Source organism: Microcoleus sp. B13-B6 (assembly GCF_036705405.1).
Lineage (GTDB): Bacteria > Cyanobacteriota > Cyanobacteriia > Cyanobacteriales > Microcoleaceae > Microcoleus.
This window is the reverse complement of record NZ_JAUBUJ010000081.1, coordinates 1-41,353: the sequence shown is the minus strand read 5'-3', so window position 1 is coordinate 41,353 and position 41,353 is coordinate 1. Positions and strand designations below refer to the sequence as shown.

Here is a 41,353-nt window from a genome sequence, read left to right as displayed (position 1 = left end):
GTCAACAGTCAACAGTCAACAGTCAACAGTCAACAGTCAACAGTCAACAGTCAACAGTCAACAGTCAACAGTCAACATCATTCCGGTGTTACCGGAAATGATATCATCCCTACTCTCAAAATCCTTACCAACAAACAGCAAATTAAATGTCTGGAATTGGTCGCATTCATTCAATCGAAACATTTGGTACTGTAGACGGCCCCGGAATCCGGTTTATCGTCTTCACCCAAGGCTGTCCGTTACGCTGTCTTTACTGTCACAATCCCGACTGTCGCAATTCCCACGATGGTAAAGAAGTAACAGTCGATTATTTAATCGAACAAATTACAAAATGTAAATCTTACCTGCGGAAAGGAGGCGTTACAGTCAGCGGCGGCGAACCGTTGATGCAGCCGGATTTTGTCAGAGAAATCTTTACCCGCTGTCATCAAATGGGCTTGCATACAGCCCTGGACACATCAGGCTTCTGTGTTTTAGAAGTTGCTAAACCGGTGCTAGAAATGGCAGATTTGGTTTTATTGGACATTAAATCCTACATTCCCGAACTGTATTACAAAGTCACCAACGTTTCGATCGAGCCTACTTTAGCAATGGCAAAATATCTCAGCGAAATTGGCAAACCGACGTGGATTCGATTTGTTCTCGTTCCTCACCTCACCGATCACATCGAAAACGTAGAAAAACTAGCGGAGTTTATTGCCAATCTGAACAATGTGGAAAAAGTAGAAGTATTACCATTTCATAAAATGGGAGAATACAAATGGGAACAATTAAAATTTGATTACGAACTCAAGGATACACCTCCCGCTTCACCGGAACTCGTGCAACAAACTGTTGATATTTTTCGCAGTCGCGGGCTAAATGCGATCGGAGCTAGCGGTATATAATAATTAAAAGACCGCGTTCACCAAAAAATTGGGTCTGAAGCCCCGTCCTTTTAGGACGGCTTTCCCTTAACCTTGAGGCTCCTGATTAATTCTCTCTAAGTACATCAGTTTTAGTTCTAGCTACAGCTTTGCAATGTTCTTCAATAATTGCAAATTCAGATTCCTGAATCCGAAAAAATAAACGTTTATTCAGGAAGTTTTTCGAGTTTTTGCTGTATGATTATATGACAACAAAGAGGATGACTCATGTTGGGCTGTCAACAAAATTTAATTCGAGTTGATTCAGATATTCAAGCTATTATTGAATACCTGTGTTCTGAATCTGCAAAACTTTCTAATTGTGGGACTTACTATGCCCGCCAGCTATACTTTAAAACTGGTAAAATCCCAAACCGTGCTCAGTTGCACAAAGTTTTGGGGACGGAAAACCGAAACCGACACTATCAAGCGTTCTACTCTGATACTGCTCAACAAATTCTGACGGGCGTAGCAGAGTCTTTTAAGTCATTTATGGGATTACTAAAGGCTTTTAAAAATGGCGTAATTACGGAACGTCCGAAGCTACCGAAATATCGTCAAGGCGGAATGGCACTTGTGACATTTACAGGTAGGTCGGTAAAACTCAACGACGGAATGTTGAGATTCCCTTTGGGTAGCAAGGTTAAAGCGTGGTTCGGTCTAGATGCGTTTTTCCTTCCGATGCCTTCTAATCTTGATTTCAAAGCGATTCGGGAATATCGCATACTTCCCCGGAACGGCTGTTTCTACCTAGAGTTTGTCTACACAACGACCAATGTCCAGGCAGATATAGACCCTGCTAAGTGCTTAATGATCGACCACGGCGTAGATAACTGGTTAACTTGCGTGAGCAATGTCGGTACAAGTTTTATCGTCGATGGCAAGCTTTTAAAGTCGCTTAACCAGGGATACAACAGACGAGTTGCATTTCTCATGAAGGGAAAAGTTAATGGCTATTGGTCTAAAAGGCTTGCCAGCTTGACCGAAAGACGGAATCGTCAGATGCGAGATGCCGTTAACAAGGCAGCAAGGAAGGTAATTAAGCACTGCTTGAAAAATCGGATAGGAACGGTTGTATTCGGTTGGAATAAGGGACAAAAAAATTCTGCCAACATGGGAAGCAAAACTAATCAAAAGTTTGTGCAAATCCCTACGGGCAGACTGAAAGATAGAATTGCTCAACTCTGTGAGCAGTATGGCTTGAGGTTCGTTGAAACGGAAGAATCTTATTCGTCAAAAGCTTCTTTTGTTGATCGTGATTTGCTACCTACTTTCGGCGAAAAACCCGAAGGGTGGCTTCCAATTGGCACGCGGATTAAACGTGGTTTGTACCGAACGGCGCAAGGCTGGCTAATTAATGCAGATTGCAATGCTTGTGGCAACATTGGTAGAAAAGTAGCGGTGATGCTTGGACTTGATCTAAGCGGAATCAGTAGAGGCGAGTTGTCAGCGCCTTTAAGACTTAAATTATGGTCTTAAGAATCCCCATGCCTTCAGGCTGGGGAGTGTCAAAAGTCACCCACAATCTTGAAATGATCTGCGTTCATCAGCAGGTTCCCTACCAATCAAAGATTGAGGCAATAATTTTCCCGAAATAAACATCAGTAAAAACAACATGAAAGTTACCAATTTAGAAGAATTAGAAGTCCTAATTCAAAAAGTGAAAGCAGCCCAAGCTGAATTTGCCACCTACACTCAAGAACAAGTCGATCGCATATTCAAGCAAGCAGCTTTAGCCGCTAATGCCGCCCGCATTCCCTTAGCCAAGGCAGCAGTCAAAGAATCGGGAATGGGAGTCATCGAAGATAAGGCAATCAAAAATCATTTTGCCTCGGAAATGATTTACAACAAATACAAAAACGACAAGACTTGCGGTATCATCGAGTCCGATCGGCATTTTGGCTACGAACGCATTGCCGAACCCGTGGGAGTGCTGGCGGGAATCGTTCCTGTAACTAACCCGACTTCCACCACCATCTTTAAGTCTTTAATCGTGCTCAAGACGAGAAATGGCATTATATTTTCGCCCCATCCCCGCGCCAAATCCTGCACGGCTGCGGCGGCAAAAATCATCCTCGATGCTGCAGTAGCCGCAGGAGCACCACCGGATATTATTGGGTGGATTGATGAGCCCACTGTGCCGCTTTCCCAAGCTTTGATGCAGCACCGCGATATCAAACTAATTTTGGCAACTGGCGGGCCGGGAATGGTAAAAGCTGCCTACTCTTCAGGGCATCCGTCCCTCGGTGTCGGCGCGGGAAATACTCCCGCCATCATCGATGAAACCGCCCACATCCAAATGGCTGTCAGCTCAATTTTGCTGAGCAAAACTTTCGACAACGGCACGATTTGTGCTTCGGAACAATCGGTGGTTGTTGTGGATGAGGTGTACGATGCAGTGCAACTGGAATTCATCAAGCGCGGTGCTTATTTCCTCAATGCTGAAGAACGGGAAAAAGTGCGGCAGGTAATCTTAATTGATGGTCGCTTGAATGCCGAAATTGTCGGACAATCGGTGCAAAAAGTGGCGCAGATTGCTGGTTTTACAGTGCCGTCAAACATCAGGGTTTTGATTGGAGAAGTTGAGGGGGTAGGTAAAGAAGAACCCTTTGCTTGTGAAAAACTTTCGCCGATTCTCGCCATGTATCGCGCCAAGGACTTTACTGAAGCAGTAGACAAAGCTGAAGCGCTGATAATTTTTGGCGGACACGGACATACTTCTGTACTCTACACGGCTCCGCACAATCAGAAGCACATTCGTTATTTTGAAAGCAAACTAGAGACTTCGCGGGTGCTGATTAATACGCCTTCTTCTCAAGGTGCGATCGGCGATTTGTACAATTTCCGCCTCGATCCCTCCCTTACCCTCGGTTGTGGTAGCTGGGGCGATAATTCGATTTCTGTCAACGTGACACCCCATCACCTGCTGAATATCAAAACCGTAGCAGAACGGCGCGAGAATATGCTCTGGTTCCGCATTCCTCCCAAGATTTATTTTAAGTCGGGTTGTCTTCCTGTAGCTTTGAGGGATCTTGCAGGTAAGAAACGTGCTTTGATCGTGACGGATAAACCTTTGTTTGAATTGGGATTGACTAAGGAAGTCACAGATAGTTTGGAAGAAATCGGCATCGATCACTACACATTTTACGATGTGGAACCCGATCCTTCGCTTGCTACTGTTCGCAAAGGTTTAGAAATCTGCAATAGTTTCCATCCAGATGCGATTATTGCCTTTGGTGGTGGCTCGCCGATGGATGCTGCTAAAGTAATGTGGCTGATGTATGAGCATCCAGAAATTGAGTTTGAAGGATTGGCGATGCGGTTTATGGATATCCGCAAGCGGGTATACGAACTGCCGCCTTTGGGTTCAAAGGCAACTATGGTGGCAATTCCAACTACTTCGGGAACGGGTTCGGAAGTCACGCCTTTTGCGGTTGTTACGGATGAACGATCGGGGATTAAGTATCCGCTTGCAGATTATGCTCTGACTCCGAATATGGCGATCGTCGATCCAGAACTTACGCTGAATATGCCCCGAAAACTGACTGCTTACGGTGGCATTGATGCGCTAACCCACGCTTTAGAAGCTTATGTTTCTGTGTTGGCTTCTGAGTATACAAATGGTTTGGCTTTAGAATCGATTCGTTTGCTGTTTAAATACCTGCCCAGCGCTTACAAAAATGGTGCTAACGATCCGAAAGCGCGGGAGAAAGTACATTATGCTGCTACGATGGCCGGGATGGCATTTGCCAACTCTTTTCTGGGGGTTTGTCACTCAGTGGCTCACCAATTAGGTGCAACTTGCCACGTCCCTCACGGTTTAGCGAATGCGCTGATGATTTCTCACGTAATTCGCTACAATGCAACGGATGTTCCGTTCAAGCAAGCGATTTTTTCTCAAAACAAGTATCCTAACAGCAAGTGGCGTTATGCTCGAATTGCGGACTATCTGAATTTGGGCGGCGATACAGAAGATGAGAAAGTTGAGAAGTTGATCGAAGCGGTGGAAGCTCTCAAGCGTGAGGTAGAGCTTCCTAGCACGATTCAGGAGGCGATCGCCAGTCAGGGAATGAGCGATGATTTCTTTTTTGCTCGCGTTGAGGAAATGGCCGATCGTGCTTTTGACGATCAGTGTACCGGAGCGAACCCCCGCTATCCGCTGATTGAAGATTTAAAGCAACTTCTGGTGCAAGCCTACTCTCACAGCGGCGACACTTCTGAGGTCGATCGAGTGTTAACTGTAGTTTAATCGGCGCGGTGCAAGAGATTTCTCCTCAAAAGCCTGTCAATGGGGGGCAGGATGCTTAACCCGATGGGTGTCAACTTAACGTCAAACCCAGTCACAGAATGTTGTTTGACGATTAGGGCCAGATCCCCCCTAGCCCCCCTTAAAAAGGGGGGAACAAGAGTCCGATCTTTCGTCCCCCTTTTTTAGGGGGATTTAGGGGGATCTAGACTCAGATAAAAGCGATATTTATCAAGGGTTTTAGGCGATTGTTGACACTAATGACCTAACCCCTACTCCCCACAAGACTTTCTGGAGAAATCTAACGCCGGGCCCGGCGCTGAAAATAAACCCCGAAGCGGATCAAAATACCAAGTAGAGGTTGATGAAAAAGTGTGAAATTGTGTTATGATGTTACAGGTAACTATTTTACGACTTCTGTAGTTTCAGTGGCTGTTCGCGCGATGACCTCTTCACCAACCATAGCACCCGTTCGATCGAGTCAAGTTACCCGCAAACCTTATCCCAACTATCGGGTAATAGTCCTCAACGACGATTTCAACACATTCCAGCACGTTGTGGAATGTTTGACCAAATACATTCCAGGGATGACAAGCGATCAAGCTTGGAAACTCGCCAACCAAATCCACCACGAAGGCCAGGCCACCGTCTGGGTTGGCCCACAAGAGCAAGCAGAACTTTATCATATGCAATTGAGCCGTGCTGGACTGACAATGGCTCCGCTAGAGTCTACTTAAAAAGTGTCTAGAGGGCCGAAAGTTCGATCGATTTTCGGTAATTCATCTGAAATTGAACGGAGATTGGGATTTAAGAGGCGATCGTAATTTTGCCAATCATCCCCGCCTCTGTATGTCCGGCTACCGTACAGCGCAGGTTGTAGGTTCCCGATTTCATCGGCACAAACACCCATTCTGCCATAGCGCCCGGTTTAAGTTCCAATTCGTGAATCGCTCCTTTAATTTCCACTTTCCCAGCTTCAACTTTTTGAGTCCAACTCGCATCAGCAAAGCTTTTAGCAGTAAAATAATGTTTCTGCGAACTGGGATTTTTTAGAACTAATTTATAGCGCTTGCCCGATTCAAATTCTAGCAAATTGGGAAAGAATTTGAGTTCCCCAGCTTCGTTACCCAAACTAACAGTAATTTCGGTGACAGGTTGGCGAGACAAATCACCGGCAGCCCTAGCAATTGCCGCCGGCATCAAGATTGTGCTCAAACATAAAATTAGTCCCAAAATAACCTTGAAAGTTTTTTGTAACCCCTGGCTGCGGTAGAATTTACCTAATTGCAAACCGAGTAAATTGATCGTGGCTGTTCTGACCACTGTTAACTATTAACTGACAACTGACAACTGACAACTGACAACTGACTACTGACTAATGACAACTGACAACTGACAACTGACTACTGACTACTGACTAATGACTAATGACTACTGACTAATGACTTAATTCGATCGCCAAACTTCATCCCAAGGCCCGCCCCCAACTTCCAAACCCGATAAAGAACTTTGAGCCTCTAAGATAATTCTAGAACGCTGCTTGCCATTTTTTTCCACATTTCCCCCCAACAACTCTCGCAGTTGCAAGCGCAATTCGCCGTGCGTCGTATCCCGGCAGCAAAAAGCCAGACCTTTTTCTGTAGGAGCTCGCAGATAAGTACCAGGACTGTTTGTAGTGCCAATTAACTCAACTTCAAACTGACTGTTTCTCGCCTGCATTTTCCAGCTTCCCCAAGGTTCAATAGTCCAACTAACTTGTGAATTCCAAGGCACAAATTCGTAAAATTTGCCTCGGTAATGCAGACAAATCATTGCTACCGATTCCATCCACCACAGCACGCCCCGCTTGCCGCCGCCAGCAGTTAAAGCTAAATCCTTTTCGCCTTGAAAACAATTGCAATTAACCCAAAACCACTTTTGCGGAAAAGCACCGCCCCAGTTTTTTTCGCTGTAAGCAGGAGCATCTTTAAATTCGTAGCGTTCGTCATTCCAATCGATCCAGCCCGTGGCTAAACCGTGAGCCATTAAAATTTGCCATCCCGGTTCAAATATGGGTAGAAAAGATACCATTCCCGCCGTAGATTTCTGGATTTCCTCAGAGTTTCCCCAGCCATAAATAGGTTTAATTTCGTACTGCCAAAAACAGTGGCTGCCGCTTCCCGGATCGTGCAAATAACCTTGATTCAAAGTAGCAGTAGCTTGATAGCCTTCTTCGACGCGGCTGTCGAATACTTGCGGATCTAAATATTGGGGTTTAATTTGTAAATCTGTTCGGCCCCAATGTCCGAAAGCCAAGCCTTCTCGGTGCGCCCAAAACTTATTTACATCGGGCAAGGTGCGGCACAAATAGCTATCTTTCGGGCCGAGAATTTGAGCTGCACCGCCACTGTAAGGTTGACCGCCTCTGGGGTCTTCGATGGAATACATGAATGCAAAGGATTGTCCGTGAATCGGTAATGTTATTCGGTAGTACCAGCCTTCAAAAAAGCGGCGGGAACTGCCGTCCCAGTGGTAGCCACTGTGGGGAGTTTCAATAGTTTTGAGTTTTGAGAGTGAATTTGACATAGAATTACCAATAGCATGACAGGGAATTCACGGATAACTGTTTCTTCCTTCTTCCTTCTTCCTTCTTCCTTCTTCCTTCTTCCTTCTTCCTTCTTCCTTCTTCCTTCTTCCTTCTTCCTTCCTTTATGTCTTTAGCACTTTGGCGATCGCCCCTAGCTCGCGCGCTCCACCGCAACCGGAGTCTTGCTTTTGCCCGCTACTTGCAACTAGCAACGGTTCGGGCTACCGGGCGTCCGGCCAACCGCACTGTGGTGTTTCGAGGCTTTTTAGCAGATACTAATCAGTTAAAGTTTATTACAGATATTCGCAGTCAAAAGGCAGAGGAGATTAATCTCTATCCTTGGGGGGAAATTTGCTGGTATTTCCCGAAAACTCGCGAACAATTTCGGATTGCTGGAAAGCTAGTTTTGGTAGGGGCAGATTATCCAGAGGCCCAGTTGTGTTCATCGCGGTGCACAACTTGGCAGGAGCTGTCTGAGGCGGCTAGAGCACAGTTTGCTTGGCCGCATCCGGGGGATGACAAAGCCGAGGCTAGTGCTTTTGATTCTGCTTCCCCAAATGCGATCGAGCCGCTACCTAATTTTTGCTTGCTGTTGTTGGAACCGGAAACGGTGGATTTGTTGGAGTTGCGGGGGGAACCGCAAAATCGATCGCTTTATCGGCGCGACGGGGAGGGAAATTGGTCTGTGCGATCGGTTAATCCTTGAAAAAGAAGTCATTAGTCAGTAGTCATTAGTCAGTAGTCATTAGTCAGTAGTCATTAGTTATTAGTCATCACTTAACAGTTAACATTCACCAATGCCCAATGCCCTGTTTGGCCAATGCCCTGTTTGGCCAATGCTCTGTTTGGCCAATGCCCTATTCAAATTTTAGATGCCGCTGCCGTCGAAAAATTCTTGAATTGCTTTATCTTTTAACTTGCAGCTAGGGGTTGTAACTAGCTGTGTTTTTTCGGCTAAGGCTACATTGCTGGCTTGGTTTAAAGCTTCTGATACTGAGTGGAAATTGTGGGAATTGGGATCAGAAGTTAAGGAGACAGATGCTTGAGGAAGCAAACTTTTTACTTGCTGTTCGAGGGATTCGATACGATCGAGCAAAGAGCGAATTACCACAGCTTCGGAATCCGGCAAACTGCCGTGTTCTAGGGGATTGACGCGCACTCCCGATCGATAGACGATGCGGCCGGGAATCCCTACCACTGTGCAGTCAGATGGTACGTCGCGGAGCACGACGGAACCGGCGCCGATGCGGACGTTATTGCCAATTTGCAGATTGCCGAGTACCTTGGCGCCGGCACCGAAAACTACGTTTTCGCCGACGGTAGGGTGACGTTTGCCACTTTCCTTGCCAGTACCGCCAAGGGTGACACCTTGGTAAATTAGGGCAAAATCGCCGATAATCGCTGTTTCGCCGATCACAACCCCCATACCGTGGTCGATGAATACGCTTTTGCCGATGGTTGCCCCTGGGTGGATTTCAATTCCGGTCAAAAAACGAGCCAGGTGGGAAATCAAGCGGGGGATGAAGGGAAGCCCCAACACATAAAGCCAGTGTGCGAAACGGTGCAGCACTAGGGCCTGAAGACCGGGGTAGCAAAACAAAACTTCCAGCCAGTTGCGAGCGGCAGGGTCGCGATCGAAAATTATACTGAAGTCAGCTATAAGAGTCTTTAGCACTTTCGGAGTTACCTATTTTGGTTAAACACGCCACTTTCGATTTTACATTTTACTGGATGGCGGAAGTGAGCGGTCGATCGGGAGATTGGGTAGTGGGAGATTAAGAGAGTGGGAGATTGGGGAAATTGGGGCATGGGGCATTGGGAATTGGGCATGGGGCATGGGCAATTGCTAATTCTTCCTACTAACTACTGACTACTGACTACTGACTACTGACTACTGACTACTGACTACTGACTACTGACTACTGACTATTCCTGTACTGAGATTGTATAGTTAGACTTGACTCCGGGTTCGAGAGTACCTACCCAAATCCTGTAAGACCCTGCTTGCCACTCAGAATCAAGTATGGCAGCATCTTTATTCTGACCTATATCGTCTCCGCAGCGCACCGCATTACCGGGGCCTTGTACGAGTAAGGTTGTGTCCTTGCCTCCGCTGTTGACTTGGAGTGTGAGTTTTGAAAATTTTTGCTGCAAGACTATGATGTGGTCGGGAGTTGGGGTGGCAAAACCCAAACATTTGTTTTTGTGGCGATCGGCGTTGGCTATGGCAGATAGAGAGTACGATCCGCCTGTGGAACCTCTCAAAACTGCTGTTGGGGCTGCAAAACCTCGCGATAAAGTTAAAGTGCCGAAATTGGCTGTTTCTGCTAAAACTGGTAGGGCGGCGATCGCCGCGATCGCACCCAAGAGCGCACCGTTTTTGAAATTGGCTCCCTGATTAAACAACATGGCAATACTCCAGGCGTCAGAACTTAAAATCACAACTCAGAATTTACCCATCGCAGCCCCTAGAATCCAAACTTGGGAGGAAGAATAATTTTTTTTAAATTAGTTCAAAACCTCCTCGCTTCTCTTCCTTATGTCTATCAGGACAATCCCTGTACGATCGCGCTCGCTTGTGCCACTCGGATTTCTGCCACAGGCGATCGACTCATGTCCGAAATTGTACGGTGCCACGATGATAAATTTGATACTGCTAGCGTTGCTGTTGGCGATCGGTTCCCTATTGACACAGGCCTTGGTATTGTTACCTATAGGTCTATCTGGCTGGCTTCACCTCCCTAATTGGCTGAGCCTGGCCTTGATTTTGCTGGCTATTTCTTGGTGCTTGGGGGATTAGTCAGCAGTCATGAGTTATTAGTGATTAGTCAAAAGTTAACGATCAATTATTCGGCTTCCCCCAATGGTCAAGGCCCGATTGGGCCCGGTTTGATGATGTATACTTCACAATTGACAATCAGAAACCTAAAATCTAGGATTTGACATCTACCTATAGAATGATGCAACGACAAGTTTATTCAATCTCAGCATTTCACTCTTCTGACAAAACCCTGGGGGAAACTCCTAAAAAACAGGATCGTCCGATACACCGGGCGCTCGTGTTCATGCTGGTGGCAACAGGTTTGCTGGGCCTGCACGCTAGTCGGCTGGTGGAATTGCAACTGATACAAGGGAAGCAACACCGGGAACGAGCCGAAAACAATCGGGTTCGCCTAGTGCCCATGCCTGCGAATCGCGGACACATTATCGATCGCAAAGGCAAGTTGCTAGCGGCAAACAATTTAGCTCGATCGGTATATTTGTGGCCGAAAGAACAAACGCCGGAACAGTGGAAAGCGACCGCAGAAAAGTTGAGTCCGCTGGTTAAAATCCCGGTCGAAGAAATTTTAAAAAAAATAAAAGAGGTCGATCCTCAATCCTATAGACCGGTGCGGCTCAAGCAAGCAATGCCGCCAGAGGTGTTTGTGCCACTAGCAGAAGAGGTGGGACAAATGCGGGGAGTGGAAGTGCGGCCAGAAGCGAACCGCTACTATCCCGAAGGCAGTTTGGCGGCTCACGTTATCGGATATATCGGCGAAGCTACCGCAGCAGACTTGGAAGCTCATCCCGAATATCCGATGGGGATGATTGTCGGTCAAATGGGCATAGAAGCGAGCTCTAACCAGAAGATTGCCGGAGTTTGGGGCGATCGGCTGATCGAGGTAAATTCCCAAAATCAAGAATTGCGGCTGATGGGAGAGACACCGCCCAAACCCGGTGAGGCGGTGCAGCTAACCATAGACTTGTCCATGCAAAAAGCAGCCGAAAAAGCCCTGGGGAACCGCCGGGGAGCCGTAGTGGCGTTGGATGTCAAAACCGGGGCGGTATTAGTTATGGCCAGCCACCCGACTTTTGACCCCAATCTGTTTACGCGAAAAATCACTAAGGATGAGTGGAAAACTCTTCAACAAGAGGAAAATCCATTTTTGAATCGGGCCACGCAAGGCTATCCCCCCGGCAGTACCTTTAAAATTGTGACTTCCGTCGCGGGCCTGGAGTCGGGCAAATTTTCGCCGGACTCAATTCTGGGTACTTCGTCTTACATTACTGTGGGGGGAATTGATTTTAACGAACACAGTGGCGGTTTCGGCGACATCGGCTTTCGGGATGCTTTGGCTTTCAGCAGCAATACATTTTTTTATCAAGTGGGGATTAGTACCGGGCCGGAGCCAATTTCTAAGTGGGGACACCGCCTGGGAATTGGCAAGGATACGGATTTGAATCTTTTGGGGCTAGGCGGTGGCGATTACGGTCAAATCCCGACGCCGGAGGAGAAGGAGAAACTTTATAAAGAACCTTGGTATGCGGGTGATACGGTAACGATGTCGATCGGGCAGGGGTTGGTGTTGATGACTCCTTTGGAGGGGGCGGTGATGGTGAGTTCGATCGCGAATGGGGGCTATCGCGTGAAGCCTCATCTTTTGACTTCTATGACCGGCACAGCGGAGACTCAACGGGTACATACGGGGATGAAACCTTCAACAGTTCAGGTGATTAAGGAAGGACTGATCGCGGTAGTTGCCGAGGGTACTGGACAGGGATTGAATGACGGTTCGATTCCGCTGACAGCGGGCAAAACAGGGACTTCGGAGGTCATCGGACAGGAGGATCACTCTTTGTATGTGGCCTTCGGGCCTGCCCAGAAGCCGGAAATTGCGATCGCCGTGGTTGTGGAAAATGGCGGTTATGGTTCAGTTGCAGCAGCCCCGATCGCCAAAGAGGTATTTCAAGCTTATTTTGGGCCACAGAAAAAGGTGAAGCAGCCAGTAGTTATTAGTCCTTAGTTATGGGGAATTGGGCATTGGGCATTGGGAATTGGGCATAGTTTCTTCCTTCTTCCTTCTTCCTTCTTCCTTCTTCCTTCTTCCTTCTTCCTTCTTCCTTCTTCCTTCTTCCTAACTAATTGAGCCGCATAAATATAGTAGCTTTGCGAATTCCTGTTATTTCTCCCGTACTGGTGACAGTGAGCGATCGCAAGTGGTCGAACAATGGTCTTGCCGAAAGTTCAATTAACCTCAACAGCGGGATTTGTTTTTCCCAAATTGCCCTGCTGGAGGGCCAGTCTAAATAAAAATAGCCGTCGTTAGATGGCGGTAGCGGTTCAATGCTGGTTTGAAAATCTTGATTGGCAACTAAAGAGCCTGTTTTTGCTGCTTCTAGTGCTGCGTCCATTGCTTCTACTGAAGTGGTGAAAATTTCGTATTTGCCGACGGTAGCTCGGACTCCTTTTGCCTCGGTTTCGATCGCACTTTTTCTATTATTTTCTTTACCATAATTGGGGTTCGTTGTCAACTGCGTCCAAGCGGTAATTTTCTGGTTTCTGAGAGTGAAGCTGCCGATGCTGTATTCTTTGCTGCGGGCAATTTCATCGAGTTTGTCGAGATCCTTTTGGGAATCAGCAGATTTTTCGGCGGCAAAAATCCAATCGGCACTATTTGACGAATTCGGAAGCACTGCTAAAGCGTATTCTCCTTGTACCCAGCCAAATATATCCTGCGGCAGGTTGACGCCCCAAAGTTGTTGAATATCTGCCAGAGTGCGATCGACTAAATTTGAGACTTCAGCGTTAGTGGAAACCGCCGATGACAAATCAGCCCAAAAATTCCTTAAGTCGGTGCTGGCGACCGCGAAAGGACTCGCTGAGGGAATGTATTGCAAGGCTTGCACAGGTTCGGAGAGTGTGGGAGAAGCTGTGTTTTCTCGCGATGTCACTAAAGCAGTTTGAGCCAGCAATCCCCGTCGGTTGACTCCGACAGCAACTGCGAGGGAATTAAGAGAAACTTGGGGATTTTGCTCGGTTGCTGATTGCGGGAGATTGACAAATGCTAAAGCGATTCTGCCTTGAGTTAGCTGCTGCAAAGCTTTTTGATATTCCGGGGTATTGTCGAGATTTAGGTTGGCTGATTCAACGTTATTAATTGCATCTCGAATCACAATTGGGCTATTGGAAAATAAAACAAAACTTTGGTTATTCCCATAATTTAAATTACCGCCGATGGCTGCTGTTGCGAAGCTGGATGGCAACTTGGAAGTCGGCAGAGAAAACGGGTTAAAAGGCGAAAGCGAAGCCGATTTTTTATTGGCTATTGATGCTTGTTTATAATTAATTTTCACGCCTTTATATATTTCCGACTGCACTGTTTTATCGCCACGAGATTGTTGGCGCCAGTAGGAGTCGAGAAATTTTTGGCTGCGATCGACCTTTTGGGAGGAAACGGCCAGCAAAAACCCGGCTTGTTGGCCGTTGCTGCTGTCGCCATCGAAATCAGGGTTTGTGACGGCGAGGGTAATTTCGTCACCTATCCAAGGTTGGATATCTCGACTGTAATCCAGACCTGTATTGGCGAGGAAACTTTTTTTGATTTGCTCAAATTCTGCGTGCGATCGACTTCTTTCTTCGGGAGTGGCAAAAACTTGTCGCAATGCTTCGAGGCGATCGGGATTTACCAGCATTGAAGCTAACAAAGGTGCTTGTTTCGAGACAAACACAGCCGCAGCCGGAGTAGTTGTCGGCCCGCCAGCGAGCAAATTCAGGGGAGTGTGAGTTGTCAGCCAGTAAAAACCACCGGCACTCAAGCCTAAGAGTGCCAAGACGCCAGCAATGAGGAAAGAAAAGAACGATCGCAACTTCATACAACAAGGACTAATGACCACAGTCTATTATTAACTATAGCCTTTCTCAGTAAATGAGGTGCTCGTAGGGCATAGGGCATAGGGCATAGGGCATAGGGCATAGGACTTGCCCCCATACCTCACCACGCTTGAGAACCGCTATAGAGTAGCGCATAACCGTGGCTATCGGCAGATACTTTTTGTGCGGTTCGCAAAAAAAAAAGGCTAAAATAAAATATTCTCAATATCTAAAACCAAGTAAAATGCTAACAATATCAACGCCCCCCGAACAGCGAATTTTACTCCCCAATATCAGTTGGCACTTATATGAAAATCTCCTAGGGGAACTGGGCAACAAACGTTCCACCAGAATTGCTTATCATCAAGGTCAATTAGAAATTATGGTGCCACTACCCGAACATGAAAATCGCAACAGGCTGATCGATCGCTTAATTGTAACTCTCATAGAAGAACTCAATCTTGAGTACAACCCCTTTGGCTCGATGACTATAAAAAAACGCAAAAAAGCAGCGGGTAAAGAACCAGATTCATGCTATTATATCCAGAATGAAGCACTGGTCAGAGGGAGAACCGAATTAGACTTTGCTCAAGATCCGCCGCCCGATTTAGCACTGGAAATTGATATTACCAGCAGTTCCTTAAATCAATTCGATTTATATGCAGATTTAGGCGTACCAGAAATTTGGCGGTACGACGGACGAAGCATCAAGTTTTATCAATTGCAAAATGGCGAATATGCGGAGTGCAATTTTTCCCGGGCTTTCCCGATGCTACCGACTGCAAAAGTTGACGAATTTATCGATCGCTGTCAAACTACAGGCGCAACCGCAGCAGTGCGAGAATTCCGGGAATGGGTAAAAAATCAGTAATTGTGTAGTCTACCACCGCACTCCTCGCGCATCGGAAAAATCTGCATCTAGAACCGCCCCCGGATCGAAAACAGCATCAGTTAAATCAGCTTTTCTAAACGACGTTACCGACAACTTTTCTATTTCTTCAACAGCAATAAAAAAGCCGATCGCAGTTAACCCAAGAATTACCCCAGAAACCAAAAACAAGACAATTCCCCTGAGAGTATCTCCGCCCAAAAATGTCACAATACCGCTAGCCCCGATCGCAGCAGCAGCCCCAGCCACAGCCCCCGCCACAATTCCAGCCTCGCACCGAGTCGCAGCAATCGCCGTCGCAGCGGTTCCAGCCACAGCCACAGCCCCCGCATCCGCCCCGGCTATCAGTCCAGTCAAAGCCCCAGCCGCCGTCACTGTCACCGCTGTCACCCCAGCCCTAGCAATCAAATTTCTCACCCGCCTGCGGCTTTGTCCGGTTCTGACACCCTGAAAATTTGCCCCCCTCAAAATCGCCCCGGTGAAATTGCAGCCTCGAATGTCGCAACCGCTGAAATTCGCCCCTGACAAGTCAAGCCCTTTAAAAGAACGGTTCCGCAAGTTTTGGTTAGCAAAATTGAGATTTCGAGGTTGAGTCATTCGATTTTAGATTTTAGATTTTAGATTTTAGATTAACCAACCAAAGGGGTGGGATTATAGATTTTAGATTATAGATTTTAGATTAAGCAACCACAGGGCATTTAAAATAAAGCCTGTGGTTTATAACGAGTTTCCATGTCTCCCATCTCCGAATCCCCATTTTCCCCCGAACAAATTGCCGGTGAAAGACTCACACCTGAAGAATATGAAGAAATCGTTCAGCGTCTTGGCCGCCATCCTAATAAAGCTGAATTGGGAATGTTCGGCGTCATGTGGAGCGAACACTGCTGTTACAAAAATTCGCGGCCACTATTAAAACAGTTTCCCACAGAGGGCGATCGAATTCTCGTCGGGCCTGGAGAAAATGCCGGCGTCGTAGACTTGGGAGACGGCTTGCAACTCGCCTTCAAAATTGAATCGCACAACCACCCGTCAGCAGTCGAACCTTTCCAAGGTGCAGCAACCGGTGTCGGCGGGATTCTCCGCGATATCTTTACAATGGGTGCTCGCCCGATCGCACTTTTAAATTCCCTGCGTTTCGGCAACTTAGACGATGCTAAAACTCAGAGATTGTTCAAAGGCGTAGTATCGGGAATTTCCCATTATGGAAATTGCATCGGAGTACCCACAGTTGGCGGCGAAGTTTATTTCGATCCTGCTTATTCCGGCAACCCATTAGTTAACGTCATGGCCTTGGGTTTAATGGAAACTCAAGAAATCGTCAAATCCGGGGCATCCGGCATCGGAAATCCGGTGCTTTACGTCGGTTCAACTACTGGCAGAGATGGCATGGGAGGAGCAAGTTTTGCCAGTGCCGAATTGACCGACAAATCAATGGACGATCGCCCCGCAGTCCAAGTAGGAGATCCATTTTTAGAAAAATCCTTAATTGAAGCTTGTTTAGAAGCATTCAAAACCGGTGCAGTCGTCGCCGCCCAAGACATGGGTGCCGCCGGAATCACCTGTTCCACATCAGAAATGGCAGCCAAAGGCGGCGTCGGCATTGAATTCGATTTAGACAAAGTTCCCGTTCGAGAAAGCGGTATGGTTCCCTACGAATACCTGCTTTCGGAATCCCAAGAACGGATGTTGTTTGTTGCCCAAAAAGGACGCGAACAGGAATTAATCGATATTTTCCACAGATGGGGATTGCACGCGGTTGTAGCGGGTACAGTGATTGAAGAGCCGATCGTCCGAATTCTCTTTAAAGGCGAAATCGCTGCCGAAATTACCGCAACTGCTTTGGCAGATAACACACCAATTTATCACCGAGAATTGTTGACAGAGCCGCCCGAATATGCTAAAAAAGCATGGGAATGGACGGCGGATTCCCTGCCACAATCCACAGTTAAAGGTATCGAAATTAACGGCATTTTCCAAACTTGGAATCAGATTTTGCTGACGCTTTTAGATACTCCCACCATCGCTTCTAAACGCTGGGTTTATCGCCAATACGACCATCAAGTGCAAAACAATACTGTTGTTTTACCGGGAGGCGCTGATGCTGCGGTTGTCAGATTGCGTCCGCTAGAACCCTGCCACTCTTCCCTTGCTAACGGGCTGGCAGAACCCCCCCAACCCCCCCTTGCTAAGGGGGGGCTAAAGAGAGAAGATGCTGTTTCTGAAGTTTCTGAAAGCAAACAGGAAGAAGAGGTAATTCCTCTATTTACAAAGGCACAAGGTAGGGAAACTCCCAAACTTTCTCCGCCCCTTAGTAAGAAGGAAGTGCCGCAGCAGGGGGTTATTCCCGGAGTTGCTGCAACGGTTGATTGCAATTCTCGTTATGTTTATCTCGATCCTTATGAAGGTGCAAAAGCAGTCGTAGCGGAAGCAGCGAGAAATTTAAGTTGTGTGGGTGCGGAACCTCTCGCAGTTACTGATAATTTGAATTTTGGCAGTCCCGAAAAGCCGATCGGATATTGGCAGTTAGCGTCAGCTTGTCGCGGGATTGCTGATGCTTGTCGGGAGTTGGGAACGCCTGTTACTGGCGGCAATGTTTCTCTTTACAATGAAACGGTTGATGCTGAGGGGAATCCTCAACCAATTTATCCGACTCCGGTAATCGGAATGGTGGGGTTAATTCCCGATTTGACGAGGCTTGCTGGTCAAGCTTGGCTAAAGAAAGGTGATTTAATTTATGTGCTGGGAATGGGGCGGCACGACACGGATGATGACACGGATACACGGATGGATTTGGGTGAATCTTCGCTATCTGAAAATTCCCAAGCGCACGACACGGATGATGACACGGATACAGGCATGGATTTGGGTGAATCTTCGCTATCTGAAAGCTCAAAAATCGAAACTTCTCCTACTTTGGGAGGTTCGGAATATTTAGCGGCAATTCACGGGATTGTAGCTGGGAAACCGCCAAAGATAGATTTTGAGTTGGAAAGAAAAGTGCAATCGGTTTGTCGCGATGGAATTCGCCAAGGTTGGGTATGTTCGGCCCATGATTGTGCAGAAGGTGGAATTGCGATCGCCCTGGCGGAATCTTGTATTTCTGCTAAAATGGGTGCGGAAATACATCTCAGTTTCAATTCGGAAAATGTCGGCCGCTGGGATGAAATTTTGTTTGGTGAAATGGGCAACTGCATTGTAGTTTCAGTCGCACCGAAAAATCAAGAAATTTGGGAAGCTTACCTGCAAGAACATTTGACCAAAATGTGGCACAAAATTGGTTTAGTTTGCTGTGCTGAATCACCTTTGCGGGTTGTGAGTGCTGACAATCAAGTGTTAATTGAGGTGGCGATGGGTGAGATGGGCGATCGATTCTATAATGCGATCGAGCGTCGGATTGCATCTGCCTAATCAGCCCTAGGGGGCCCGTCGCATCGACAATCTGTCAACCAAATCGACAATCCCGCAGCGACGCACCCTACAAATTAGCCGTAGGGTGCGTCGCCCGCAGCAATCTGCAAACCAAATCGACAATCTCATAGCGACGCACAATACAAAAATTTCTACAAATCGCCCTTTCCGGAAACTCTCAGAAAAATTTGTCAAAATAGAGAAAATCCCCAGCATTCCCCAAACCCATGAATCACACCTCTGACAGTAATTCCCCGTTAGACGATTTCATGCAATCCCTAAGCCTCGATGCCCATCAACCACACAACATCGAACATTCCCACAACAACTTACACGACAGCAGCCAAATCCAAAACCTAAACCATCTAGGAATATCAGACATCACCCACAGCGATTGGACTGATACTTCCCACAATTTCAGCCAGCAACATCCCCAAAGCGACTGGACTCACAGCAACGATATTCACCACACAGACAATCAGTGGCAAAATCCCGAAAGCGGATTCGCAACCGAAATGTCAGCAACTAACAGCGATTGGGCCGATACTTCCCACAATTTCAACCAGCAACATTACCAAAGCGACTGGACTCACAGCCACGATATTCACCACCAAGATACTCACCAACACAATTCCGAAACCGGATTTGCATCGGCCACAAATCATCACGACAACCACACAAATGCAGCGCCCCACGTCGTCAATTCCTCCTATTCTAATTCAGGAGACGGCCCATTCATTCACATAGACCGCAGTGGCGACGTGCACCTACACAAACTCGACGGAACCACACAAGTAGTCGGTCACGTACACGGACGAGATTTCTACAACTCAGCCAGCGAACATATCGGATATCTTAGTAAAAACGGACACATTTGTCGGTGGGCCGATGACACATCCGTAGGACGAGTAGAATCAGGGCACATTTATCGAGAAAACGGCAAAGAAGTCGGTCGGGCCGATACCGATTTAGAAGGTGCAGCCCATATGCTATTTGCCGTTCGTGGCGGGACTTATTAGTGCCTAATCTCCAGAAACCGGGTTTTTCGCAAAATCTACGACTCAAACCCCAAATCTCGAAAAAACCCGGTTTCTCAGCCCCGTGAATAACTCCCAATTCACCTACCAAAAGAAATACAAAAATGACAAAAGCATTACCCGGAAAAAAAGGATTGCTAGCCAAAACGGGCGACTTCTTCAAAGCCGCATTCATGCCCGCAGTTTATAGCGCAGACCGCATTTCCGAAACCCAAGCCAGAAACACAGACATAACAATACAAACCAACAAAGAAATCGAAGCAAGCAGGCAAGAACTCCGAATCCAAGAACTTAAATTACAAGAATTTCAGCGACAAGCAAACCTGCAATTTCAAGTCGAAGAAGGCAATCTCAACCGCTCCTTACAATCAGAACTAGCAAGACTCAACCGCGAATCCCAAACCCAAGAAGGAATGCTAAACCGTCAAATGCAAGAACAACTTGCAAAAATAAACCGCGAATTTCAAGCCAACGAAGGCAAACTCAATCGCGAACACCAAATCCAACTAGAAATATTTAGAGCCGAACTCCAAAAATGGTGCATCCAACAGCAAAAAGAACTGCAACTGCACCTCAAAAACCTCGACGCTCAACTCGCCCGCGAACTCCGAATTTATGACCGACAAAGTAGCATCGAAGTAATTCAAGAACAGAAAAGACAAAACAACTCCCCCATTTGGCTAGTCGCCCAAGATATTGTGAACTCCAATCCCGCTCAAAACCCGATTCCCCTGCGAGTTTTTCTCTCCCCTCCCAGCCTGCAATTTGACCGTTCCGGCGATAGCAACGATGCGGCCAAAGGCTTTCCAGACATGGAAAAATTTCTGGGAATTTACCTGCAACAATTCTTTGAAAAATATTCCGCCCAAAAAAGGCCAGTTGAATTTTTATCTGGTGCTTGGACAAGCAAATTCTTTCACAGTCAAGCAGCCACAAAAACCATGTTTCACGGCTTAAAAACCGAGCCGACATTAATTTTAGAATCCGTTGCTGAAGGCGATATTTTTAACCTCAACTTTGGTTATTGGGGTTTAAATTGGGCAACTTATCGCTACAAATCCCCGATTCCCATGCTACCTTGGCGCGAGGTACTTTTTGACTTCGCTAAAGAGCGGGCATTGCAGTGGCAAACTCAGCGACAAGCCTACATTGCTGAGGGCAATAGCGGTGAAGAATTTGATGAACTTTATGGTACTGAAGCTGTTAATAGTTTCTTGCACAACCTCAAAATCATTGAAAGAGAAAAAAAGTGCGAAGCAATCGGAACAGATCCCACAGACATCCCGCGTCCCTACAGCATTCACAAGAAAGATTATGAAAGATTTCAGCAATTTATCGGTGTTTGTCACTGTTTGATTGCCGGATTGCTAGCCGATGAATACTTTTTACTCCACGTCTCCTCAGAAGTGCGACAGCGGCCTCTATTGCCTCAGTTATTACCTAACTTGTTGCGAGATATGCCCTCGGAGGAACAGGCACACTTAGTAGAAATAGCGATTAATTTCTACGAAATGTTGTATAATATTATTGGCGAATCAGAATCAGCATGGATTCCCGAACTGAAGTTAGATTTAGCTGAAGGTTTGCTCGATTTGCCCGATAAGCGTTGGGCGGCTGCACAAATTTTTGAGTCGGTGAAAGCTTGGCTGCAATTGCGCGGTTTGTCGGTACCGGAAGGAAACAAGGAAATCTTAGATGCCTTCGATGCAGTTTTGACAATCGATGATTTGAAATATGTGGGAAAACTGAATAGCGGTTTGGTGGCTGTGGGCAAAACTCGCCAATTTAGCGTGATTGAATCTTGCTACAACCGAGCTATGGCGCGCTGCAAACAGGAAAACTATGCAGCGGCGATTGTCGATTTCAATCAAGTTCTGCAACTTAATGCTAATTTTGCTAAGGCTAATTTCAATCGGGGATTGGCCTATGCAAAATTAGAGCAGTATCGAGCTGCGATTGAAGATTACACCCAATATTTACGACTGGACTCCAACAATCCTGATGCTTGGAACAATCGAGGTAATGCTTATTATAAGTTGGGAGAATACGAGCAGGCAATTGCTGATTACAATCAAGCCTTAAATCTTAATCCAAATTTGTCGGGTGTCGCACACAACCGCGATGTGGCTCAAGGTGTTTGGGATGAGAAAAAACGGCTGCGGCGAGAAGAAGAAGAAAAACAGCAGCTTCGGGCTGAACAAGAACGTCAGCGGAAATTAGCAGAAGAACAAAAACGCCAACGCCTCGTTGAACAAGAACGTCAGCGGAAATTAGCAGAAGAACAAAAACGTCGGGCCGAAGAGGAATCTAAGGGGAAAGAATTTCAGTTCGAGATTGTTACTGTTAACAATCGAGGTCAAGAAGTTAGTCGCAAACCGGGGAAATCTTATCAGAAAGTTGCAGATTTGGGCAATGGGGTAAATTTGGAAATGGTTTATATCCCCGGTGGTAGCTTCCCGATGGGTTCATCTGAAAGTAGTTCGGAACAACCAGTGCATCAAGTAACTGTGCAACCTTTTTATCTGGGCAAATATCCGATTACTCAAGCACAGTGGGAAACGGTGATGGGAAATAACCCATCTAATTTCAAAGGTGCGAAACGTCCTGTGGAAAATGTTAACTGGGATCAGGCTGTGGAATTCTGCCAGAAACTTTCTGAAAAAACAGGGAAGACTTATCGTTTACCTGCGGAAGCGGAATGGGAATATGCTTGTCGCGCGGGAACTACAACGCCTTTCTATTTTGGTGACACCATTACGCCGGATTTAGTTAATTATGATGGCAATCATCCCTACGGTGGTGCGCCGAAGGGACTTTATCGTCAACAAACAACGGATGTGGGGAGTTTTCCGCCGAATTCGTTTGGTTTATATGATATGCACGGCAATGTTTGGGAATGGTGCAGCGATAAATGGCACGATAATTATAACGGCGCACCGACTGACGGAAGTTCTTGGGAAACTGGAACAGATAATAACCGGGTGCTGCGTGGCGGTTCCTGGACCCCTATGCGGTCAATTGCCGTTGTGCCTATCGTAACTGGTATTCGGCGGGCAATCGTCTCTCGGGCATCGGTTTTCGCGTAGCTCTGGTTTCCGCGTAGTCTCCGGTTTTTGGTTCTGTGCTGTAGTCTCCCGCGAGGACTCTTCTTTTCTCTTTTGCCCTTTTGCTCTTTTCCCTCTTGATTCTTTACCCTCTTGGGCGCGTCAGCGCCCTTTAAATTTTTTTTGGGGAAAATGAGGGATGGGGTGAATCAGAACAAGGTTACGCACAAGGACTAAAGAAACCGGGTTTTTCCGCAAAATCTAAGGTTTGAACCAAATATTTTGGCAAAAACCCGGTTTCTGATTATCGCACGAGGATTAAAGAAACCGGGTTTTTCGGGAGATTGAGGGTTGGAATTGAATATTGTGGAAAAAACCCGGTTTCTGGACCTTGCGTAAACTTTTCTTACATTTGATTTAAGTGGCGATTTATTTGAGATTATTAAAGAGTATTCATTTTTCTCGTGCAAGCGAGAGAATGGAGAAGGGACAGGCACTTCCGAGTGCAGCGTGGCGGTTCCTGGAACAACAATGCGGTCAATTGCCGTAGTGCCAATCGTAACAGGAATTCGGCGGGCAATCGTAACTCGAACATCGGTTTTCGCGTAGCTCTGGTTTCCGCGTAGTCTCCGGTTTTTGGTTCTGTGCTGTAGTCTCCCGCGAGCACTCTTCGCTATCAGAACTAGCAGATGGGAATGTGTTAGGCGTGTAAGAAGAGTCCAGACCTGTTCCCGTGATGAAAGCAATTTTATCCGAATATAAAACCGAATCGGGGAGCTTGGTAGGAATTCCGAACAGTTTCCCGATTTACAAGTTTTTTAATTTACAATTATTAAAATACCCGGCGGTTGAAACCGCGTCTACACAAACAAAACCCGCCGGCGCGGGTTAAGATTTTAATGAATGAATTGCCAATTATTCAAAAAACCTATGACTTGATTAAATGGTATGTTCCCATTTTAAACCGACTTCCCAGAGATTACAAGTTTACGCTAGGTAACAGAATAATTGAGGGAATGTACGATTTTCTCGAAGGTTTAATTGTCGCCAGATATGCCTCGGATAAACTATCACTGCTGACAACATTAAATGCTAAGCTCGATATCTTGCGCCATCAAACCAGATTGCTAGTAGATTTTAACGTCATGTCAACAGAACGTTACGAATATGTAGGAAAATTATTCAACGAAATCGGTGCGGAACTCGGCGGCTGGATTAAACAGCAGCGACAAAAGAAATAAGAGCAATGAAACGTTACGGGAACCTTTGGCAAGAAATTGTAGATTTTGGCAACTTGCTGTCAGCCGCCAAGCTAGCACAGCAAGGAAAAAGATTTCGCCCCAACGTCCTTGCTTTCAATTACAACCTAGAACGAGAACTGTCTAAACTGAAAGAAGAATTAGAATCAAAAACTTATCGACCAGGCCCTTATAAAACCTTTGAAATTGTCGAACCCAAACGACGAATGATATCGGCCGCACCTTATCGAGATAGAGTGGTTCACCATGCTTTGTGCAATATAGTAGTCCCCATTTTTGAACGCACTTTTATTCACAATTCCTATGCAAATCGCATCGGTTTTGGGACTCACCGCGCTTTAAGGAGATTCACGGATTTTGCCCGTTCTAGTCGTTATATTCTCCAGTGCGATATCAAAAAATATTTCCCCAGCATAGACCATGAAATTTTAAAGTTATTGGTGCGACATAAAATTAAATGTCCCGATACATTATGGTTGATTGATACAATTATCGATAATAGCAACCCGCAGCAATCTGTAGTAGAATATTTCCCAGGAGATGATTTGCTATCGCCACTGTCGAGACGCAGGGGTTTGCCAATAGGCAATTTGTCGAGTCAGTTTTTTGCTAATGTTTATCTAAACGGGTTTGACCATTTTATTCAAGAAAAGTTAAAATTTTCTAAATATGTCCGCTATGTAGATGATTTTGCCTTGTTTGGCGATGACCGTTTGCTGCTGCAAGATGCTAGAGTAGCGCTTGAGGAATATTTGGTTAACTTGCGGGTAACAATTCATCCGATCAAAAGTCAGTTATTCGAGACAAAAGAGGGAGCCAACTTTCTTGGGTTTCGGGTGTTTCCAGATACCATCCGCGTCAGACAAGAAAGTTTGCGTCGGGGCAGTCGTCGGTTGAGGTGCTTGCAAAAAGAATACGCGAATGGTGAAATAGAGTTAGCAAAATTGTCTCGGTCAGTTCAAAGTTGGGTGGCGCATCTCGAACACGCGGACACTTGGAATCTGAGACAAAAAATCAAAAACTACCTTTCAGAGGGGTTCATCTGAAAAGAGTTCGGGAAAACCAGTGCATCCAGTAACTGTTTAACCTTTTTTCGGTTTTGTGTTGTAGTCTCCCACGAGGGCTCTTCTCGATCGAGCTTGATAACTGATAGACATATCGCCTTACAATATCAAATAGCTACACAATTCATAAATCCCCAAATTTATATGACAATCGAAGAATTAGAAGTACAACTCCTGGCCTTAACGGCGATCGAAAAAGCTGAGGCGATCGGCATCTTAACTCAAAGCCTGAAAAACAGCGGCCGCCCGATAACCAAAACTCCCGGCGTAATGGGCGGTGATGCTTGTATTGACAAAACTCGCATTCCCGTTTGGTTGCTCGCCAGCTATCGCAATGACGGCGCTACCGATGCTTTTATTCTAGACTGCTACCCCCATCTCAGTGCTGCTGATTTGGTAAATGTTTGGGCTTATACTGAAGCTTATCCTGACGAAATTGAGTCAGCAATTCGACAGCAAGATGATGCTGACGAAATCTTAGATACACCGGAAAATATCAAATAAACCTATGGCACGTCTCTATGCAGACGAACACTTTCCCCGACAAGTTGTGCAAAATCTGCGATCTTTGGGCCATGATATCCTGACTGTTCAAGAAGCAGGAAATGCTGGACTACCTGATGAGGATGTATTAGTATTTGCCATCAGTGACAATCGAGCTGTTTTGACCATCAATCGGCGCGATTTCTTTCAACTGCACAAGCTGAAACCTGACCATTGCGGTATTATTGCCTGCACGCGAGATGACGATATGCCTAGACTGAGTGCGAATATTAATGATGCGATATCTACTGCTGAGATACTGACGGGGAAAGTGATTCGTGTCTATCGTTCTGGGCCGCCGTCCATATCTTAATTGAATTTAATAATTCTATCTACAATCTCCAAGTAAGATGCAAATCTCACATATCCCCACCCTACAAATTAGACTACTGGACGCACTCCGCCTTCATAAGCGGGTTTTTTACCGAATCTACGAGAGCGAACGAAGTATTTTCATAAAAAAAAACCGGTTTCTGGGCCCCATGCGTAAGTCCTATACAATATAAACAATATCATTCCTAAAATAAATGATTTGCTGTATCAATCCCGACTGCCCCAATCCTCAAAACCCCGACGGGCAAACATATTGCATCAGTTGTGGCCTTCAACTCGTACCCATCCTGCGAAATCGTTTCCGCACGATCAAACTTCTCGGTCAAGGTGGCTTCGGCAGAACCTATTTAGCAGAAGATATTGATAGACTAAATCAACCCTGTGTCGTTAAACAATTAGCACCCGATGTCCAGGGAACTTGGGCGATTAACAAAGCGGTAGAATTATTTCAGCTAGAAGCTAGACAACTGCAACAGCTAGGACAACATCCCCAAATTCCATCCCTTGATGCCTACTTTGAAGACAACAAATATTTGTATCTCGTACAACAGTTTGTGGATGGGGATAATTTGTTGACGCTTTTCCAAAATCAGGGAATTTGGCAAGAAAGCCAAGTTAAGCAACTATTACTCGAACTTCTACCTGTTCTCAAGTTTATTCACGAACAAAAAATTGTTCACCGAGATATCAAGCCTGAGAATATTATGCGCCGTCGCAGCGACGGTTTGTTAATGCTGATTGATTTCGGAGTTTCCAAACAGTTGTCGGGAACAGTGATATCGCGACAGGGAACGCAAATTGGTTCGCATGGTTATGCACCGCTTGAACAAATGCAAGGGGGTGAAGCTTATGCAGCCAGCGATTTGTTTAGCTTGGGGGCGACGGCTTTTCATCTACTGACGGGGGTACATCCTTATGGTTTGTGGACGGAACACGGTTATAGCTGGACTGGAAATTGGCAGCAACATTTGAAGAGTCCCATAGACAAGGAATTGGAATTAATTTTATCTAAGTTGTTGGCAAAAGATATCCAGCAGCGCTATCAATCAGCAGAGGAAGTTTTCAGAGATTTTCAACGTCAGTCTGGACAATCTCCCGCACCGACACCAATTCCCACAATTCCTGTGATTCCACAGCACTCTTTGCCGTTACGAACTAACACAACAAGGCGAGGTTTCTTGCAATTAGCGGGTTTTGCTGGGGGAGGATTTGCATTAGCTGTGCTGAGTCAAAGTTTGTTGAACAACAAAACTTCTTCATCTTCACCAAATCTTCCACCTTCATCCAAAAATGCGGCCCCATCTCCTAAATCATCAGCTCAAAAATCATCTCCAAAAACTACAGCCAAAAGTTCATCGCCCAAACCCTCTCCACAATCTGTAGCAGAAAGTCCATCGCCAAAACCATCTCCAAAACCATCTCCAAAACCATCTCCAAAACCCGCACCAGAAACTCCAAAACCTACGCCATCTTCCAATGCTTTAAAAAGCTTTACTTTTGAAACAGTGACAGTCAACTCAACGGGGCAAATTGCCAACCGCCGTCAAGGAAAAGCACAGGCTTTTATAGAAAATATGGGGAATGGTATTACTCTAGACATGGTAGCAATTCCTGGTGGCAGTTTTGTGATGGGTTCGCCCGATACGGAAGCCGGACGAAGTAGTTATGAAGGGCCGCAGCGTACCGTGAATATCCCTGCTTTTTTTATGGGTAAATATGAGATCACTCAAGAACAATACCAAGCGGTGATGGGAAATAACCCTTCTGAGTTCAAAGGTGCGAAACTTCCTGTCGAAAAAGTAAGCTGGAATGACGCTGTGGAATTCTGCAAGCGGCTTTCTAAAAAAACAGGCAAGACTTATCGCTTACCTTCAGAAGCGGAATGGGAATATGCTTGCCGCGCCGGAACTAAAACACCTTTCTATTTTGGTGAAACAATTACCCCAGATTTAGTTAATTATAATGGCAATAATCCCTACGCTGGGGCATCGAAGGGACTTTACCGCAAACAAACAACTGATGTCGGGAATTTTTTACCCAATGCTTTTGGACTTTATGATATGCACGGAAATGTTTGGGAATGGTGCAGTGATCTCGATAACGATCGAAGCGATCGCCGGGTGCGGTGTGGCGGTTCCTGGAAGGACGCTGCGGTGAATTGTCGCAGTGCGTATCGTCTTAGCAATTTGGCGGGCGATGGTTACTCGGACATCGGTTTTCGCGTGGCTTTGGTTTCCGCGTAGCCGGTTGAAGCCGTAGGGTGCGTCGCCCGAAACAATCTACAAGTTCGATCGACAATCTCGCAGCGACGCACCGCGAGAGTCAGTCAGGTGCGTCGCCATCTCAAATTTGTAAATTCCACCCTTAAATCTCGCAGCGACGCACCCTACAATAACGGAAATCGATCAAACCTGGTTTATTTTCGTTAAAATATGCCAAGGTCACACATCAGGAAGGATAAAAAATATGACCCTCAATCTTCCTCTTCCCGATTCAATTCAAAATTTTATTAACGAACAAGTGGCAATCGGAGGCTACAGTAATGCAGCGGAATACATCTTGCACCTAATTCGCCAAGAACAAGCAAGATCCGCGCGGGTTGAGTCGTTATTGTTGGCTGGTTTGGATAGTGGCAATTCTCTAGAGATTACCGATGATTGGTGGGAGCAAAAACGGGCTCAGTTGGTGCAGAAACTTGACCCACAGCAGCAATGACTAAACGGATTGTCATTACACCAAGAGCGAGTCAAGATTTAGACGAAAATTTTGCTTATATTGCTCAAAATAATCTTGATGCTGCATTGCGTTTTTTTGATGCAGCACGTCAGACCTTTGCGAGATTGGCTCAAATGTCGGGAATGGGTCGCCTGTATCCGGTTCAAAATCCACGGTTGGAGGGTTTGCGAAGATTGTCAGTTAGGGGTTTTGAGAATTATCTGATTTTCTATCTGTCTTTTGATAACTATATTAAGGTAGTGAGAATTCTGCACGCCGCGAGAGATTTAGAGGAAGTTTTGTCAGGAGATGAAGCTGATTGACTTTGTAGAGTAGGAAAATTTTTCAGGCTGCAAACTCTCCATCCCACCGTTAACTCCTGTCGAGATTACTTAATACTCGATCGCGCCCAAAATTGACATTACATGGTCGCACAGATTCCCATGATAATATAGTATGTCAATCTCACAGAAAAGTCAAGCTCGATCGCCCTTAAATCCTAATATTTGAAAAAGCCCATCAAGCAAGTTTCTAATTTATTTTCCATTGCACGATCGCCTATCTCTTCGTTCCCCTCTCCTGAGACGAGAGTTTTACTTTTAAGCGATTTCAAGAGACTGCTGGCGAATTTAAAAATTGTTTCACCCCTTACCCCCTAAAAATAGTGGCTTTGGACTAAATATTTAATTAACCATATAGCTATTAAGTAGCCAGAACGAAAGAAAATGCTGCATTCGTGATGTGAGGGGTAACACCCTTGGTGAATTCGCCAACAGTATTTTTCAATCGCCGAATCCCTCGCCCACAATTAATCAAGGTTAATATAGGATCAGGGGGCGATCGATACTACAATGCCATTGAACGCCGCATCGCTTCTGTCTGAAATGCTACACGAGTTGGAAATAATGACAGATCCGTGGCAAGATTAAGGGAATGTTAAGTTATGCGACGCCTTCGCAAACAAGATTTCCCGCTGAAACTGTCCCCCTAACCCACCTTCCCCATTAGGAACCCACCCATCTATGATTCCCAACCATTCCTTCGCGGCTGACGAGCATTCTAGCAAACCCGACAAGCCCGAGGAAGCTTGTGGCGTTTTCGGTATCTACGCACCGGGTGAAGATGTCGCCAAGTTGACCTACTTCGGTTTGTATGCCTTGCAGCACCGGGGTCAGGAATCAGCAGGGATTGCCACCTTTGACGGTGAAAAAGTACACCTGCACAAAGATATGGGACTGGTTTCCCAAGTCTTCAACGAATCGAGTTTAGGTCACTTGCCCGGTAACTTAGCCGTAGGACACACTCGCTACTCTACTACCGGCTCGTCGCGCGTGGTCAACGCTCAGCCTGTGGTTGTCGAAACTCGTTTGGGAAGTCTGGCATTAGCACATAACGGGAATCTTGTCAATACAAAAGAATTGCGGGAAGAATTGCTGTCTCGGAAGTGCGAGTTTGTCAGCACGACGGATTCAGAGGCGATCGCAGTGGCGATCGGTTCCGAGGTAGACAAGGGCAAAGACTGGCTGGAAGCAGCGATCAGTGCGTTTGCTATGTGCCAAGGAGCCTTTAGTTTGACGATCGCCACTCCCAAAGGCGTGATGGGAGTCCGCGACCCCCAGGGCGTCCGCCCGCTGGTAATTGGCATCCTCCCCACAACTCCGGTACGATACGTTTTAGCATCGGAAACTTGTGGCTTGGATATTATCGGTGCTGAATTTTTGCGGGACGTAGAACCGGGGGAATTAGTTTGGATTACAGAGGAAGGTATGGCTTCCTTCCACTGGAGTCAGCAGCAGAAGCGCAAACTTTGCATCTTTGAAATGATCTATTTTGCTCGCCCCGATAGCCAAATGGAAGGTGAAAGTTTGTACAGCTACCGCCTGCGGATCGGGCGTTTGTTGGCAGCAGAATCTCCCGCTGATGCTGATATAGTCATCGGCGTTCCCGATTCTGGAATCCCCGCCGCGATCGGCTTTTCTCAAGCTTCCGGCATTCCTTACGCCGAAGGATTGATTAAAAACCGCTACGTGGGGCGCACTTTTATTCAACCGACTCAGACAATGCGCGAGTCAGGAATCCGCATGAAACTCAACCCTCTCAAAGATGTCTTGGAAGGGAAGCGGGTAATTATTATCGATGATTCGATCGTGCGCGGTACAACCAGTCGCAAAATCGTCAAAGCCTTGCGGGATGCTGGCGCAACCGCAGTTCACATGAGAATTTCTTCGCCACCGGTGACTCATCCGTGTTTCTACGGGATCGACACCGACAATCAAGATCAGTTGATTGCTGCTACTAAGTCAGTCGCAGAAATCGGCATCCAAATAGGGGTAGATTCTTTGGCTTTCTTGAGTTGGGATGGAATGCTGAAGGCGACTAACGAAGACCCGATGAGTTTTTGTTCGGCGTGTTTCACTGGTGATTATCCGATCGACGTTCCAGAAATGGTAAAACGGTCTAAGCTCATATTAGAAAAAGCTGCAACCTAGAAAATCCAAAAGCGAGAAAGCGATCGCCCGTCACTTTCCGCAATTTAGGGATTTTCAAGTTTTTCTGGTAAGTCATTGCCAGAATGTGTGTAGAAATGTTACATTAACTTAGCTTTAGCAATTCTTGCAGAATTGGTGAACTGTAGTAAACAGTCGCTTGGGCACCACTTGTGTGAAACCCAACACTCGGATTGGAGATTGGAGATTGGAGATTTGAGACTTGTGCTTGAATCTAAAATCGCCAATCTAAAATCGATGGTTTTTCCCTACACTCTCGTTCACAATTCCTGCTCGAAACGCTGTATGCTACCTGCAGACTGGAGGTAGTTCCTCCAGATGTCCACTCTCAGATGGAAGTCGCATTTCGCACCAACAACGGGCACATGAGATTTTTTCAGATAACAGGGTCGATCGCACTAATTTTTCCGACACAAGTATTCGACAAGCCAACTTGCTTGAGAATCGCGGACGGGCTATTCATGCGAACTAAATAACTTTAGAAACCCTTGCAGAGTAAAAATATGGCTCCTTGCAGGTTGAATGTTACCTCACCTGCATAGGGGATACAACCCCCCGACTCCTGTCCGGGAGAGCCAAAAAATTTAGATATTAGTTAACCCCCCAGATTCATCTGTGGAGTGAATCTAAAATCTAAAATCTAAAATCTAAAATCGATTGACTGTTAAAAGAAGGCGGAATGCGGTTTCTCAAGTCAGCTTAAATCGGAAACTTCGTGCAATCAAATACTGTTCTCAATCCCGCGAGCAATCCAGGCTCATCCTCTCGTACAACAGAGTTACCTTTTACTCTTGCTGATATCAAGGCAGCCATTCCAGCCCACTGTTTTGAGCCCTCGGCATGGAAATCTCTGGCTTATTTCTTTTTAGATATTGGCATCATCGCAGGTTTGTATGCGATCGCCTACACCCTCGATTCCTGGCTCTTTTATCCAATCTTTTGGTTGATGCAAGGAACCATGTTTTGGGCATTGTTTGTAGTGGGCCACGACTGCGGACACGGTTCATTTTCTAAGAGCAAATGGCTCAACAACCTGATCGGACACCTTTCCCACGCTCCAATTCTCGTGCCCTTCCACGGTTGGCGGATTAGTCACAGAACCCACCACGCAAATACAGGCAGCTTAGATAACGATGAAAGCTGGTATCCGGTATCGGAAAGCAAATACAATCAAATGCCTTGGTACGAAAAGCTAGGACGCTTTTATTTGATGTTATTTGCCTACCCAATTTATCTATTTCGGCGATCGCCCGATCGGGTAGGTTCTCACTTCATGCCCGGTAGCCCGATTTTCCGTCCCTCCGAAAAATGGGATGTGTTGACGAGTTCCGCATCCTTGGTACTGATGGTAGGCTTTTTAGGCGCGCTAACCTATCAGTTTGGTTGGCTGTTTTTACTCAAGTTCTACTTGGTTCCCTATGTAGTGTTCGTGATGTGGCTGGATTTGGTAACATTCCTGCACCACACTGAGGCGGATATTCCTTGGTACCGCGGAGATGATTGGTATTTCTTGAAAGGTGCATTGTCTACGATCGATCGCGACTACGGAATCATCAATTCCATCCATCACGACATCGGCACCCACGTAGCCCACCACATTTTCTCGACAATGCCGCACTATCACTTGAAGGAAGCAACGGAAGCAATTAAACCAGTGTTGGGCGATTATTATCGCAAGTCAACCGATCCAATTTGGAAGAGCTTTATTCGCTCTTACTGGGATTGTCATTTTGTCTCCGATACAGGTTCTGGAGTTTACTACGAATCACCTAACAGTCGGCGATCTGCTGAAGTTAAGTAGTTTAAAGAAACAATAGAATACGTAAAAACTCGGCTTCTTAAAGAAACCGGGTTTTTCTTTTTTGCGCGTGTTTGATAATAAAATGTTCCACATCTGGAGGGGTGACAAGCCACCCCAAACCCAGAGGTCTCTTCTTTGTGGAACAGGCCGGAAAGCCTGTTACGAAAAAATATATCAGCCACTGGTTTTTACCCCAAACATCCGGGATAGCCGACAGTTTTTAAATTTAAGACTGCGATTTTTCCAAAGCTTGTATTACTACTTCAGCCTTTGCAGTCCAACCAATAATACCGCCTTGGGCGCGAATCATATCGATCGCACTCTGTTTAAACTCTGGAAAGTAGCTGGCTGTAGCATCCTCAACAAGTAAACATTCAAACCCCCGATCGTTAGCCTCACGCATAGTTGTTTGAACGCAAACCTCAGTCGTGACTCCAGTAAAAATTAGGTGAGTAATCGCTTTTTCACGAAGAATTAATTCCAAATTAGTGTGATAAAAAGCGCCCTTGCCTGGTTTATTAATTACTATTTCATCAGGCATAGGTGTCAATTCTGAGATAATTGAATTCCCCGGCTCCCCCAAAATTAAAATTCGTCCCATTGGGCCTCGATCGCCAATTTTTAGTTTACTTTGACCCCGCTTTTGCTTAGAGGGAGGACAATCAGAAAGGTCAGGTTGATGACCTTCAATAGTGTGAACAATAGGGAGATGGCGATCGCGAAATGCCTCTAACAACAGCTTTACCGTTGGTACGATCGCCTGTAGTTGGCTGACATCATTGCCTAAAGCTTCACCAAATCCCCCAAGCTCCAAAAAATCTCGCTGCATATCGATGATAACCAAAGCCACCCCGCCAGAGACTGGCAGTTCATAATCATAAGGTTGGGCAGATATTAAGACCATAACGATATAGGTTTTTCCCAAATTACTAGGACTATGCAGCCAGCTTGGCTGACAACACTGTGATTACTGTTAGGCGGGTTAATCACAAAAGTTCCGGCTTGGTGTTCGCCATTTTGGTCAGTTTGCGATCCAGTTAGTACGTAAATATGTTCAAAACCAGTATGGGTGTGCCTTGGGACACTCGCTCCCGGCTGATACCTCAGCAGAGCAGCAGCCGATCCACTTGTGTTGTCACCATAAAGTCGGTAGATTTCCACCCCATCACGAAATGGTTGCCAAGCCAACTCATTCTGCCACGCGGCGATATTAGGTAAATCCTTAAGGAGCAAAGTTTTGTTCAGTAGTTCAGTCATAGGTATTCCCAAATTGATTAGTGTCCTGCCATACTCTTACCGATCTGAACAAAATCTGCATCTGCGATCGCACTTTCATAAGTAAAATTCCCGCCACTTATTACTAGAATTCGATCGGACAACTTCAGCAGTTCATCTAAATCTTCGCTCACCAATAACACAGCTACACCTCGGTTGCGAGCCTCAATAATCTGACCGTGAATGTACTCCACAGCAGCAAAATCTAGACCAAAGCAAGGATTAGCGGCAATTAGTAACCTAATATGTTCGGAAGAGAGTTCCCGCGCTAACACTGTGCGCTGTACATTTCCCCCCGACAGATTGCCGATAGGCGTATCTGGCGAAGGCGTTTTAATTTTGAAAGTATTAATTAAGCTCTTAGCCGCCTGCCTAATTTCTTTCAGGATGAGTAAGATACTTGCTTTAGCTTGGGGAGGGCGGTCAAACGTCCGCAGCGCTAAATTTTCTGCCACACTCATGTGTGGCACACAAGCATTATGAAGCGGTTCTTCTGGTAGTGCGAAGACCTGATGTTTAAACATTTCGGCTCGTGTTGCTGTATAAACTTCGCCATTGACCAGCACATTTCCACCTGTAGCAGAACGCTGACCAGCCAACACCTCCACCAGTTCCCGCTGACCATTGCCTGATATACCTGCAATCCCAACGATTTCGCCGCTGTGAACTGTGAGATTTACTCCTGTCAATACCTCCAGACCGTTGTCTTTATTGGCATAAAGGTCTTTAACTTCAAGGATAGGAATAGTCGTTGGGGGGGCTGTCTTTTCAACTTGTTTTGGCTCACGCCTTTCACCCATCATCATTTCAGACATATCCGAGACAGTCAGATCCTTTACCAAACCCTGACCTGCAAACTTCCCTTTACGCAGCACCGTGATGCTATCGCAAAACGCCATCACTTCCCGGAATTTGTGACTGATAATTAACACGCTTAATCTTCCAGCAGTAACTTCTGCGCGCAGTAAACCTAAAACCTCATCAGCTTCCTGCGGAGTAAGCACCGAAGTAGGTTCGTCCAAAATCAAGATCCGACTCTGAAGATATATCTGTTTAAGAATTTCTAGCTTTTGTTTTTCCCCAGCAGCTAATTGAAAGACCGGCGTATCTAGAGGAACTCGGAAAGGAGCAGTTTTCATAAAAGCCTTTAACCGATCGTACTCGGCTTTCCAGTTAATCAAATTGGGGCTATCAAAGCGGGACAAAACCAGATTTTCCGCTACCGTCATCGCAGGCACAGAGGTGAAGTGCTGGTAAACCATGCCAATGCCGTACTTATGAGCATCGCGAGGACTTGCGATCGTGCTTTCCTGTCCATCAATTAAGACTTTGCCTGAAGTAGGAGTATAGAAACCCATCACACATTTAACAAGGGTACTTTTGCCTGCTCCGTTCTCGCCCAGCAAAGCATGAAACGTCCCTGGTTTTAGCGTCATCGAGAAGTTATCAAGTGCAGTCATCGTGCCAAACCGCTTAGTCATGTTAACCACCTCTAGTTCTGGTGGTTGAATAAAGTTTTGAATTTGGAATTTTGAGTTGTCAATTTCCAGTGCTAATTTTCGATCTATAGAATCAGTTACTTCCGTCATGTTTTTGTCTCCTTTGTAAAGTTTTCAGCTTATCGGCTACTTATGAGATTTAAATTTTTAGTGAGACCGCCCGGTTCATTTCACTGTTTTAAGTATTAACCTCACGTAGTAATATTTGCCGTCTTATCTGCGTCTATCTGTTTTCATCGGCGGTTAAAATTTAACCCCTGATTCCTACCGATAAAGTTTCACATTACTCTTAAACTCCAATACGCTTGGGCCCGAGCCCGATCCCCCCTAGCCTAGGGCGGGCACGGGGAGTAGGGGTCGCACCGCCCCTACGAAGGGGGGGACAAGAACTTACTTAAAGTCAACCCCTACTCCCCTTCTTAAGGGAAATTTAGGGGGATATCCGAAGAATAAACAGTTTTAACTGAACCGTATTGTCTTAAACTCCCGTTCCCACCTAACATAATATAACTTGACTTTTTCCTCAAAATTCATCATTCAAAGCTTTGATAAATGCTTCTGAATCAGCAACCGTTCCAAACACTCCTCCCTGCATCTGGATCATCTTAAGTGCCGCCAAATGGTTGCCATAATCTGTTGCGCCTGTACAGTCAGATAAGAGCAAACATTCATAACCGCGATCGTTTGCATCTCGCATTGTGGTATGCACGCAGACATCGGTTGTAATGCCAGCCAAAACAATATTTTGAATGCCCTTACGTTTCAGTAACAGATCTAGATCCGTAGCATAAAACGAACCTTTTCCAGGCTTATCAATCACCGCTTCTCCAGGCAAAGGCGCGAGTTCTGGAATGATTTCCCAGCCTGCTTCACCTCGAACGAGAATTCTACCGCAGGGGCCGGGATCGCCAATTTCGGCGTTAATTTGGCGCGATCGCCACTGCTTGTTTTCTGGTAAATCTGCTAAGTCGGGGCGGTGTCCTTCGCGGGTGTGCATGATATGGAAGTGCTTCGCCCGTGCCACTTCTAAGACTTGCTTGATTGGCTCAATAGGAGCGCGAGTCAGTGACAAGTCGTAGCCCATCTTATCAACATATCCACCAATGCCGCAGAAATCAATTTGCATATCAATTATCAGCAGCACCGTATTTTCTGGGCGCAAATCGCCATTGTAAGGATAAGGATATGGTTCAGCTTCTACAAAACGTCCCATGTTTATCTTCCTTGCGATAAATTCCTGTTTTATGTGCTAGTTCCTAAAGATCCAGGCGCGCCGGTCAAAGTTCGTTTCGGCGAACAAGTAATAATCATGATCGCCAGCGTCAGGATGTAGGGCGAAGCATTGAATAAGTAGTAATAGGAATCGACCCCTACTGATTGCAAAGCGGGGCCGATCGCCTGCGCCCCCCCAAATAGCAACGAGGCGTATAAGCACTGTACAGGATTCCAACGGGCAAAAATTACCAGCGCTACCGCCATCAGTCCTTGACCACTAGAGATGCGTTCTGTCCAACTACCGGGATAGTAAAGGGATAAATAAGCACCACCAATTCCAGCTAAGAAACTGCCCGCGATAATGCAGAGCATACGAACTTTATTAATCGAGATTCCCATTGCTTTGGCAGCATCTGGACTATCCCCAACTGCACGAATAAATAACCCCCAGCGAGTTGATTTAAAGAACCACTGCATTAGAGGGGCGATGGCTACACCTAACAAAAATAGGGGACAAATTTGTAGCGCTGATTGCACCGGACGCAGATGACTCCAAGCACCCAGAGGTAAACTAGGCAACTGGGTGGCACTTGGTTGAATAAAAGGTTTGCCAAAAAAGAAAGCAATGCCGCTACCAAAAATAATCATGGCGATGCCTACGGCAATGTCGTTTACTTTTGGTTGTATGCACAGCCAAGCGTGGATACAACCTAGTACCATGCCAGCTAGGCCAGCGGCTAAAACACCTAACCAAGGCGATCCAGTCTGATAAGAAATAGCATAGGCACTCATCGCACCCGTTAACAGTGTTCCTTCTAACCCCAAATTAATTTTGCCGCTTTTTTCAGTCAGGCATTCACCCAAACTGACGAACAAAAATGGAGCGCTACCCCGCAAAGTTCCTGCCAAGATACCTAAAGGTACTCCCCACCAACCTAATACTTCTGCTGCCATTGTGGATTCCTCCGATTTGAGATTTTGGCTTAATACCCATTTTTTATGAGGTTGGATAGAATCCGATCCCCCCTAGCCCCCCTTAATAAGGGGGGGACAAGATTCTTCTCTTTCGTCCCCCTTCTTAAGGGGGATTTAGGGGGATCGAGATATGTGCAACTTCACATTAAATTGGCTTAACGTATTGCTTAGACAGTGGCTACTGATGGCTGCTCGCTAGAAGGTGGCTGCTGAGGGCGATCGGTTGACTGTTCTTTGAAAAATGGCAAACGTCCGTAGAGCGATTCGCTATACAGAACTACCAAAAAGACCAAACCTTGGAACACTAAAACCGTTGCATCGGGCAGTCCATGTGCTCGTTGCAAGATGCCACCACTAGCCAGAATGCCGCCAAGCAGAATTGCCACAATAGTCGCAGCCAGAGGGTTGTGTCGAGCAATGAATGCAACTAAGATACCGCTGTAGCCATAGTTAGCATTAAGTGATTCGTTAGCTCGACCATGCACGGCGGCGACTTCCACCATGCCTGCCAAACCCGCACAAGAGCCAGCTAGGAAACAGATTGCCATTGTCAACTTGCCGACAGGAAGTCCGGCAATTCGAGCAGCGCGGATGTTGCCTCCTGCTGTCCGCGCTGCAAAGCCAAATGTAGTACGTTGGATCAGGAAGTAGGCGATCGCACAAGCAACCAACCCATAAATTAGGCCGTAGTGAACGCGGGTTCCTGGAATATTTCCTAACATATTCACATCAGGAATCGGGTAACTAGAAATTTTATTGACACTGCTGGGGTCACGCATCACGCCGCCGACTAAATGATTCAGCAGGGCGATCGCAATATAGTTCAACAACAAGCTGCTAATTGTCTCATTCACTGCCCGGTAATAGCGCAAAGCTCCCACTGCACCAATCCACACACCTCCACAGACAATTGCTGCCAGCGCCATTGCAATTTGGACTAACGTCGGCGGTGCAGAAGATAAAGCCAGTCCAGCGGCTACAGCCCCCAGACCCCCAACTACTAAAGCGCCTTCGTTGCCGATAATCATCAACCCCAAACGGGCAGGCAAAGCCGTACACAGGGAACTCAACATCAACGGTGCAGCCCTGATCAGGGTGTTTTGGAATGAATGCCAACTGCCAAACGCTGCTTTGTAGATTGAGGCATAGACAGCAAAGGGATTAGATCCAGCCCCAGCACAAAAAATTCCAAACAATACCAATGAGAAGAGGATGGCGGCGATCGGGATACCAACCGCTTCCAAAGTTGTACGCCAGTTTTGACGGTTAATCATCATCATAATAAAACATGAATTACTAAGAAAATGATGAGTGTTGAATGAAAAACTTGCTTGTATAGCAGTTGCCGACGGGCGTGAAATACTTTCTTAGGAATGAGAATTAAATAACTTACAATGCGTGATAGTTCTTGTGGGATGGGCGTCCCGCCCGTCCAGAAAGGGCGGGCTATAAGCCCAACCCCTACTCCCCACAAACTTCTGTAAATTATTTAATTCGCGATCCTAATTAACTCGTAACTTTGCCGATGACGCCTGATGCCAGCCAATTCATCTTTTCTAGTTCTGCGTCTTGCTGCTTGTAATCCTTACCTTCAGCAATCACAACTTTCCCGGTGTTATCTTTTATTTCCCCCTTATAAATGACCATGCTGCCATCAAGAAACTTACTCTTAGCAGCATCAGCATCTTTTTGCGCTTCGGCAGTTACGGCGCTACCGTAGGGCGACAGCTTCAAAAAACCATCCTTCAAACCACCACGTACTAAATGGGGAATGCCTCCGTTCATTAGCGTCTTGCCAGCATTAAGCATTTCAGCATACTTAGAATAGACATTCGTCCAGTCCCACTCGGCACCTGTTAAATATCCCTTGGGCGCAAGTTGGGCTTGACTCGCATGGTAGCCAGTACAGAAAATGCCTCGTTTCTCAGCCGTTTCTATCACCACTTTGGGGCTATCTACGTGACAGGTAATTACATCAACACCCTGGTCAGCCATACTATTAGCAGCATCAGCTTCTTTAACAGGCAAAGACCAATCTCCTGTAAAAATCACCTGAGTTGTAACTTCTGGCTTAATGCTACGTGCCCCTAATGTAAAGCTATTGATATTGCGTAATACTTGCGGTATGGGTTTAGCAGCAATAAATCCTAATTTTCCGGTTTTGGAAGCGTGGGCGGCAACAATGCCTGCTACGTACTCACCCTCATCAATGTAGCCAAAATAGCTGCCAACGTTATTTGGATGCTTACCTTCCTGATAAAGTCCACCGCAGTGGAAGAATTGCACCTCCGGGTAATCCTTTGCCAGTTTCAGAATATGGGGGTCAAAGTACCCGAAGGACGTAGGGAACAGAACCGTTGCCCCATCCTGTTCGATCATGTTCCTCATGGTTTCTTGTACCGCCGTAGTTTCAGGAACATTTGCTTCCTCTACGGTTTTTACCCAGGCTAATTTTGAAACCCCAGCGTTCCCTTCGGCTTGGGCTTGATTGTAGCCGTAGTCATCTTTTGGGCCAACATAAATAAATCCCATCACAATTGGCTTATCTTTGCCAGGCGAGTTTGCTTGAACCTCTTTAGCAGGAGTACATCCAGTCCAAAGGCGCGAGGTGACTGCAAACGCTGTAGTAGATAAAATCCCACGAATTACTTGACGCCGAGGTATAAACAATGACTTTTTGGCACTCATTCTCTATGTTCTCACTAAAAGTATTTAAGAGGAATTCATAGCTAAGCTGTAACGCTTATACTTGCTGGGAATTGCTAGATAGATTCACGCTACATTTGCCAGCTTTTAGTCGAGCTATTCAGCAATGAGATTAAATGCGTTAATAACTATTTACATTCACATCACATCGTGAATTTAATGAAAAAGATACATGGTAAACCAAAACTAATTCTAATATAAAATTAGTTTTTGCTGGAAAGGTTCTTTTAGGAAAGTCGAATCCCCTAAAAATTAATGATGTTTATCTTATACCAAATACTTTTAGTGGTAAGTTTTTTTATAAAAACTTAATAATATTCGCCAAATTGTCTCCCAAAAAGTTCGCTAGAAACAAAATTAAACAATAATGTTCACCACAAACAAAAAATATTTTTTGAGTTCGGACAGGCAACTAGCTTTTTAGTCTTGGACGCAACTTAAAAATAAGTCTAGGCTGAATCAAAAACAATAGAAATCGATCTTATAAAATCAGAAAAACTGTTATTGATTTCTAATAACAGTCAATAATCCGAGCAAGTTTTATGAGGACTGAAGTCTTCACTACCAACTCTATAACGGTTCTTGTACCGGAGATGTTGCATCATTCTCAATAAGCTTTTTATGAACAGGCTTTTCGGCCTGTTCCACAAAGACTCAATTGGGAGCATCTCAGTTTTGTAAAAAGCATTTTTTTTATTGTAGTGCGAGCGTCCCCGCTCGCGTATTGTACAATAC

General features: G+C 46.0%; 35 protein-coding genes. 21 read left to right on the top strand and 14 right to left on the bottom strand.

Going from position 1 to position 41,353, the window contains the following annotated elements; all coding sequences use genetic code 11:
• The 5 genes from QUB35_RS28155 to clpS all read left to right on the top strand — a co-directional run.
• Window positions 1–195, top strand: a 195-nt coding sequence (locus QUB35_RS28155) for a hypothetical protein (protein WP_333144934.1), incomplete at its 5' end; no start/stop codon positions are given.
• The gene (gene pflA / locus QUB35_RS28150) at window positions 147–887 is read left to right on the top strand and encodes a pyruvate formate-lyase-activating protein (RefSeq protein WP_333144933.1); all 741 of its coding nucleotides are present in this window, start codon (window positions 147–149) and stop codon (window positions 885–887) included. The genes QUB35_RS28155 and pflA, both read left to right, overlap by 49 nt.
• A gap of 246 nt (window positions 888–1,133) precedes the next feature.
• A complete protein-coding gene (locus QUB35_RS28145; protein ID WP_333144932.1) occupies window positions 1,134–2,384 on the top strand; it encodes a transposase in 1,251 nt (416 codons plus the stop codon).
• A gap of 136 nt (window positions 2,385–2,520) precedes the next feature.
• Window positions 2,521–5,154: a bifunctional acetaldehyde-CoA/alcohol dehydrogenase gene (adhE, locus tag QUB35_RS28140; protein ID WP_333144931.1), complete on the top strand. Its 2,634-nt coding sequence runs from the start codon at window positions 2,521–2,523 to the stop codon at window positions 5,152–5,154.
• Window positions 5,155–5,594: 440 nt separating this feature from the next.
• Window positions 5,595–5,888 (top strand): ATP-dependent Clp protease adapter ClpS, encoded by a 294-nt coding sequence (clpS, locus tag QUB35_RS28135; protein ID WP_006633998.1) that lies wholly within the window; start codon window positions 5,595–5,597, stop codon window positions 5,886–5,888.
• 70 nt (window positions 5,889–5,958) lie between these two features.
• On the opposite strand, the gene QUB35_RS28130 is transcribed toward clpS, so the two are convergent.
• Together QUB35_RS28130 and QUB35_RS28125 are read right to left on the bottom strand one after the other, a co-directional pair.
• Window positions 5,959–6,474 (bottom strand): plastocyanin/azurin family copper-binding protein, encoded by a 516-nt coding sequence (locus tag QUB35_RS28130; protein ID WP_445252074.1) that lies wholly within the window; start codon window positions 6,472–6,474, stop codon window positions 5,959–5,961.
• Window positions 6,475–6,597: 123 nt separating this feature from the next.
• Complete coding sequence (locus tag QUB35_RS28125; RefSeq protein WP_333144930.1) at window positions 6,598–7,716, bottom strand: tocopherol cyclase family protein; 1,119 nt, start codon at window positions 7,714–7,716, stop codon at window positions 6,598–6,600.
• Window positions 7,717–7,841: 125 nt separating this feature from the next.
• Between QUB35_RS28125 and QUB35_RS28120 the strand changes: the two genes are divergently transcribed.
• Entirely contained in the window at window positions 7,842–8,423 is a 582-nt protein-coding gene (locus QUB35_RS28120) for an Npun_F5749 family FMN-dependent PPOX-type flavoprotein (protein WP_333144929.1), read from the top strand.
• Window positions 8,424–8,585: 162 nt separating this feature from the next.
• On the opposite strand, the gene cysE is transcribed toward QUB35_RS28120, so the two are convergent.
• The 3 genes from cysE to QUB35_RS28105 form a co-directional block, all read right to left on the bottom strand.
• Complete coding sequence (gene cysE / locus QUB35_RS28115) at window positions 8,586–9,392, bottom strand: serine O-acetyltransferase (RefSeq protein WP_333144928.1); 807 nt, start codon at window positions 9,390–9,392, stop codon at window positions 8,586–8,588.
• Window positions 9,393–9,643: 251 nt separating this feature from the next.
• Window positions 9,644–10,159, bottom strand: coding sequence for a hypothetical protein (locus QUB35_RS28110; RefSeq protein WP_333144926.1), 516 nt, complete (start codon window positions 10,157–10,159; stop codon window positions 9,644–9,646).
• A 104-nt stretch (window positions 10,160–10,263) separates the two neighbouring features.
• A complete protein-coding gene (locus QUB35_RS28105; RefSeq protein ID WP_333144925.1) occupies window positions 10,264–10,410 on the bottom strand; it encodes a hypothetical protein in 147 nt (48 codons plus the stop codon).
• Window positions 10,411–10,674: 264 nt separating this feature from the next.
• On the opposite strand from QUB35_RS28105, the gene mrdA reads away from it, so the two are divergent.
• Complete coding sequence (mrdA, locus tag QUB35_RS28100) at window positions 10,675–12,501, top strand: penicillin-binding protein 2 (RefSeq protein WP_333144924.1); 1,827 nt, start codon at window positions 10,675–10,677, stop codon at window positions 12,499–12,501.
• Window positions 12,502–12,616: 115 nt separating this feature from the next.
• Here mrdA and QUB35_RS28095 read toward each other — a convergent pair whose 3' ends face one another.
• A complete protein-coding gene (locus tag QUB35_RS28095; protein ID WP_333144923.1) occupies window positions 12,617–14,371 on the bottom strand; it encodes a DUF3352 domain-containing protein in 1,755 nt (584 codons plus the stop codon).
• A gap of 221 nt (window positions 14,372–14,592) precedes the next feature.
• Between QUB35_RS28095 and QUB35_RS28090 the strand changes: the two genes are divergently transcribed.
• Window positions 14,593–15,219 (top strand): Uma2 family endonuclease, encoded by a 627-nt coding sequence (locus QUB35_RS28090; RefSeq protein WP_333144922.1) that lies wholly within the window; start codon window positions 14,593–14,595, stop codon window positions 15,217–15,219.
• 9 nt (window positions 15,220–15,228) lie between these two features.
• Here the strand turns inward: QUB35_RS28090 and QUB35_RS28085 are convergent, their stop codons facing one another.
• On the bottom strand, window positions 15,229–15,834 hold the full coding sequence (locus QUB35_RS28085) for a pentapeptide repeat-containing protein (RefSeq protein WP_333144921.1): 606 nt from the start codon (window positions 15,832–15,834) through the stop codon (window positions 15,229–15,231).
• A 135-nt stretch (window positions 15,835–15,969) separates the two neighbouring features.
• On the opposite strand from QUB35_RS28085, the gene purL reads away from it, so the two are divergent.
• From purL to QUB35_RS28015, 13 genes are all read left to right on the top strand, one after another.
• Complete coding sequence (gene purL, locus QUB35_RS28080; RefSeq protein WP_333144920.1) at window positions 15,970–18,645, top strand: phosphoribosylformylglycinamidine synthase subunit PurL; 2,676 nt, start codon at window positions 15,970–15,972, stop codon at window positions 18,643–18,645.
• 227 nt (window positions 18,646–18,872) lie between these two features.
• The gene (locus tag QUB35_RS28075) at window positions 18,873–19,664 is read left to right on the top strand and encodes a hypothetical protein (RefSeq protein ID WP_333144919.1); all 792 of its coding nucleotides are present in this window, start codon (window positions 18,873–18,875) and stop codon (window positions 19,662–19,664) included.
• A 122-nt stretch (window positions 19,665–19,786) separates the two neighbouring features.
• Entirely contained in the window at window positions 19,787–22,768 is a 2,982-nt protein-coding gene (locus QUB35_RS28070) for an SUMF1/EgtB/PvdO family nonheme iron enzyme (RefSeq protein ID WP_445252075.1), read from the top strand.
• A 422-nt stretch (window positions 22,769–23,190) separates the two neighbouring features.
• The gene (locus QUB35_RS28060) at window positions 23,191–23,352 is read left to right on the top strand and encodes an SUMF1/EgtB/PvdO family nonheme iron enzyme (protein WP_333144918.1); all 162 of its coding nucleotides are present in this window, start codon (window positions 23,191–23,193) and stop codon (window positions 23,350–23,352) included.
• Between the two features lie 273 nt (window positions 23,353–23,625).
• Window positions 23,626–23,967, top strand: a complete 342-nt coding sequence (gene avd, locus QUB35_RS28055) for a diversity-generating retroelement protein Avd (protein WP_333144917.1) — start codon at window positions 23,626–23,628, stop codon at window positions 23,965–23,967.
• A 5-nt stretch (window positions 23,968–23,972) separates the two neighbouring features.
• Window positions 23,973–25,031, top strand: a complete 1,059-nt coding sequence (locus tag QUB35_RS28050; protein WP_333144916.1) for an RNA-directed DNA polymerase — start codon at window positions 23,973–23,975, stop codon at window positions 25,029–25,031.
• 162 nt (window positions 25,032–25,193) lie between these two features.
• Window positions 25,194–25,553 carry a DUF433 domain-containing protein gene (locus QUB35_RS28045; protein ID WP_333080638.1) on the top strand — a complete coding sequence of 120 codons (360 nt, stop codon included), beginning with the start codon at window positions 25,194–25,196 and terminating at the stop codon, window positions 25,551–25,553.
• Window positions 25,554–25,557: 4 nt separating this feature from the next.
• Window positions 25,558–25,905: a DUF5615 family PIN-like protein gene (locus QUB35_RS28040; RefSeq protein ID WP_333144913.1), complete on the top strand. Its 348-nt coding sequence runs from the start codon at window positions 25,558–25,560 to the stop codon at window positions 25,903–25,905.
• 214 nt (window positions 25,906–26,119) lie between these two features.
• On the top strand, window positions 26,120–28,168 hold the full coding sequence (locus tag QUB35_RS28035) for a bifunctional serine/threonine-protein kinase/formylglycine-generating enzyme family protein (protein WP_333144912.1): 2,049 nt from the start codon (window positions 26,120–26,122) through the stop codon (window positions 28,166–28,168).
• 223 nt (window positions 28,169–28,391) lie between these two features.
• A complete protein-coding gene (locus QUB35_RS28030; protein WP_333144911.1) occupies window positions 28,392–28,640 on the top strand; it encodes a type II toxin-antitoxin system ParD family antitoxin in 249 nt (82 codons plus the stop codon).
• Window positions 28,637–28,963, top strand: coding sequence for a type II toxin-antitoxin system RelE/ParE family toxin (locus QUB35_RS28025; protein WP_333106495.1), 327 nt, complete (start codon window positions 28,637–28,639; stop codon window positions 28,961–28,963). The genes QUB35_RS28030 and QUB35_RS28025 overlap by 4 nt, the downstream gene beginning before the upstream one ends.
• A 699-nt stretch (window positions 28,964–29,662) precedes the next feature.
• On the top strand, window positions 29,663–31,129 hold the full coding sequence (gene purF, locus QUB35_RS28020; protein ID WP_333144910.1) for an amidophosphoribosyltransferase: 1,467 nt from the start codon (window positions 29,663–29,665) through the stop codon (window positions 31,127–31,129).
• A gap of 733 nt (window positions 31,130–31,862) precedes the next feature.
• Window positions 31,863–32,948, top strand: a complete 1,086-nt coding sequence (locus QUB35_RS28015) for a DUF3474 domain-containing protein (RefSeq protein ID WP_333144909.1) — start codon at window positions 31,863–31,865, stop codon at window positions 32,946–32,948.
• A gap of 226 nt (window positions 32,949–33,174) precedes the next feature.
• On the opposite strand, the gene QUB35_RS28010 is transcribed toward QUB35_RS28015, so the two are convergent.
• The 7 genes from QUB35_RS28010 to QUB35_RS27980 all read right to left on the bottom strand — a co-directional run bounded on the left by QUB35_RS28010 (window position 33,175) and on the right by QUB35_RS27980 (window position 40,600).
• Window positions 33,175–33,852, bottom strand: a complete 678-nt coding sequence (locus QUB35_RS28010) for a cysteine hydrolase (RefSeq protein WP_333144908.1) — start codon at window positions 33,850–33,852, stop codon at window positions 33,175–33,177.
• Complete coding sequence (locus tag QUB35_RS28005) at window positions 33,843–34,205, bottom strand: cupin domain-containing protein (RefSeq protein WP_333144907.1); 363 nt, start codon at window positions 34,203–34,205, stop codon at window positions 33,843–33,845. The genes QUB35_RS28010 and QUB35_RS28005 overlap by 10 nt, the downstream gene beginning before the upstream one ends.
• Before the next feature lie 17 nt (window positions 34,206–34,222).
• On the bottom strand, window positions 34,223–35,812 hold the full coding sequence (locus QUB35_RS28000; RefSeq protein ID WP_333144906.1) for an ABC transporter ATP-binding protein: 1,590 nt from the start codon (window positions 35,810–35,812) through the stop codon (window positions 34,223–34,225).
• Window positions 35,813–36,245: 433 nt separating this feature from the next.
• A complete protein-coding gene (biuH, locus tag QUB35_RS27995) occupies window positions 36,246–36,935 on the bottom strand; it encodes a biuret amidohydrolase (RefSeq protein WP_333144905.1) in 690 nt (229 codons plus the stop codon).
• Between the two features lie 29 nt (window positions 36,936–36,964).
• Window positions 36,965–37,891 carry an ABC transporter permease gene (locus QUB35_RS27990; RefSeq protein ID WP_333144904.1) on the bottom strand — a complete coding sequence of 309 codons (927 nt, stop codon included), beginning with the start codon at window positions 37,889–37,891 and terminating at the stop codon, window positions 36,965–36,967.
• Between the two features lie 188 nt (window positions 37,892–38,079).
• On the bottom strand, window positions 38,080–39,192 hold the full coding sequence (locus tag QUB35_RS27985) for an ABC transporter permease (protein WP_333144901.1): 1,113 nt from the start codon (window positions 39,190–39,192) through the stop codon (window positions 38,080–38,082).
• Window positions 39,193–39,418: 226 nt separating this feature from the next.
• Window positions 39,419–40,600 carry a BMP family ABC transporter substrate-binding protein gene (locus QUB35_RS27980; RefSeq protein ID WP_333144900.1) on the bottom strand — a complete coding sequence of 394 codons (1,182 nt, stop codon included), beginning with the start codon at window positions 40,598–40,600 and terminating at the stop codon, window positions 39,419–39,421.
• Window positions 40,601–41,353 lie beyond the last annotated feature (753 nt).

What these genes read in the sequence shown, in the direction of transcription:
- pflA (WP_333144933.1), top strand. Translation starts at nt 147, where the DNA reads ATGTCTGGAATTGGTCGCATTCATTCAATCGAAACATTTGGTACTGTA.
- QUB35_RS28145 (WP_333144932.1), top strand. Translation starts at nt 1,134, where the DNA reads ATGTTGGGCTGTCAACAAAATTTAATTCGAGTTGATTCAGATATTCAA.
- adhE (WP_333144931.1), top strand. Translation starts at nt 2,521, where the DNA reads ATGAAAGTTACCAATTTAGAAGAATTAGAAGTCCTAATTCAAAAAGTG.
- clpS (WP_006633998.1), top strand. Translation starts at nt 5,595, where the DNA reads ATGACCTCTTCACCAACCATAGCACCCGTTCGATCGAGTCAAGTTACC.
- QUB35_RS28125 (WP_333144930.1), bottom strand. Translation starts at nt 7,716, where the DNA reads ATGTCAAATTCACTCTCAAAACTCAAAACTATTGAAACTCCCCACAGT.
- QUB35_RS28120 (WP_333144929.1), top strand. Translation starts at nt 7,842, where the DNA reads ATGTCTTTAGCACTTTGGCGATCGCCCCTAGCTCGCGCGCTCCACCGC.
- mrdA (WP_333144924.1), top strand. Translation starts at nt 10,675, where the DNA reads ATGATGCAACGACAAGTTTATTCAATCTCAGCATTTCACTCTTCTGAC.
- QUB35_RS28090 (WP_333144922.1), top strand. Translation starts at nt 14,593, where the DNA reads ATGCTAACAATATCAACGCCCCCCGAACAGCGAATTTTACTCCCCAAT.
- QUB35_RS28085 (WP_333144921.1), bottom strand. Translation starts at nt 15,834, where the DNA reads ATGACTCAACCTCGAAATCTCAATTTTGCTAACCAAAACTTGCGGAAC.
- purL (WP_333144920.1), top strand. Translation starts at nt 15,970, where the DNA reads ATGTCTCCCATCTCCGAATCCCCATTTTCCCCCGAACAAATTGCCGGT.
- QUB35_RS28075 (WP_333144919.1), top strand. Translation starts at nt 18,873, where the DNA reads ATGAATCACACCTCTGACAGTAATTCCCCGTTAGACGATTTCATGCAA.
- QUB35_RS28070 (WP_445252075.1), top strand. Translation starts at nt 19,787, where the DNA reads ATGACAAAAGCATTACCCGGAAAAAAAGGATTGCTAGCCAAAACGGGC.
- avd (WP_333144917.1), top strand. Translation starts at nt 23,626, where the DNA reads ATGAATGAATTGCCAATTATTCAAAAAACCTATGACTTGATTAAATGG.
- QUB35_RS28050 (WP_333144916.1), top strand. Translation starts at nt 23,973, where the DNA reads ATGAAACGTTACGGGAACCTTTGGCAAGAAATTGTAGATTTTGGCAAC.
- QUB35_RS28045 (WP_333080638.1), top strand. Translation starts at nt 25,194, where the DNA reads ATGACAATCGAAGAATTAGAAGTACAACTCCTGGCCTTAACGGCGATC.
- QUB35_RS28040 (WP_333144913.1), top strand. Translation starts at nt 25,558, where the DNA reads ATGGCACGTCTCTATGCAGACGAACACTTTCCCCGACAAGTTGTGCAA.
- QUB35_RS28035 (WP_333144912.1), top strand. Translation starts at nt 26,120, where the DNA reads ATGATTTGCTGTATCAATCCCGACTGCCCCAATCCTCAAAACCCCGAC.
- QUB35_RS28030 (WP_333144911.1), top strand. Translation starts at nt 28,392, where the DNA reads ATGACCCTCAATCTTCCTCTTCCCGATTCAATTCAAAATTTTATTAAC.
- QUB35_RS28025 (WP_333106495.1), top strand. Translation starts at nt 28,637, where the DNA reads ATGACTAAACGGATTGTCATTACACCAAGAGCGAGTCAAGATTTAGAC.
- purF (WP_333144910.1), top strand. Translation starts at nt 29,663, where the DNA reads ATGATTCCCAACCATTCCTTCGCGGCTGACGAGCATTCTAGCAAACCC.
- QUB35_RS28010 (WP_333144908.1), bottom strand. Translation starts at nt 33,852, where the DNA reads ATGGTCTTAATATCTGCCCAACCTTATGATTATGAACTGCCAGTCTCT.
- QUB35_RS28005 (WP_333144907.1), bottom strand. Translation starts at nt 34,205, where the DNA reads ATGACTGAACTACTGAACAAAACTTTGCTCCTTAAGGATTTACCTAAT.
- QUB35_RS28000 (WP_333144906.1), bottom strand. Translation starts at nt 35,812, where the DNA reads ATGACGGAAGTAACTGATTCTATAGATCGAAAATTAGCACTGGAAATT.
- biuH (WP_333144905.1), bottom strand. Translation starts at nt 36,935, where the DNA reads ATGGGACGTTTTGTAGAAGCTGAACCATATCCTTATCCTTACAATGGC.
- QUB35_RS27990 (WP_333144904.1), bottom strand. Translation starts at nt 37,891, where the DNA reads ATGGCAGCAGAAGTATTAGGTTGGTGGGGAGTACCTTTAGGTATCTTG.
- QUB35_RS27985 (WP_333144901.1), bottom strand. Translation starts at nt 39,192, where the DNA reads ATGATGATGATTAACCGTCAAAACTGGCGTACAACTTTGGAAGCGGTT.
- QUB35_RS27980 (WP_333144900.1), bottom strand. Translation starts at nt 40,600, where the DNA reads ATGAGTGCCAAAAAGTCATTGTTTATACCTCGGCGTCAAGTAATTCGT.